This window comes from Aedoeadaptatus coli (assembly GCF_900343085.1).
In the GTDB taxonomy this organism is placed as follows: domain Bacteria; phylum Bacillota; class Clostridia; order Tissierellales; family Peptoniphilaceae; genus Aedoeadaptatus; species Aedoeadaptatus coli.
This window is the reverse complement of the sequence record NZ_OPYI01000011.1, coordinates 1-57,219: the sequence shown is the minus strand read 5'-3', so window position 1 is coordinate 57,219 and position 57,219 is coordinate 1. Positions and strand designations below refer to the sequence as shown.

The following is a 57,219-nucleotide window of genomic DNA, read 5'->3' as shown; positions in this document are numbered from 1 at the left end:
GATCAAAGGTGCCTAAGACAAGGAGGTGTTTCTCTTCATCATAGCAGACGGTCTTTTTCTGCGATTCGAAGACCGTTTCCATGTTCACGTAGCGCTTGTCGTCTTGAAGAACGACGGTGTCTTTTCGAATGGGAATTTGAATGATTTTTTCCGATATGGTTTTAAAGGACACACTGTCTTTGTCTTTCACGGGCAGATAGCATGCCTTTTCCATGACCACGTCTTCGTCGATGAAGACCTTGCCGGCCTTTTCCACGTAGCCCGATGTGTCCAAGAGTTGCCCGCAAAAAATCACCCTGTCCACGGTTCGCGATGCCGGAGCGTCTTTTTGAGGATAGCTTCCCACGGTGACGATGCGCGCCTTCGGCATCCATTGAACGGGAAGGCCCGTGGCTTCGCCCAAGTAGCGGGCCGGAATAAAGGTGCGATTATGCTCCAGATAGGGTGCCACGTCCATGGCCGCCTCCTTGTCGCCCATGCGATAGGATTTCTTGCCGATGGTCATGACCACGGAAGCGTCGCCCTTCGTCAAGGTGACTTCTTTCTTATCGCCGTTCCACGCCACGGTGTAGCCCAGCTCTTCGGTCACCGCGCGCAGGGGCAGGAAGGTGCGGTTGTGGCGAATGACGGGCGCCGCCTCTTCGACCCGAAGCTCACGGCCGTTGACGTAGATCGCGATGGGATCGGGCCCCTTCGCCAGGGCCGCCGAGGGAAGGAGCAGCAAGCAGAGTAACAATGTGGCCAACTTTTTCATAAATACCTCCTTAAATCATTCCTACGCGAGAGCGTACTTTGCCCTACACTTCACGTCATCTCTTTGTTTCGACGGATCGTTTCGACAATTCATTCGAATCACCGGTCCGAAACAGAAGAATTTGTACTTCTCTGTATTTTATTATACCCCTCAACATTTTTTCAATGCGTTTACGGGTGCGGGCATTGATAAATAGCAGCTCGAAAAATCTTTTCCTACCAAGCAAAAAAGCGCCGGTTTCCCGACGCTTCTCTTATTACTTGCTTGCCTTTAAGGCTTCGGCCATTTCCTTGGCCAATTGTGCACATTTGTCTAAATCTTCTTGTTTCGGAGCGCCCATGACATCCACGGTGGTGGGGAGCACGTCCCATTTGCTTTCTTCGGCGAAGGCGGCAAAGGCTTTTTCCGCGCCGCCGCCCCAGCTGTAATTGGTGAAGGTGCCTAAGATGTGGTTTTTCATCTTTTGTTTCTTCAGCACTTCGACTAAATTGGCCATGGGCGGGAACAGATCCACATTATAAGTGGGGCAGCCTAAGATAATGCCCTTGTAGTTCCAGGTTTCGCTGATTAAATAGCTGATGTGGGTCTTGGATACGTCGCGAATGCGAATGTTGCGCACGCCTTCTTTGGTTAAGGAGCGGGCGATGGCTTCGGCGACTTGTTCGGAGTTGCCGTACATGGAGCCGTAGACGATGAGTACGCCGTCTTCGGTTTTTTGTTCGCTTAAATCGCTGTAAAGGCTCACGATGCGGCCGATGTTGTCGCGCCATACGGGACCGTGGTCCGGGCAGATCATCTTAATGTCCAGTCCGCCTAATTTCTTCAGGGCGCGAATGACTTGCACGCTGTACTTGCCGACGATGTTGGTGTAGTAGCGAATGGTTTCTTCGCGGTATTTTTCCCAATCCACTTGGTCGTCGAAAATGGCGCCGTCTAAGGTGCCGAAGCCGCCGAAAGCGTCTTGGCTGAAGAGGATGCCGGTTTCTTCTTCGAAGCAGACCATGGATTCGGGCCAGTGAACCATGGGCGTGGTGTAGAAGGTGAGCTTCCGTTCGCCGATGTCAATGGTTTCGCCGTCTGCCACGAGAATGGCGCGGTCTTCGCCGACGGAATAGAAGTTTTCCATCATGGTGACGGCTTTTTTATTGGTAATGACCTTGCATTCCGGGTAGCGTTCCAACACGCTCTTTAAGGAAGAGGTGTGGTCCGGTTCCATGTGATTGACCACGACGTAGTCGAGCTTTCTGCCGTCGAGGGCGTCGTCTAATTTTGTGAAAAATTCCGACACGGAGTCGATACGGACGCAGTCTAAAAGACAGGTCTTGCTGCCGCCGTCGAAGAGGTAGGAGTTGTAGCTAATGCCGTCGGGCAAAGGCCACATGCCTTCGAATAAATGGGTGTAGCGGTCGTTTACACCGATGTAGTGTACGTGATCATTGATTTTAACAAAACGCGTTTCTGCCATTGTATCACCTTTCTTTTAAAAATTTATTTCATATACCACAATAGATTTTACCCTGTTGCCCGCCCTTTTTCAATGGATTCTCTAAATATCCAATTCTAAATAGACGGGGCAGTGATCGCTGCCGAAAATGTCGTCGCGAATGTCCGCCTCCACGATGTCATCGGCCAGGCGGTCGCTCACCACGAAGTAATCGATGCGCCAACCGGCGTTCCTTTCCCGAGCCTTGGTAATGTAGCTCCACCAGCTGTAACGATCCGCCGCATCCGGGTAGAGGTGGCGGAAGGTGTCCGTGTAGCCGGCGTCCAGAAGATTTTGAAATTGGCTGCGCTCTTCGTCGGAAAAGCCCGCATTTTTACGATTGGCCGCGGGGTTTTTCAGGTCGATTTCCTTGTGGGCCACGTTTAAATCCCCGCAGAGCACCACGGGCTTCACCTGATCCAACATGTTCAGGTACTTGCGAAAATCTTCTTCCCACGCCATGCGGTAATCCAAGCGCGCCAGGCCCCGCTGGGAATTGGGCGTGTAGCAGGTCACCAGGAAAAAATCCTTGTATTCGCAGGTGATGACCCGCCCTTCCCTGTCGTGCTCTTCCATGTCGATGCCGTAGGATACGTGGATGGGCTCTTCCTTCGTAAAGACCGCCGTGCCGCTGTAACCTTTTTTCTCCGCATAGTTCCAGTATTGATGGTAGCCTTCAAGCTCCAAATCCAACTGGCCGGCGGAAAGCTTGGTCTCCTGCAAACAGAAAATGTCCGCATCCACGTCGTCGAAAAAATCCATAAAGCCCTTTTTTACGGCGGCGCGAATGCCGTTCACATTCCATGAAATCAGTCGCATACTACTCTCTCCTTTCGTAATGTTCCAAAAAGCTGTGCTTCTCTCCCTCGCCGTCTTTATAACCTAAAATCGCCCCGAGCTCCACATTTTCCGCCGAGCGGTAAATGGACATGGCCACGTTGGGATTTTCCTCCGCAATGGCTTCGATGAGGTTTTTCACATAGGCCCGGGCGCCGAAATTTTCCTTGGCCGTCACCGTGCAGGCACAGTCGATGGGAGTGAGCTCGTTGTACTTCACCCATTGGCGAATGTCCGATTCCCGTATGAAAATCATGGGCCGAATCAGCTCCATGCCCTGGAAATTCGTGGAATGAAGCTTCGGCATCATGGTCTTGTAGCTGCCCCCGAAGAGCACATTCATCATCACCGTTTCGATCACATCGTCGAAGTGGTGGCCGAGAGCCAGCTTGTTCGCCCCCAAGGACTTGGCCTTGTCGTAAAGGCTTCCCCGGCGCATGCGGGCGCACATGTAGCAGGGCTTCTCCCCGCCCATGTCCTCCGCCACTTCAAAGACATTGCTGTCGTAAACCTGAAGGGGGATCCCCATGGCCTTCGCCGTGTCCTCCACCTGTTCTCGAATGGCGGGAAGATAGCCCGGGTCCATGGTTAAAAACAAAAGCTCAAACTGCTTCTTGCCGTGGCGCTTTAATTCCTGCAAGAGCTTCGCGAGAAGCAAAGAATCCTTGCCGCCGCTAATAGCCACGGCGATGACATCCCCGTCTTCGATCATATCGTAGTCGTTAATGCCCTTAATAAAGCGGCGCCAAATGGTCTTTCGATATTTTTTTATAATGCTTCGTTCAATTTCTGCAACGGACATGATCGCGTCCTCTCTATATAAAAAATCCCGGCTCCCCGGGATCATACCATACCGCTTCTATGGTACTATAAAAGGCGGGCCGTTTCAATCGCCGCCCGCCTCGTTGAAATAATTTTTACATGGCCCTTGCATTTTTCCTTCCTATGGCCTAAAATAATAGAAGTATTCGCTAACGTGGCTCAGATGGTAGAGCAGCTGATTCGTAATCAGCAGGTCAGGGGTTCAAATCCCCTCGTTAGCTCCAAATCGACGCCTACGGGCGTCTTTTTTTATGCCCTTTTACACAGATTACAAATCCCGCTTCTTGAACTTTTTCAAAGCCACGGTATAAGAAAGCACGGTCATAAGAGCCAAGAATACAATGCCGAGTAGCACGATTAAAAGTACGTGGGCGCTTGCCCATTGATACAGAGCCTTGACTTCCTTAGGAAAGGCCGAGGCGGCAAAGCCGGAGATGCCGACGACGATCAATGTCGCGGTGATGAGGACCGCCCCGGCCACCGCCTTGGCTTTTTTGTGGCCCACGGCAAAGAAAATCGGCAGGTTGATGTCCGTAAAAAGGATGTACATGGCGAGATAAAGCCCGCCGCTCGCCAGGCTTTCGCCGATTAACAGCTCGCCGTTTTTCGCTAGATTCACAACGTTCATAATGACGATGGCGGCGAGGGTGGCGACGAGAAATACGACGATAGAATAAAGGTAGCGGCCCCGCACCGTGTCCTCATCTTCCATGCCGATCATGCGATAGAGCCGCTCCGTCCCCGAATCTTCCCCCGTGACAAAGGGGTAGGTCATGATCATTAAGGATATGGTCATGGCGAAGACCATGGGGAAGACGGAATAATCTCCAATGTAGGTAAATCCCACGGAAAACAGGATGAAAAAAGCGATGGGCTTCCACGTCATATAAGGGCGAATGCCCAAAAAATCCATTTTGCAGGTTTTAAGCATCTTCATCACCTCGATGGTAAAACGTCATAATGCGGTCGATGGAGGGCTTTTCCACCACGGTGTTTTCGCCAAAAGCGTCGGCCATAGTTGCCGCCACCAACACTTCCACGTGAGTGGCGGTTTTTTTCTTGCCCAAAATTACCTTCGGATCCGCGGCTTTCAAATCCGCCTCACGGCACTTGACGATGCGGTAAGCTTCCAAGAAATCGTCTTTCGTGCCGTAAAAGACGAGTTCCCCCTCCATAATAAAGGCGATGTAATCGGCGATGGCCTCCAAATCTTCCGTAATGTGAGTGGAAAAGAGCACGGTATTTTCCTCATCCTCCGCCATGTAGCGCTGAATGGTGTCTCGAAATTCGTCGCGGGAGCGTGGATCCAGCCCGCTGGTGGGCTCGTCCAAAACCAAAGTCTTGGCGCCGTGAGAAAGGGCGGCGGCGAGCATAAGCTTCGTCGTCATGCCTCTCGAAAGGCTCTTCACATTTAATTTTTTGTCGATGCCGAAAGCCGCCACGCGCTTCAAAAATTCCGCGCCCTTCCAATTTTTATAGCCCACGGACAAGACATTGTTCACGTCCTCCACGGACCAATCTGCCGGAAAATAGGATTCGTCCAGGACGATGCCTACATCCTGCAGGTAGTCGTTGTCTTCCGGTCGCGCGCCGCGGTAGAGCACCTCGCCTCCGTTTAAATGGTTGAGATTTAAAATAGAGCGAATCGTCGTGGTCTTGCCCGACCCGTTGGGGCCGATAAAGCCCGTGATAAACCCCTCTTTCACGGGAAAACTGATCCCCTTTAGGGTAAAGGCGCTGTATTCTTTGCGAATCGCTTTTAACGCTATCCTGTCCATTATTCACCTCCGAATAGTATATCCAGCATGGCCACGATATCTTTCTTGGCGATGCCGTGATCCTTGGCGATGGCGACGATGGCTTCCATGTGCCCTTCGATTTCCTTTTGCAGGATTTCCCTCGCCACATTTTCGTTTTTCTCGGCGACAAAAGATCCCTTTCCCTGCCGCGTCACGATAAATCCATCCGCCTCCAGCGCATCGTAGGCCTTTTTCACCGTCATAATGCTGATGGAAAGGTCCTTGGCCAGGACGCGAATGGACGGAAGCTTTTCGTCGTATGCCAACACGTCGTTTATAATTTGATCGCGAATTTGATTCCGCAGCTGCTCGTAAATGGGAACCGATGCGGAATTGTCAATGATGATGTCCATGGTATCCCTCATTTCTATAACAGTATATAACAGTAATAAACACTTGTCAATAAAAAGCTATTAGTCGGTTTGTGTTTTTCATACCAAGCGCTAAGGCGTTCAAAATGGATAAATTGAAACAAGATCATACATTGTCCATTTGTATGTTTTGTGCCATAGGCGGGAGACTGGTAAATTACTCATATAACCAAAGTAATATCGCGGTTCACGGCCATTTTTCGTGCGAATTGATTATTTGTAGGACCATTCTTAATTCGAGTCTCAAGATGGCTACTGCTATGTCATGGCTTATTAATAATTCTTTACTCAATTATTCGATTGTGATAGCATGAAGGTGGGTTATTAGTCTTTTAGAATTCCTAGTAGACGTCTTAAACGAGGAGGTGGCGAAATGAGTAAAAAATGTAATGTTACTATTTCCCGTTCGATTTTAGATTGGGTCATCTCCCATGTCAAAATGGAAACTTTAACGGAGCAAATAGCAAACTACCTAAAGGATTGGTATGCCGGTGAAAAGCAACCTACTTTCAATCAAGTGGAAAAAGTAAGTAAAGCAACAGGTATACCATTTGGCTATTTCTTCTTAAGTGCCCCCCCTGTAGAAGACTTATCTTTAATTGAATATCGAACCATCGATAGTTTGGAGTTAGTAAACCCGAGTCGGAATTTAATCGATACAATACACGATATGTCTCTTCGGCAAGAATGGATGCGTAATCATCTTATCTCGCAAGGCGAAAGCCCCTTAGACTACGTAGGAAAATTTAAAAATGGTTCTGCTAAAAATGTGACTAACGAAGTTAGAGCTATACTTAATCTATCTGAGGACTGGTTTCTCGACTCTAAAAACACTCCTCAATCTTTTAATCGTATACGACATGCTATAAGTAATGTAGGTACCATGGTAATGATGAATGGTGTAGTAGGAAGCAACACACATCGCCCATTGTCCGTAGATGAATTCCGCGCATTTACTCTGGTCGATGAGTATAGCCCATTAATTTTTGTTAATGGCAGTGACTCCATTAATGGGAAACTTTTCTCTCTTCTTCATGAGTTCTCTCATGTTTTAATAGGAGAAAACAGTTTGTTTAACGTCAAATATAGTGGCGACACTGAGGTAAACAATCTGGAAACCACATGCAACGCTGTTGCAGCAGAAGTTTTAGTCCCTCAAGAATATTTTATTGATATGTGGAAGCAAACAATAAGGAAAGCACCTGCTAATGAGGTGATTGTTGAGCTGGCAAACTACTTCCATTGTGGAACCATGGTCATTGCCAGAAAAGCTTTAGACAATAAATTTATCAAATATAAAGAATATACCGAAGCAGCTGAATTAGCCAAGCGACTATATAAAGAAGATAGGTTAAAGAGGAAGAACAGTACAGGTGGCAATTATTATAATACTGCTGCCAGTCGATTAGACCCCCATTTTTTTTCTCAGCTTGTTAGTAGCGTAAATGAAGGGACAACTTTGTACACTGATGCTTTCCGCCTCAGCGATACTAATCGCACTACATTTTCTAATCTTGTTGGGAAAGTTGGTGAAAAATGATGGGGCGTGAAACATTTTTAATTGATTCCAACTCTTTAATTACTCCATTTCGATCATATTATTCCTTCGACTTAGCATCTAAATTTTGGGAGAAGATGGGCATCGCTATTAAGTCTGGAAAAGTGAAAATCCTAGATTTAGTTGCTAAAGAGTTATTAAACGGAAGTGATGATGCCCTAGAAAAATGGCTAGTATCTTTGAGCGTAGAGTATATTGACCGACGCAATAATCAGGTAATATCCGAATATAGACGCATTTTAGATTACATTCAAGATAACCCTTGTTATAAAACTGAGGCGCTTACTGAATGGTCTAAATCTGATATAGCCGACCCATGGCTTATTGCAGTCTCATCGGTATATCACACCACACTCGTCACATTTGAAGCACCTAATAAAGGCCTTAACTCTAATAGTCCCAGTAAAAACCCAAAAATACCAGATGTAGCCGCTCACTTCGATGTTAAAACTGCTAATCTATTCTACCTAATGCGTCAGCTTCAAATTAACCTGGATTAACTTGATATGGCAGAGACGATAAATGGTAGTTAATAAATACAAGTGAATCGCTACATATTACTTTGATGTTGTAAATAGAAAAAGCTCTGTCTAATCTTCATAAAGATTAGACAGAGCTTTTAATCATCTTCAGGATTATTGATTTATTTCCAGTGGCAGCATCAAAGTAACCATTGCTCCCTTCCCCGACGGGCGATTTTTTAATTGCAGGTGGCCGTGATGCAATTCGGCGACGGTTTTCGCCGTGTAAAGTCCCAAGCCGTAATGGCTCGAGCTGTGTCGACTCTTATCACCGCGATAAAAGGGTTCCGAGGCTCGCTTTAAATCCTCGTCAGAAAAACCTGGACCTCCATCGCCAACGGTAATCTCGAGGAAGTTTTCCGTTGTCGAAATAACTAACTCAACAGCCGATGCCTCGGGTGAGTATTGAATGGCATTCATGAACAGATTCTGTACCCCTCGCTCCAGCTGTTTTAAATCCGCCCACACATAACTGTTTCCGACATGAATGGACTCCTCGATGGAGTGCCCATAAGCAGTCGCTATTTCCCTGGCGAGGGCCGCTATTTTTTCCGCGACAACAGAGACGTGCACACTTTTTATATCCAATTCTCCGGATACGTTTGATTGATTTACCTGTACGAGGGCATGGGCATAGGTCGAAATCCGCGTGGAGTTTTTTGCAATGAAATCAACATAGCCTCTTTGCTCATCGGTTAATTTCGTCTCTTTCAACAATTCCGCGTTCCCCTGAATAATGGCGACAGGCGTCTTCAAATCATGGGCTAGTGAGGAGATTTGATTTTTCCGCTTCGCTTCTTCCGTCCATTTTTCTCTTAGGGATCGACTCAATGCGATTTTCATCTTTTCCAAAGCATTTAATACACCGTTAAATTCTTTAATGGTCGACGGCCCGATTTCAAAATCTAAATTTTGTTTCGCAATTTCCTCTGAGGCCTCGATCATGGGCGCCAATTGCTTCGTTAAACGTTTCGCCCAAATCAGGGTGATGGCCATGGCGCTGATGAAGCATAGACTTACCATGATAGCAGCAAAGAAATAATTCACAGGAGGGAAGTGGGCCTCCATCCAGGGATTGGTATAGCGAGGTTTCAGGGTATAGTGGGTTACCATCACGCCTCCCCGGCGTTCGATCTCCATATAAGCGGAAGACGGCGTAGATATTACCTCTCCCCGAAGAAAGGCCACAGCTTTTTTCCTCTCCGCAGCCGACATATTGGAGGCGATCAGGTGCCCGTTATCTGCGAAATACGCGTAACCGACGTGCTCAGGAATCAAAGTGGGATCGAACGGCTCTGTTTGGGCGATTTTCGCCTTGCTCTGAAGGATAAACTGTTCCGTCGCATCGGCAGGTACGATTCCGTTCAATCGATACGCCGCCGTAAAAAGAACCAGCGCAAGGCCCGCGGATGCCGCAAGACCGATAGCGATACTGAATAAATACTTGAGAAAGATGATTTTTAGGGAATGCCCTCTTCTATTTAGTTCCATTTGTAGCCAATCCCCCACACAGTCGCAATGGGCTTTTCGCCGACCCGCTGAAACTTCGCCCGAATATTTTTTATATGCTCGGAAACCGCCGACGCGTCGCCTTCTCCCTCGTAGCCGAAAACCTGTTCATAAATCTGCTCTTTGGAGAAAACCTGACCTTTTCTTTCAGCCAGAAGTACACAAATCCGGTATTCGGATTTCGTCAAAGGTACTTTTTCTTCTGCCACAAAAATGCTTTTTGAAGACAGATCAAAGCGAATCGATCCAAGGTTGAATCCCGCATGTTTTTCTCTCTGCTCCCGTCTTAAGTGCGCCTCCACCCGCGCGAGCAATTCCTGTACGCCGAAGGGCTTTGTAATATAGTCGTCTCCACCGCTTAAAAGGCCTTTTACAACATCCGCTTCCGTTGTCTTTGCCGTTAAAAAAAGGATGGGACAGTCCACAATGCCGCGAATTTTTTTACAGAAAGTCATGCCGTCCATCCCGGGCATCATGACGTCCAACAAAATCAAATCGTATTTTCGTAAACTGTTTTCGTCTAATTCCAAAGGATTTTGAACCGCATGAACACAATGGCCCTTCTTTTTTAGAATATTTTCGATTAACACGAGCATGTCCTCTTCGTCGTCGACGGCAAGTATCGTCGCCACAAGATCACCTCCGCTATGCATCTAGCTCTTTTTCTTCTTAATTGATATGTTTATAGGGTTTCAATCGCCCCATTGTCCTCCGTCCCACCGATTAAACCAAATGATGGAGCCGATAAAGATCACTGCAGTAATGGGAAGGGCTGAAAATCCCCACTTCGCCAGCTCCACCGCTAAAAGGGATTGGTTTTGCCACGAGCCGGCTATAATATAGGTCCCCGGCAATCGTGCCGACCAAGTGCAAGGGATAAAATACCACAGCTTATCGCCTAAGCCGGTGGTGGCAAGAAGGGCGATGAGTGTTTCTACAACGCCAAGACCCATGGACGGGACCGAACCCAGTGCCAATGCCACCCACAAGTGAATCAAGTAGACGGCAACGGATGCGGCTAAAAGAAGCAACAGCGCTGCAAACCACACAGCTAAGGTTTGGTGGCCGAAAAGCCCTCCGAAGAGGCCGACGGCTAGGGACGTCGCCAAAATGAATCCCAGAAACAGGGCTCCCGCTTTTCCCAAATAAGCCTTCGCCCTTGACGGCGCCGAAAGCAACAGTTGAAAATGGCCTGCGCCGCTTTCCATATCTGCCACTTTGGATATCAAAACACCGACTACGATGGGTACTGCCGCGCCTAAAAGCGTGAAATAAATCTGAATCGCCTCATCGGGCATAAAATGTTTTAAGCCGGTAAATTGGCATGCCGCATAGAAGGCAAGGGCGTAGAGCACCGGTAAAATACCATGGATCCAAGGAATCCACGTGTGTTTAATTTTATAAAGCTCTGCTTTTAAAACTCTACCCATCATTTTACCTCCCGGGCTGCAAACCATCGAGCCGTTATCCCGGACAATAGGATAAAAATTCCAAGAGACAGCACACAGGGAATTAGGATCGACGTGTTTTCGATCATCGGTTCGACAGCTTTCGCCACAAGACCGTTGGGCAGGAGGTGGAGAATCGGTACCATTAAACGCGCACCCCACGCGTAGGGACAAAGGAGCCACATGGACGTATCAGCGAACATAGCCCCCAATGCCGCGCCCAACAAGATGTTGATGGACACGGCGGCCGATAAGCCGAACTTCTTCGCCAGAAACAAGCACAAAGGCACTTGCCACAGGTTTACAAAAAATAATACACCACTGGCAAAAATCAGGGTGTCCCACCCCACGTTCGGCGTCAGTTGACTGCTTAGAAAAGGTTGCAGAATGCCGACACCCGCCACGTGAATGACCGCGGCGAATAGCACATATACCGAAGCTACTACTACTTTCGATACCCATACTTTTTTCAAATCGACGTGAAGGGGGAAAACGGCGCGATAATCCAGTTTTCTCTCATCTCTTCGATGCACCATGGCCGGTACCAAAGCAAAGGTCGCCGGCAATAAAATTACATACCACCAGTTATAGGCATTGACAGAAAAGTAGGACGGCATAAGGACGAAGGCCATGACGATGGGCATTAGGGACATGATAACAACGAATGCTTTTAAAAAGGTGTGCTTCTGCTTTAAATGCTCAGCGAGAATATATTTTTTCATTTGCGCCACCCCTCGCTTCCATTGACGACCGCCATGTAGCGCGACTCTAAATCGTCGTTTTCTGCAATTTTTTCTTGGTACTTTAATTCCCCGCCAACGATAATTCCCACGTGGTCAGCCGATTGCGCCACTTCTCCTAAAATGTGACTGGATAAAATGACCGTCATGCCTTTTTTCGGGAAACTCCGAATTAAATCACGCAAATCCCGAATGCCCTCAGGATCCAGACCATTGGTCGGCTCGTCTAAAATTAAAAGCTTTGGCCGGTTCACCAAGGCGATGGCAATGCCCAGCCGTTGCTTCATTCCTATGGAAAATTGTCCCGCCTTCTTTTTCCCCGTATCCTTTAAATCGACGATGTCCAAAACTTCCTCAATTCGTTCATCGCCCAATCCCAATAACAGGGTTCTCACTTTCAAATTTTCTGCGGCGCTTAAATTATCGTACAAAGGCGGCGTTTCGATAAGGGCACCGATCGCCGCTAAATCGTCGCGGCCCCAAGGATGTCCATCAAATAAAATATCCCCCGATGTCTTGTGAAGCATGCCCGCAATCATCTTTAAAGTCGTCGATTTTCCCGCACCATTTGGCCCGAGCAATCCGTAAACGGAATTCTTTTCCACCTTTAAATCCAAATGATTCACGGCCATTTGGTTCTTAAACGTCTTCGTTAAGCCCTTTGTTTCTAAAATATATTTTCCCATAGCATATCTCTCCTTCTATTTTTAAGGAGAGTATACGGAACAAATTTAAGGATTTTATAAGGAAGCACTAAAAAACCGGCGATAAGCCGTGCCGCGAATCGCCGGGTACATTTATTCTATATGCTCCGTCTTCTTCCTCTCCCTAAACCCATCCGCCAGAAACAGTGCCACACCGGCCCACACGAAGGCAAACATCCAGGCGTGGGTGGTGGTAAATTCTTCGCCCAGGCAGAAGACGCCGAGGAGGAGTTGGATGGTGGGGTTCACGTACATGAGGACGCCGGCCACGGAGAGGCTGGTGTCTTTAATGCCCACGGCGAAAAGGAGAAGGGGCAAGGTGGTGGCGATGCCGGCGGTGGGGATCAATAGCATTTCTTTTGAGCTCAGGTCGCCTAAATGACTAAAGGCCAGGAGGTAGATCAACGCCAGGGGCGTGACCAGCAGGGTTTCCATAAATATGCTTTCCATGGCCGTGGCGGTGACTTGTTTTTTCACGGCGCTGTATACGGCGAAGCTGGTGCCGATAATTATGGCGAAGACGGGCACTTGGCCGTAGGCGATGATGGGCACGGTGACGCCGATGACGGCCAGGGCAAAGGCCACCCACTGCAGGGGCCGGAGGCGTTCGTTGTAAATAAAAAAGCCCAACACGATGGTGATGATGGGGCACATGTAGTAGGCCAGGGAGGCGTCGATGACGCGGCCGGTCATAACGGCGATGATGTAGCTGCCCCAGTTCACAGTGATGATGATGCCGGCGAAAAACAGAAACAGCATCTGCCGCTTGTCTTTCATAAGGGCGCGGAGAGCAGGACCGTGGCCCGTGGCGAGGGCGATGATCAGGCAAAAGATCATGGAAAAGACGATTCGAAAACACAGGACGGCCAAGGGATCCATGGCGCCGAAAAGGGGCCAGTACAAAACGAGGAAGGCCCACATTAAGTAACAGGCCAATACTTTTAAACTACCGGGCATCATGCACCTCTTTCTATGTATTACTTTTTATTTTATCACGTTAAATCGGATTTCTGAGCAAAAAAATAGCACGTTTTCCGTGCTACTCGTAGTCGATGGACATGAGGATGAGTCCGTTGGCTGCAGCCGTGGGACCCAGGTCTTTTCTGTCCAGGGTTTCTGTGGCTTTTAACAGTTGATCTTCCGGCATGAGGCCGCGGCCGATTTCCATGGCACAGCCCATAATGATGCGGATCTGGTTTTTTAAAAAGCTTTTGCCGAAAAAATCCACTTCGATGATCTCTCCCGCCCGGGTGACGGTGATTTCGTCGATGGCCCGCTTGGGATTGGCCGGGGATGCGTAGCGGCCGATGAAGGCGGAAAAGTCGTGAAAGCCCTCGATTTTTTTCAGGGCCCGCGCCATGCGCTCCACATCCAAGGGAAAGGGGGCGTGGACGGCGTAGCGATCCAACATGCCGTTTCTGTGCTTGGCGTTGTAGATGCGGTATCTGTAATGCTTCTTTTTGGCGCCGTAGCGGGCGTGAAAATCCGCGGGCACTTCCACGGCCTCGGTGATGCTTAAATCCCGCGGCAGATGGTAGTTCACCACGCGGGGAAAGTTTCCCAGATCGATGGGCGTATCGGAGAGGAAGTTCGCCTTCTGCCCCAGGGCGTGGACGCCTTTGTCCGTGCGCCCCGCCGATTGCAGAGCCACCTCGTGGCCCACGGTCTTTTCCAGAGCCGCTTTCAGAAGGGTCTCCACGGTGCGGAGCTTTTTCGGCCCCTGGTCCTGGTAGCCGTGAAAGTTCGTGCCGTCGTAGGCCACGGTGATTAAAATATTTCTCATGGCAGGGGCACGTGCATCCAGCGAGTGGCGGAAACCAGAATAAAGAAGATCATGTTTACGGCAAACAGAATATGGTCCGTTCCCGTCAGTTGCAGGGGATTTAATTTCGTGCGGTGCTCGTCGCCGCGGTAGCAGCGGCTTTCCATGGCCGTGGCCAGCTCTTCGGCCCGGCGCAGGGCGTTGAGAATCAAGGGCACGAGAAGGGGCACGAGATTTTTCGCCCGGTTCAGCACGTTCCCCGATTCGAAATCAGCGCCGCGGGCCATTTGCGCCTTCATGATCTTGTCCGCCTCGTCGATTAAGGTGGGGATGAAGCGCAGGGCGATGGTAATCATCATGGCGATGGCATGGGCCGGAAAGCCGACGCGCTTCAAGGGATTCATGAGCTTTTCAATGCCTTCGGTCAGGGCCAAGGGCGAGGTGGTTAAGGTGAGAAGGCTCGTGCCCATGACGAGGAGCACCAGGCGAATGGCCATAAAGATGGCCTGGGTGAGCCCTTCCCGTGAGATGGTTAAAAAGCCCAGTTTAAAGAGCACTTCCCCGGGAATGAAGAACACATTCATCACGAAGGTGAAGATCAAGATGAGTCTGAGGGGCTTGAGTCCCTTCACCACCATGCCCACGGGAATTTTTGCCGCGGCAATGGTGAAAAAGAGCCAGGCGAAGATAAAGATGTAGGGCCAAAAGGCGTTGATGAAGAACAGGCTCACGATAAAAATCGTCATAATGAGGATTTTGTACCGGGGATCCAGGGAATGGACCGGGGATTTGGCGGGGAAATACTGGCCGATTGTAATGTCTTTAAGCACGTCGTCCCTCCCACCATGTCTTTAATGCGTCGAACGCCTCGTCGACGGTAATGCAGTCTTCCTTAATATCGAATCCCTTCTCGACCAAATCGGTCATGGTGCGGCGCACTTGGGGCACGCCCAGACCGATGGCGCGAAGTTCTTTTTCTCTTGCGAATATTTCCCGAGGCGTGCCGTCCATGTGCACACGCCCCCGGTCCATGACGATGACGCGGCTCGCCAGGCGCGCCACTTCTTCCATGCTGTGGGAGACGAGGACGATGGTGGTGCCTGTGGATTCGAAGATTCCGCGAATCTCCTCGAGAATTTCGCGACTCCCTCGTGGATCCAGGCCCGCCGTGGGCTCGTCCAGAACCAAGACCTCCGGCTCCATAGCGAGAATCCCCGCGATGGCCACCCGCCGCTTTTGCCCGCCGGAGAGGGCGAAGGGGCTCTTCTCTCCCTTTTCGTCGTAGTCCAGGCCGACTTTCGCCATGGCTCGGCGCACCCTGTCTTCCACTTCCTCGTCGCTTAGGCCCAGATTCTTCGGCCCATAGGCGATGTCTTTGGCGATGGTTTCTTCAAAAAGTTGGTACTCCGGGTATTGAAACACCAGGCCCACCTTTTGGCGCAAGGTGGTGATGTTTCCCTTTTTTCTGTAATCGACGCCGTCGTAGAGGATTTCCCCTTCCGTAGGTTCCATCAGGCCGTTTAGGTGTTGGACCAAGGTGGACTTGCCGCTTCCCGTATGGCCCACCAAAGCGATAAATTCGCCTTCGCCAATGTCCAGGCTGACGTCGTCGAGGGCCCGCTTTTCAAAGGGCAGGCCTTCATTATAAATGTAGCTTACATTTCGGATGCTGATGCTCGGCATAAGGCGTCGACAAACTCCTCTCTGTCTAAAATTCCGTCGGGCAGAGGCACGCCCACGGCTTTTAACCGGGCGGCGAGCTCCGTGACCTGGGGCACGTCGAGGCCCAGGGATTTCATGGTGTCCACTTGATTAAACACGTCCCGAGGCGGCCCCTCGAGAATGAGTTTCCCCTCTTCCATGACCGCCACCCGGTCCGCCTGCACGGCTTCGTTCATAAAGTGGGTGATGAGGATAATGGTCTTGCCCTCTTCTTTGTTCAGGCGCAGAATCGTGTTCATGACTTCCTGGCGCCCTACGGGGTCCAACATGGCCGTGGGCTCGTCTAAAATAATGTAGTCGGGATTCATGGCGAGAATGCCTGCAATGGCCACCCGCTGTTTCTGGCCGCCGGAAAGTTTGTGGGGCTGATCCTCTTTAAATTCGGTCATTTCCACCGCCGCCAAAGCCTCGTCGACCCGCCGGCGAAGCTCCGATTGTTCCACGGCCAAGTTTTCCGCCCCGAAGGCCACGTCTTCTTCCACCACCGTGGCGACGATTTGATTGTCGGGATTTTGAAAGACCATGCCGGCCCGGGCGCGAATCTTCCAAATGTCCTCGTCTTCTTTCGTGTTCATCCCGTCGACGATGACATCGCCGGAAGTGGGTCGAAAGAGGCCGTTTAAACACTTGGCCAAGGTGGATTTGCCGCTGCCGTTGTGGCCCAAAACGGCGATAAATTCGCCCTTCTCGATGGTCAGACTCACGTCGTCCACCGCCGATTTCACGGCGTCTTCGTATGCATAGACTAAATTTTTGATCTCGATCATAAGCGCTCCTTCGCTTCAACTGTTGCCCTAACCTGTGTATTATACCACAGGCCCGCGGCCCTCGCTCAATTTACGGAACATAGAAAAAGAGCGAGGGCAAGGTCGCCTCGCTCCTTTCGCTACGCTCGATTGCGTTTGTAGTTGACGGCGATGACTCTTTCGTAAATGACGCCTAATACCGCCGTCATGGCTGCCGTGGGAAGGACGACGGCGACGAACATGGCCGTAAAGGGCGCGCCGCCGGGAAGGCCTACGAGGAGCATGGCCGTGCCCAGGAACACGGAGCCGCTGATAATGGTGGTTAAGAAATAAATAATGGCTTTTTTTACGGTGCCGTCACCGGGAATTGCGCGAATCATAAGCAGGGCGGAAAATGCGGCGACGATTTTATCGCAGATATTCGGAAGCTGACCGCCGGGAAATTGGGTGGTTAATGCCGCCATAACGCCGGTGGCCACGCCCATGGCCAGAGTGGACAGGGGCTTCGGATTCAGCATGATGTAAGCGATGAGGCAGAAAAGCATAAAGTCCGGCTTCATGCCGTTAAAAAATCCGGGGACGATGGTGTGTAAAATCGTGCCCAATGCAATAAAAATAGCGCCCTGTACTAATGTCTTCGTGTTCATAATAACTCCTTTTCTCGGCACAAAAAAACCACTTGCTCGTTTAGGAGCAAATGGTGAATTCGCGGTGCCATCCTAGTTGCGCCCAAAAAGACGCATCTCATTTTAGATACTAACATATCCTATCTCTATAACGGGAGAACCGGCTCGGCTACTTTTTTTCACCTCGCACTCACAGACCCATTCACAACAGGGAACTTCATCGGTTCACACCAACCACCGACTCTCTGAGAAGGGCACCTGAAGCTACTTGCTTCTGCTCGACGTTTTCATATTTTTTAGGATTACTAACAGTATAGCAGAAAAAAACGAAATTGCAATTGCTTTTTTATTTTTTCCAGAGCTCAAAATCGGAAAGTTTGCCCGCCCGCTTCAGGGACAAGAGGACCAGGATGCCGATGGATGCGCCCACCACGGTGGAGGGCAGGAAAAAGGGAATGTAGTAGAAGGGGCTGCCCAGATCCAATCCGTAGAGGTATTTCATAAAGGGGTAGGACAGAATGGCGCTCAATATCCCCGTGCCGAAGACTTCCCCCGCCCAGGTGGCGGGAAGGGAGGCGGTTTTTTTGTAGACGAGGCCGGAGAGGAGGGCGCCCACCACGGCACCGGTAACGGAGGTAATGGGGCGGCCCGTGCCCATGCGAATGAGCCCGGTTAACAGGGCGCAGAGGAAATTATACCAAGGCCCGAGGATCACGGCGCCGATGACATTGATGGCGTGTTGAAAGGGCGCCATATTGGGAAAGACCACCAAGGTGGACAGGGTAACGGAAAGGGCGCAGAGAATGGCCGTGGCCGTTAAGAGGCGGGTCTTGTTATTCATTTTCGCCCACCTCGAATGTAATGGCGCCCTCTTCCGAAACAAAGGCGGGCACGCCGATGTTTCCCGCTTTTTTCACTTCGTCGAAGGCGGGCGATGTATCTCTTAAGCGCAGAAAGGCCTTTAAATCGGCGATGTCTTTCGTGATGTCCACGTAGTCGTAGGGAATCTTTCTTTCGTCTAAAACCTTTTTTGCCGCCAAGCAATCGGGGCACAGGTCGGTTCCGTAAATTTTCATTTTTCCTCCCAATAAAAACCGGCATGAACTGCCGGCTTTTCGTTCTTATGATTTTGTCTGATTTTATCGGTTTTCCAAGAAGCGAATGCGCTCTTCCAGGGCGTAGACCCTTTGCTCCAAGGCGGCGTAGCGCAGCTTCAGCTCGCGAATATCCTCGTCGTCCATGGTTTCCGTCATGACGTCCTGCGCAATCCGCGCATCTCTTTGGGCTTCATCCACCCGCTCCTTGGCGTAGCGCTTGGCCTTGGACCATGTTTCCCGGGCTCCTCTTTCCACTTGACGGAGGCGGCCCTTGGCTTCTCTCGCCGCTTCTTCGGCGCCGGCTTCCATTTTTTCCGCGCCTTCTTCCACATTGCGACGCATTTCCTTCGTCTCTTCGCGGAAGCGGCCGATCTTTTCCTCGGTGAGGCGGGATTGTTCTTCCTTCAAGAGGATGTCGATGTCGTTTTTTCGAGTGGCGGCAGTGGCGAGAAAGGCGTCGCTTTTCGGCTTCACTTCCGCCCCGGTGCGGGCGATTGCCGCATTGACGATGGCGTCGACGGCACTTTCCGGGCGGAAGCCCTTTTCATTTAACACCGCCATAAAATCGCTCTCGGCACGAAAATCGGCGGAAGCCCGGACGTCGATGACGTAGGCCTTCTCCCCGTCCGCTTCCATGACGAAAAAGCCCATGTCCTTCAATTGAAAGAGCTCGAAAGCTTTTTTCGCCGTATTCCTTACGAGGTCCTCTTCTTTTTTGCTCAGCTCCCCGCCGACGGCCTTCGTAAAGACGCTGACGTCATCGCCGTTTCCGATGAGGGCCACGTGAACTTTCTTGCCCCTTGAAGGCTCCCTGAGGTAGATGATCGGGGCCACATCCAGAAATTGCTTGGCCTCTTCGTAAAGGGCCTCTTCATCGGCCACAAACACGGATTCTTCCCCTTTTGCCGTTACGATCACGGGGTAGGTGAGCTCGATTTGCGCCAAATCCACCACGCTTTTCGCGGCGTGTACGGGGCGAAAATCCATGCCCTGTTGCTTTAAAATAGCGGCGGCGAGCACGGGATCTTCCGCGATTCCCAGGCCCATGACGCCGGCGCCGACGAAGGGAATGCCTTCTGAGGTCAACATGGACGCCAGGCCCTTAGCGGCATCGCCGTCTTCTACCAGGGGAAAGACCAGGTCGATCTTGTCCCATTTTAGTTTCGCCACGAGGGATTCGTGGATCACGTATTGGGCCACGTCGGCTTTTTTCGCCAACATCGCCTCCAGGGCATCTGCTTCTTTTCGCGCGGCGGCCACTTGCAGCCGGCGATCAATTTTAGATTTTCCCGATTTATTTAATAAGTCACTGACAATTCCGATTCCCATAGGTCACACTCCTTTATGGGATTCTACCCCAATGAGCGATGAGGCAATCAGCACTCGGAATTATAGTCGCCGATTTCGTAAATTCTCAGATCGTCTTTCAAGGGATTGTTCTTTAAGGTTTCGGCATAGACCTTGGCCTTGTCCAAGTTGGTGAAGAGTTCCACGTCGCATTCGATGGCGTTTCGGCGAATTAAAAAGCCGTCGCGCTTGGAGTCGTTGCCCTTGGTGGGGGTGTTGAAGACGAGGTCGATCTTGCCTTCTTGGATCAAGTCGATCATGGTGGGGGCTTCTTCGCCGATGCGGCGCACTTCTTCCGCGTCGATGCCGTGTTTGTTTAAGAAGGCCTTGGTGCCCTTGGTGGCGTAGAAAATGACGCCGTCTTCCGCCAGGGACTTGGCGATGGGCAAAAATTCCTCTTTGTCCCGATCGCGAATGGTGCAAAGGGCGCGGCGGCTCTTCGGCGCAATGTCCGTGCCGGCAGCTAAAAAGCCCTTGGCCATGGCTTCTTCTTCCGTGCGGCCCACGCCTAAGACTTCGCCGGTGGAGCGCATTTCGGGCCCGAGGGAGGCTTCCACTCGGTGAAGTTTTTCCGTACTGAAGACGGGGATCTTCACGCAGGTCGTGGGGGAAACGGGGCCGATGCCCGTGCCGTAGCCCATGGATTTTAAGCTGTCGCCCAGCATGACTTTCGTGGCGATTTCCGTAATGTTCATGCCCGTGACTTTCGAGAGGTAGGGCACGGTGCGGGAGCTCCTGGGGTTGACTTCGATCATGTAGAGGGTGTCGTCTTTAATGATGTATTGAATATTAATCATGCCGATGACGCCCAGCTCCAGTGCCACTTTCTTCGTGGCCTCTAAAATGGCGTCGTCCATTTCTTTCGAGATGTGCCTGCTGGGATAGATGCTGATGGAGTCGCCGCTGTGGACCCCTGCCCGCTCCAAGTGTTCCATAATCCCCGGCAAGAACACGTCGGTGCCGTCGGAAATGGCGTCCACTTCACATTCCATGCCTTGAATGTATTGGTCGATCAGCACCGTGCGCTCGGGATCCATGGCGAAGGATTCTTCCAGATAGTAGCGCAGATCTTCATCGGCGGTGCAGATTTCCATGCCTTGGCCGCCCAAAACATAGGAGGGGCGAACGAGAACGGGGTAGCCCAGGCTTTCCGCCTTTTCCATGCCTTCTTCCACGCCGTGAACGCCGACGCCTTTCGGGCGAATGAGGTTCAGCTCTTCCAACATGGCGTCGAATTTTTCCCGGTCTTCCGCCCGGTCGATGGCCGTGGGATCCGTGCCTAAAATGGGAATGCCTTCTTCTTTAAAGACGCCGGCAAGCTTAATGGCCGTTTGGCCGCCGAACTGCAGGATGACGCCTTCGGGCTTTTCCTTTTCGATAATGTTTAATGTATCTTCCGCCGTGAGGGGCTCGAAGTAAAGTTTGTCGGAAATGTCGAAGTCCGTGGAGACGGTCTCGGGATTGTTGTTAATGATGATGGTTTCGTAGCCTTCTCGGCGCAGGGTCTTGACGCAGTGCACGGAGGCGTAGTCGAATTCCACCCCTTGACCGATGCGGATGGGGCCGCTGCCGATGACGATGATGCGGCGCTTGTCTTCGTGAACCGGGGATTCGTCTTCGCCCTCGTAATTGGAGTAGAGATAATTGGCCTCGGCATCTGCCATGCCCCCTTGGGTGTCCACTTTTCTGTACTTGGCTTCGATACCGAAGAGCTTTCTCAGCTCGCGAATGAATTTTTCGCCGACGTTTAAGCGATTGGCGATGATTTCGTCGCTGAAGCCCAACCGCTTCATTTCGCGGAGCTTGTCTTCCGTCAGATCTTCCTTCTTCATGGCTTCCAATTCCGCTTCCACGCAGACGATGCGCTTAATGATCCTGAGGAAGTAGGCGTCCATGCCCGTTTCTCTGGAGAGGCGGTTAATGTCGTAGCCCGTGTTTAAAAGAGCCGCCAGATAGAAGAGGCGCTCGTCGTTGGGCCGTTTGACATTTTCCTTTAATGTGGCGATGTCCATGGTTTTGAAGCGGGGGTGGAGGAGGCTGAAGGCGCCGATTTCCAAGGAGCGCAGGCCTTTTAAAAGAGCCACTTCAAAGGTGGGGCCGATGGCCATGACTTCGCCGGTGGCCATCATTTTCGTGCCGAGGTTTCGATCGGCGTTAAAGAATTTGTCGAAGGGCCACTTGGGAATCTTCACCACCACGTAGTCGATGGAAGGCTCGAAGGCCATGGAGCGGGTGCCGGTGATTTTGTTTTCGATTTCGTCCAGGCCCAAGCCCAAGGCGATTTTTGCCGCCACGCGGGCGATGGGATAGCCCGTGGCTTTCGAAGCCAAAGCCGAGGAGCGACTGACACGAGGATTGATTTCGATGACGGCGTATTGCAAGCTGTTGGGCTCCACGGCGAACTGCACATTGCAGCCCCCTTCGATGCCCACGCCTTCGATGATACGAAAAGCCGCTTCCCGAAGCATGCCGTGTTCGATATCCGTCAAGGTTTGGGTCGGCGCCACCACCATGGAGTCGCCGGTGTGGACGCCGACGGGATCGATGTTTTCCATATTGCAGACGCAGATGCAGCTGCCCTTGGAATCGCGGATCACTTCGTATTCGATTTCCTTCCAGCCGGTAATGCACTTTTCGATTAAGACCTGACCGACGCGGGAAAGGTGGATCCCGGCGTGGGCGATGGTCCTGAGCTCCGCTTCCGTGTCGCAAATGCCGCCGCCGGTGCCGCCTAAGGTAAAGGCCGGGCGCACAACCACCGGGTAGCCGATGATTTTTGCATAGGCCACGGCGTCTTCCACGGTTTCCACGGTTTTCGATTCGATAATGGGCTCACCGATTTCTTCCATGAGTTGACGGAATTCTTCCCGGTCTTCGCCCTTTTTAATGGAGGGAATGGAGGTGCCGATAATTTCCACGCCGTATTTTTCCAAGACGCCGGAGTCGAAGAGCTCGATGGAAAGGTTCAGGCCCGTTTGCCCGCCCATGCCGGCGATGAGGGCGTCGGGGCGTTCGCGTTCGATGATTTTTTCGATGACTTCCGCCGTCAAGGGCTCGATGTAGACCTTGTCCGCCACTTCCCTGTCGGTCATAATCGTGGCCGGATTGGAATTGACGAGGACGACTTCCACCCCTTCTTCACGAAGGGATTCGCAGGCTTGGGTGCCGGAGTAGTCGAATTCCGCCGCCTGACCGATGACGATGGGGCCGCTGCCGATGACGAGTACTTTTTGAATATCTTTATTACGGGACATAATTCCTCCTAGGCTAATTCACTGATAAGGGCTAATTGTGTGCTGAGCAGATCCCGGGCGCCGGGCAGGCCGAAGGGATCGAAGAGCACGCCCACGGCGTTGTTTTCTTTGTCTGAAAAGCCTTCCACGGATCCGTCGGCGACATTTCTGTAATTGATGGCCACGGATTCCGGCAAGTGCTCGATGCCGTACTCTCTGTTTTGGCTCGTCATATACACCCGCTCCCCTTCGCCCTTTACGGCGATGGAGGCGCCGGCGTGAGGCGAGGCGAGTTTCACCAAATCGCCGCCTAAGGCCAAGCCCAAAAACTGAGCCCCGAGGCCCATGCCGTAAATGGGCAGCTTGCCGATCATTTGTCCGATGTCATGGACCAAATCCAAATAGTGGGCGGCGACGCCGGGGCCGGAGCTTAAGAACAAGAGATCCGGATTATCGTCCAAAATGGTTTCATAATTGGTCATGGCGGGGTAGACGATGAGGCGGTAGCCCGCGTCGTTTAATGCTTCCAGAATGCCGTCTTTTACGCCGAAGTCCCAGAGGGCGATGGTGGGGCCTTCACCTTCGATTTCCGTGACCTCGATGGTGCTCACTTCTTCGATGGTGTTGGGATTTTGTTCAGCGAAGTATTCGTCCATTTCGGAGGGCGTCATAAGGCGATCGGTGATCACGCCCCGTTGCATCCCCGTTTCTTTCAAGTGGCGAATGAGCCCGCGGGTGTCCACGTCTTCGATGCCCACCACGTCGTAGTAATTTAAGTATTCCTTCAGATCCATTTCGCTGCGGAAATTCGTGGCGTTTTCCATGGCGCGGCGACAGATAAAGGCGGAAATCGCCGGTCCGTCGGATTGATTGTCTTCGAAATTCATGCCGCTTCCGCCGATCAGTGGATAGGTGAAGAGCAGGATGCGATCCAAATTGGCGGGATCCGTCATCACTTCTTCGTGGCCGATCATGGTGCTGTGCACGGTGAAGCGACCGCCTACTCTGCGCTTTTTGCCGCTGAACTGTTTGCCCGTAAAGACGGTGCCGTCTTCTAATTGAATGTACATAGTCGCTCCTTTAAATAATCCCGCGAATCTCGTCCAAGGATCCGATGTTTTCTTCGTTCATGTATGTTTCCAAATCGGCGATAAGTTTCGGCACGATGTGGGGATCCACTAAATTCATGGTGCCGATTTCCACCGCTTGCGCCCCCACCATCATCATGGCGATGACATCTTCCGCCGAGCAAATGCCGCCCATGCCGACGACGGGAATCTTCACCGCCCGAGCCGCGTCCCGCACCATTCTGAGGGCGATGGGAAAAATCCCCGGGCCCGACAGACCGGCGTAGACATTGTCGAAAACGGGGCGTCGATTTTTCACATCCACTGCCATGGCCTGAAAGGTGTTGACCAAGCTGATGCCGTCGGCTCCCGCCGCTTCACAGGCTTTCGCCAGCTCCGCCGGATTGTCGCCGTTGGGAGATAGCTTCACCACGATTTTGTGGCGGCTCACTTCCTTTACCTTGGCCGTAATGGCCGCCGCATCCTGACAGTGTAGGCCGAAAGCCATGCCCCCGGAGGCCACATTGGGGCAGGAGATATTCAGCTCGATCATGTCGATATCCGCGTCGTTTAACATTTCCGCGGCGATCAAGTAATCCTCCACGCTGTGGCCGCCGAGATTGGCGAGAATCACCGTGTCCATCTTCCGCATCTCGGGCAAAATTTCTTCGATGAAATGCTTCACGCCGGGATTCTCCAGACCGATGGAATTCATGATCCCCGAGGGCGTTTCGTACACCCGCTGCCCCGTGTTGCCCGGGCGAGGATTGAGTGTGAGGCCCTTGGAGGAAATGCCGCCGATGATTTCGGGATCGTAAAAGGGGGCGTATTCCTCGCCGAAGCCGTAGGTGCCCGAAGCGCCGATAAGGGGATTTTTCATGGTGCATCCCAAAAGTTCCGTCTTAAGCATAGATTGCCCTCCCTTCGAAGACGGGGCCGTCTTTGCAGACACGCACCCGCTTGCCCTCACTTTCGCAGGTGCAGGCCAAGCAGGCGCCGAAGCCGCAGCCCATGTGTTTTTCCATGGAGACGTAGATTTTGTTCTTCGCCCGCTTCACCGCTTCTCGCATCATGGGATCCGGACCGCAGGTGTAGATCACTTCGTCTGCAATGGCAAGTTCGTCGAAAATATTGGCGCCGATATAAAATTTCACCCGATCGCCGTAGGGGGCGTAAATGGCCTGAAGGGCCTCGTTTTCTTCCCGAAGGCCGATGGCCACGGAAAGTTTCTTTTCTTTGTCACCTTCCAACAAGTGGAGGGAGGGGGCGATGCCCGTGCCGCCGCCGATAAAGAGGGTCTTTTCTTTTATTTCGGGAAAGCCCCGGCCGAATGGCCCTTCCGCCACGATTTCCTCGCCGGGAAGGAGCCGCGCCAAATCCTCGGTGCCGCCGCCGACTTTTTTTATAAGGAAGGAAAGGGCGCCGTCTTTTAAGGAAAAGATGGATATGGGCCGACCCAAAAGCTTCGCTCGGTCCCGGGGCTTCACCATGAAAAATTGCCCCGGCGACGCCTCGCCCTCGTAGGCCAAGGTGAGGACGAAGAGCTCCTCGCCCAGCGCCTTGTTACTGATTACCTTCATTTTTTGCCTCCAGTAAAGTCAGAATCAGAGCCATGCGCATATACATGCCGTTTTGCGCCTGCTCGAAGTAAAGAGCCCGAGGGTCGCTGTCGATTTCCGCGTCGATTTCATCGACCCGCGGCAGGGGATGGAGCACGATTAGATCATCACTTCCCGCATTCAGCACCTCGGCGTTGAGCAAGTAGGAACCTTCGTAGCGCTTGGCCTCGTCTTCGCTGATGAAGCGCTCCTTTTGAACCCGCGTCATGTAGAGCACGTCCAAATCCCCGATGACGGCCTTTAAATTGTCCACTTCCTCGTAGGGGCAGCGGGCCGTGTCCAAATATTCTTCCGGCATATTCAGCCCTTCCGGAGAAATAAACACAAATTCATTGTCGTAGTGGTTTAAAAACTGAAACAGGGAGTGGACGGCGCGGCCGTAGCGCAAGTCGCCGCAAAAACCGATTTTTAAACCGGACCAGGCCCCTTTGTGCTTGCGAATGGTAAAAATATCCGCCAAGGTCTGTGTCGGGTGGGCGTGATCCCCGTCGCCGGCATTGATGAGGGGCATGTTTTTCAGCACGTCCACGGCCTTGTGTTGGGTGTAGGCGTGGGGATGGCGCATGGCGCAAATGTCCGCGTACTGATCCACGATGTGGAGGGTGTCGCGCACCGTTTCCCCCTTGGCCATGCTGGAGACTTTGACATCACCTAAGTGAAGCACTTGGCCGCCGAGGCGGTACATGGCCGCGTCGAAAGACATGCGGGTTCTCGTGGAGGGCTCAAAAAAAAGACTGGCCAGGATCTTTCCGTCGCACGCATGGGCGTACTCCCCGGGATCCGATGCAATTGCTTGCGCCAGTCTAAATAAATCGTCGTACTCTCTTTCTGTCATATCATCCGGTTCTATGAAATGTTTCAGCATATGGCCTCCTATAAAAAAAGCTTTTACACAGGTAAAAGGCACAAAGAGAGACCCGTCCTCTCGGGACAGGTGTATTCTGTTTTGCGACCTTTTTAGTGTCTCGCACTAAATTAAAGTATCTTCGCTACCAAATAGTCTACGCTCCCCAAGGCCATTCGTCAAGGAAAAATGACGGGAGAAATAAAAAAGCCCGAAGGACGCGTCATGTCCTTCGAGCAATGTTTCATCCTTCCTCTTTTCCTCCCGGCCACGGCGGTGCTTCGAGATCGGCTTTCAGTTCTTGTCTCGCCTTTTCCAAATCGTAGGGCGCGTTCTTCTTTCCCTGAAGCTGCCAACTGTAGTCCAATTTATCGGTCGTGTTGCCATAAGCCCCGTCGATTAACCAAGAGGCCCCCGTGTCGCCGGCCATGGCCGCCAAAACCTTGGGTGCACCCGCTTCGATGACGAGATGGATTTTGTAGGGGTAATTCACGGAGGCGTGATCCTTGCCGTCGTAGAAGGAAAAATCCACGCACATGGTGACGTCGTAGGTGCCGTCGCCGTTGTCGATGAATTTTTCGTCTTCGAAGATCGCCTTTTCAAGGACGTATTTTCGCCCCACCACCTCGCAACGATACGCATTCATGGCTCGTTTGTCTTTTATAAACTGTTGAAGCTTCTTCGAGCCTTTGCTCAGATTGGTCGTGCTTAATTCCTTGTCCTGAGCGAAATCGCAAAAGTCGTTTAAAATAAAATTCCGCGCCGTCTTTAAGCAGGGCTCTTTCCACTCGTTTTTCTCGCTTTTCGCAAAAGACATGTAGGGTACGATGCAAAAGGCCGCCGCAAGGGCCACGAGAGCCAGACCGCCGCCGAATAGAAGTAACTTCTTCATCTTCATCCTCCTTCTATGCTTTTTTCTATGTACGGTGCCGACGTCTGCTTTATAAAGGCATTCGACGCTTTTTTGGCTACCGCTATCTGATTTTAATATACGCCTTGTCTCCTCTCCCGCGGTTACAAAAAGATGAGTAAAAATTGATGTTTTGTCAAAGAAAAAGAGCCGAAATTTTAAAAACGAAAATAAAGGGAAAATATGTTAAAGAAAGGCTACTCGCCACAGGATGAGCAACAATTTTATACAGTGAAGGAGAATGGATTTTACTATGAAAAAGAGAGACATTTTATTTTGCCTATTTCTTCTGATCTATGCCATTTTTGGATGTAGCTATGCTTTTTTCTCGGAGTACAAATTAAATAGAATGCTCACAACAACATTCGGATTTGCCCATTTATATTCTTTTTTTACCATGATATGCCTTGTAATGTTCCTTTTTTCATTATTAGCAGTGGCAATCACCTTGTTAAAGAATGGATTTAAATTGAAATTTGATACGCCAAATTCAATTTTAATTTCATCAATGGTTTTTTCAATGCTTTTTATTTTCGGAGGAACTGGCACAGATAAACTAGTCGAGACAAGCCGTGATGGTCAGACAATTAGACTAGTTGAATGGAATGTAGCTGACAATATAAACGAGGCAAACATCCGAGATATTTTCGGCGAATTTGACGCTGATATAGCTGTGTTCCCGGAACTTGGAGGATATGAAAAAGGGGATCATTCGAATAGCAGGCTCATTAATTTGTTCAAAAAAGCCGGTATTGATTTCGAAAAGTATGAAGTCTATGTTTCGGAACCGACGGAGGGCAGTATAGCTCCCGTTACAATCGTGATAAAGAGGGCATTCGGTCGCTACAATTTTTACAAGAAAACACCTATGACGAGATTTGGAACAGTCTATTTATCTCCAACTACAAAGGGCAAACCGTCCATTATAGGATTGCACACGGCACCTCCGCTTCCGGGGTTAATGGGCATTTGGAAAAATGATTTAGATTTAATTTCAGACCTTTCTAAGCATAATAAAGATTCGATTATAATTGGAGATTTCAATGCCACAATGAAGCATGGTCGTCTTAATACTATAAAAACACATGTAGATGCTTTGGAGCATGCACCGAAATTTAATTCTGGAACATGGAACATAGATATTCCATCGCCTTTTAGGACAAGAATAGATCATATTTTAATACCAAATAATAAGTATGGTGTGAAAAGCATAGAGCTTAAAGCCCATAGCAACTCAGACCATTTGTGTGTGTTTACAGAAATACAGGAGTTAACCAATTAAAATTTACGTTATGAAGCAAGCGACTTAGAATGATATCTTCGTCGCTTTTTTATTGTTCAAATTGCAATCGAAGTGCAACGGAACCCCCGGTCTAACCGGGGGTTTTCTAATGCAAAAAAGCGCAGAAAAGGATTGACGAAAAACGAAAACCGTTGTACATTATTGTTACCGACGGAAACGTCGGTAACAGAAAAAGGGAGGAGAAGTTATGGTTAAAAAGCGTTTACGTCCGGAGGCGCGAAAGAAAGAAATTTTAGCTGCGGCGGCAAAACTCATAACGGAAAAAGACTACAGCCACGTCACCATGGAAGATGTTGTAGAGGCGACGGGGCTCTCCAAAGGCGGCTTGTACCATTACTACAAAAGCGTCGACGACATTCTCTACGATTTAATGGTAGAAGGCATTCGCTACCGGAACGACATCATCAAGGATGCCATGGCAAGCTATGACGGCCCGATCGATCCGAAATTTGTTGCGGAGAGCATCGTAGAGAAAATGCTCGACGACAACCCCTATATGCCGGTGTACGTGCAGTTTTTACTCGCCAAACGTCGCAACGAAAAATTGGAAAAGCTGTTTTTAAAATTGAAGGAGCAAACCCTGGAAGAATCAAACGCATTTTTATTTTCCAAAGGGGGCGTGCAGATGAATGAGGACATGCTGGATTTGCTCACGGATTTTATCAACACGATGATCCTCGGCAGCGAACTTTTAGATGCACGGGAAAATTTTAAAAAGCATCGCCAACTTCTTCTCGCAGCCACCCAAAACATACTTAAATCGACAGTCTAAGTCGGTTTAAGTTTTTTTACAAGATTTCGTGATAATTATTATCACGATGAAGGAGGTCCTATGGCCATTTACAAAAAAATATTCGCATATGTACCCGAGGCGAAGGGTTACGGTTACTTATCTCTGCTCTTATCCGTTGCAAGCGCCGCAGGTCTCGTGGCGGGCTATTATTTCGTCTACTGCGTTATGGTGGCGTTGATTCAAGAAGGCAACGTCGCCCACGCCATGGCGCTCTCTATTCGCGCTATGATGACCTTGACAGCGGGCAGTTTGCTTTATTTTGCATCGGGCATCGCATCCCATAAATTAGGATTTCACGTGGAAACCAATCTTCGCAAAAAAGGCATCGACGGCGTGACAAAAGCCAGCTTCCGCTTTTTCGATCTCAATCCCAGCGGCGTCGTTCGCAAAACCATCGACGACAACGCCGGGTTAACTCACCAATCGGTGGCACACATGATTCCCGATTTAGGGCAAGCCTTCGTCGTACCCATTCTAAGTTTGATCTTAGGTTTTTACGTGAGCATTCGTTTGGGCATTGCCCTCGTCGTCCTTATCGTCATCGGCGGTTTGCTCTTTAAATCCATGATGGGCGGGGAAACGAAATTTATGCAAATTTACCAAGACGCCTTAAAGCGCATGAGTGCCGAAACGGTGGAATACATTCGGGGCATTCAAGTTGTCAAAATTTTCGGCGCCGACGTTCAATCCTTTAAAGCACTTCACGACGCCATTCACGATTACGCAAAATACGCCTATGCTTATTCCAAATCCTGCAAATTGCCTTACACGGCGATTCAATGGCTCTTAATCGGCGTCATCGCCATCGTCATGGTTCCTCTGTCATTATACTTACACCGCGTAGGCGATATGCGTTCTTTCTACGTGGAACTGATCATGCTGCTCTTTATTTCGGGGGTCACCTTTTCATCCCTCATGCGAATCATGTATTCCAGCATGTATATTTTTAACGCCAACTACGCCCTCTCCAATTTAGAAAAAATGTACGACGACATGCTGAAAGATAAAATTGCCTTCGGAACGAAGGAAACTTTTGACGGAGAGGATATCGTCTTTTCCCACGTGGACTTCGGCTACGGAGATAAGCCCGTCTTTAAGGATTTAAACCTGAACCTGGACGGGGGCAAAACCTACGCCCTCATCGGCGCGTCGGGATCGGGGAAATCCACCCTCGCCAAATTGCTTTCCGGATTTTATAAAATCGACGGCGGCGACATTTTCATCGGCGGAACACCTTTATCCGAGTATTCGGAAAAAGCCGTGGCGGAAAACATCGCCTTTATTTTCCAAGATCCGAAACTCTTTAACGGCTCCATATTCGACAACATCGCCGTCGCCAAAGGCGGCGCCACGGAAGACGAGGTGTTGAAGGCGCTGAAAGACGCCGCCTCCATGGATATTATCGAAAATCTTCCCAACGGCATGCACACTTTAATCGGCGCCAAAGGCGTGTACCTTTCCGGTGGAGAAAAACAACGAATCGCCATTGCCCGCGCCATGTTGAAAGATGCAAAAATCGTCGTGATGGACGAAGCAAGCGCCGCCATCGACGCCGACAATGAGTACAAATTACAGGCATCTTTTAAAAAGCTCATGGAGGGAAAAACCGTTATCATGATCGCCCACCGCTTGACGAGCGTGCGAAACGTAGATGAAATCCTCGTCATGGAAAAGGGGAAGGTTGTGGAGCGGGGAAGCCACGACGTGCTTATGGCAAAAGACAGCTACTACAAGCGGGAACTTTTGCGTTATAACATGGCCAATGATTGGAGGATCAACGATGAAAGAGCACTTTAAAAAGAAATTCCATGTAACCGAAGAAGGTGCACAGGGATTGGTGTGTGCCGTGTGGGCGAGCTTTATCGTCAACGTCATCGCCATGTTTCCCGTCATGATTCTTATGTTGCTGGGTCAGCAGATTTTAGAAGGCACATTCCATTCGAAAACACTTTATTTCGCTTTATCTCTCGGCATTTGTGTGATCTTATTTATTGCTCTTCTCGTCGAATACGAGCGCATGTATAACGCCACCTACAAAGAATCGGCGAACTTGCGAGAAAATTTGGGGAAGACTTTGGCGAAATTGCCTCTGGCCTTTTTCTCAAAACGTAATTTAAGCGACTTGGCACAATCCATTATGTCCGATGTGGAAGCCATCGAACACGCCATGAGCCACGCTATTCCGAAAATTTACGGGCTCTACCTCTTCATTCCCATACTCGGCATCATGCTGTTGGTAGGGAATGTTAAGCTGGGCCTTGCGGTCATTCTTCCCATGACGCTACGCCTCTTAATCCTCGTCGCGTTTAAAGGAGAGGGCATTAAGAGAAATCAAAAATTCTTCGATCAGCTGCGGGCCAATGCGGAAGACTTTCAAGAGGCCATCGAGCTGCATCAGGAAATCAGAAGCTACCATTTAACGGATGACGTTCAAAAGGATCTTTACACCAAAATGGACGAAAGCGAAAAGATCCAGATGAAGACCGAAGGCTTAGCTGTGGGCATTATGGCCCTATCGAATTTATTTTCCTTTATCAGTCTCGGGATCGTCCTTTACGTCGGCGTCGACCTTCTCGCCAAAGGGGAAGTGAGTTTACTCTATGTCGTAGGCTACGTCCTCGCCGCCATGAAGCTTAAAGATTTAATTGATCTTTCCAGCGAAACGGCTCTGGAAATTCGCCACATTACCCCTCGCGTCGAAAATATAGCCTCTATTCAAGATGCGCCCCTCCAAAAGGGAAAAGACGTGGATCTTCGTCGCGTAAGCATTGATATAGAAGATGTTCACTTCGGCTACGGCGAAAAGAACGTGCTGGACGGCGTGAACTTCACCGCTCTCCAAGGGGACGTTACCGCCCTCGTCGGGCCCAGCGGCTGCGGTAAGAGTACCCTCTTAAAACTCATGAGCCGCCTTTACGATTACGATTCCGGCGCCATTCGCATCGACAACTACGATATTCAAAATGTTTCCACCGACTCCCTCTTTAAAAAGACATCCATCGTCTTCCAAGACGTGATGCTCTTTAATACGAGCGTCATGGAAAATATTCGCATCGGACGTTTGGATGCCACCGACGAGGAAGTAAAAGAAGCGGCGCGTATGGCCAATTGCATGGATTTTATTGACGAAATGCCCGAAGGATTCCATACGGCCATCGGGGAAAACGGACAGGAACTTTCCGGCGGTCAACGGCAACGGCTTTCCATCGCCCGCGCGTTCTTAAAAGATGCGCCTATTTTAATTCTCGACGAAATTACATCCAGCTTGGATGTGGAAAATGAACGGATCATTCAACAATCGCTGAACCATTTGATTCAAAATAAGACGGTGGTCATCATTTCTCACCGCTTAAAGAGCGTGGAAAAAGCGGATAAAATCGTCGTCTTAAACAAGGGAAAAGTCGAAGGGGAAGGCAGGCACGACGAACTGCTGAAGATCTCGCCGACCTACCGAAACCTTATGGAAAAATCTGAAATGGCGGAAGCCTTTGTGTATTAGGAGGAAGGAGGAAGTATGAAGAATGAAAAATTAAAGGTCAAAGATCTCGTTACCATCGGGATCTTTGCCGTTATCTATTCTATTGTAATGTTCGGCGTCGGAATGATGGGCATGATCCCTATTTTATTTTTAATCTATCCGACCATTCTCGGCATCGTTAGCGGCGTCATCGTCATGTTGTTTATGGCGAAAGAGCAAAAACCCTGGGCGCTTTTTATCTTCGGAATGTTGACGCCCCTCGGAATGTTTGTCATGGGACATACTTACGTGGTGCCTGTACACGCATTAGTGGTAATGTTGATCGCCGAATGTATTCGCCGAGGCGGAAATTATCGTTCCTTTAAATATAACGCCATCGCCTTTGGTATTTTTAACATGTGGATTTGCGGATCCCTTATGCAAATGCTCTTAGTAAAGGAAAAATACATGGAAATGTGTGCCATGATGGGATCGGATTATGTTCAAGCGCTTGAAAAACTTATCACCTACCCCCATATGGCCATCGTCTACGTGGGAGCCTTTATGGGCGGCATCGTCGGCGCATGGATCGGCCGCACCATGCTTAAAAAACACTTCATTAAGGCGGGCATTGCATAATGAATGGAACGCAGCATGTTTCATTTAATCCAAACCCCATTACGAAACTCATTGTTACTCTGCTCGTAAGCTTTACCGTATTACACCCCATTGGACTACTCGCCTGGGGCGTTATGGTGTGGATCAGTTTGTTTTTTTGGTTGAGCGGATTTAAAAAAGAATCATTGCAAGGTTTTTTGGTTTTCGCTCTTCTTTATTTCCTGCCGAATTTTGAAGGCGCCATGGCCCTTCCCGGATTTTTAAAAATGTTTGTTGCCCTTTTAGTCGTGGTTAAAATGTTTTATTTGCCCTTTATGGCGGGGAAATACTTGATTCAAACATCTGACGTAGGCGATATTATCACCTCTATGGATACCGTCCATGTGCCACGAACCATTGCCATCCCCGTCGCCGTCATGTTTCGTTTTTTTCCTTCCTTTAAGGAAGAACATCATCACATTAAGCAGGCGATGAAAATACGAGGGATTACGTGGAAAAATCCTTTGCGCTACGGGGAATATGTAAGCATTCCGTTGCTCATTTTATCGTCGACTATTGCCGATGATATTGCCATGGCGGCGGAAACACGGGGAATCGGCATCGAGGGAGAGAAAACGCGCTTTCGGGAAGTGAAACGCGGCGTCGTCGATCTCGTGTATTTTCTCGGCGTGTTCGGTTTTGTATTGGGAGGCTGGTTATGCTTGAGATAAAACATTTATCCCTAACGTACGGCGAGGCCGAAAAAAGCTTACACGACATTACCTTTTCTGTGGCGGACGGCGAATGCGTCTTGCTCGCGGGAAAGAGCGGATCCGGAAAATCTTCCATTTTACGCGCCATCAACGGCATCGCCCCTTCTTACGACGGGGCATCGCTCGAAGGGGAGATTCTGATCGACGGTCGTGCAGTTGAAAAAATGAGCATGGCCGATCTGTCCCAAATGATAGCCAGCGTGTTTCAAAACCCAAAGACCCATTTTTTCAATGTGGATACGACCTTAGAACTCGTTTTTTATTTGGAGAACATAGGCCTTTGTCGCGAAAAAATGAAGGAGCGATTGGAGAAAATGCTCGCTCTTTTCCATATCGAACATTTAATGAATCGTGATATTTTTAAATTATCCGGCGGCGAAAAACAAGTCTTGAGTATCGCCGCAGCCTATATAAGCGGTGCACCCATTATACTCCTCGACGAACCGTCGTCAAATTTAGATGAAAAGACGACCCGAACCTTACACGATATGCTTTATGTGCTAAAACGAGAAGGCATCACATTAGTGATTGCCGAACATCGGCTTTATTACCTTATGGATCTCGTGGATAGAATTTATCTTATGGAGAAGGGAAGGCTGAAAACAACGTTTAATAAAAGTGCGTTTTTGGATCTTTCCGAAAAAGCGTTGTACGCCCAAGGGTTACGTTCGACGCAACATGTGGCGTTAAATGAAAAGTCGGGAAAGTGTAACGGCTCGGATCTCAAAATCCACTGTTTACAGCATTTTTTTGAGGGATCGGCCAAGGGATTTTCCGTAGAAGGTATTGGCCTTGCAAAAGGAAAGGTTTACGGCATCGTCGGAACCAATGGTTGTGGAAAATCCACATTCCTCAGAAGCCTTCTCGGCATCGAAAATAGTGCGAAAGACGATATCGAGTTTAAAGGATCGACACTATCGCGACGTAAACGACTGGCACATTCCGCATTGGTTATGCAGGATGTGAACCATCAACTTTTCAGCGATACCGTGGCGGGGGAAATCGTGCTCGGGCAAAAGACGATCGACGAGGAAAGGCGCGAACGAATATTGGATCGCTTAAACCTTTTGGATAAGAAAAAGCGCCATCCCATGAGTTTGTCCGGCGGCGAAAAGCAACGGGTCGCCATTGCTTCGGTTTTATTGAGCGATCGGGAAATTATCGGTTTTGACGAGCCGACAAGCGGAATGGATTTCGAAAACATGGTAAGTATTTCAAAGCTTATGCGGTCCATGGCGAGAGACGGAGCGATTTTAATCGTCGTGTCCCACGATACGGAATTTTTAAATCGTACGGCAGATGAGATCATCGACATGGGTTCCTTCAGAATTCAAAAGAATTAAACGAAAATAGCAGCTTAACCTTAGTAGAGTGACCCCATAAAGTTGGACCCGGAAATCCAAGCTTTGGGAGTCAGTGCACTTCGGAGCTGCTTTTTTTGTTGCACTTCAATTAATTATTCAAGGCAATAAAAAAAGACCCGGACCTCGCCGGATCTTTGGATCCCCCGCTGGGCCGGGCTTCGTATAATTCAGACCCGCCCTTAAAGTAAAGGTGGGTAATTTGCTAACTACGTCTAACTTCCACTCAGTGGAGGCTTGTTATAGGTAACTAGACACAATTTCCCGTGTCTGATTTGTCGGTTGAATTAATAGAAGGTATCGAACCCCGCAGGGGTTATTTAACTTGTCCTTATTATACTACGACGGCCCCGCTTAATCAAGATCGCCGCCGGGGCCTGTCATTCGCTTAAGTAACTTACCCACTCGTTTGGCATAGGCGATGTAAAGACCATGGGCGCCTTTGTCCGGGGATGGACGATGGAAATTTTGTGCACGTGAAGGTGCACGCCGCCCCCTCCGCCGCCGTAAAGTTCGTCGCCGAGGACGGGATGGCCCAGGTGAGCCATGTGGCAGCGGATTTGATGGGTGCGCCCGGTGTCGAGTTTTATCTCAAGCAAACTCACCTCGCCCGTTTGAAGGGGCCTGAAGTGGGTCACGGCGCTTTGCCCGTCATCTCTTACGACGCGCACGAGGCTTCTCTCCCCCACGCCTATGGGTGCGTTTACCGTTCCCGCTTCCTTCACTTCCCCCTTCACCAGGGCGAGATAGGTCTTGTTTTTCGTGTGGTCTTTCTCGAGGACGCCGTAGGCGTAGGGATTTTTCGCCGCGATCAACAGCCCGGTGGTCTCCCTGTCCAACCGCCCGAGCATGCGCACCTTCCGCCGAATGCCCTTGGACTGAAAATAGCCCCACACTTCGTTGGCCAAGGTGTGATCGGGATACATTTTACAGGGCATGGCGGGAATCACGCCCTTGTCGATGACGAGGAGGTCTTCGTCTTCGTAGCAGATTTTTTGTCTCATGGGCGCCGGGGCGAGATTCGACTCTTCGTCGGCGAAGGCCACGGCCACCGCCGTGCCCGCCTCCAGAGGCGCGGATTTAAAAATCACCTCGCCCCTCACGGTGACCAGGCCCGCGAGGAAGGCGCGACGAATATGGCTGTGGGAAAAGCCCAGGCTTTTCAGGAAGCTGTCCGCCCGGGCATAATTTCTTTCTGTGATAAATTTCATGGTGTCTGTACTTTTCATTTTTCCCCTTTTGTTTTACCATATAGGTGAAGGAAGTTTTTAACAAGGAGGTGAACTTGTGGCAAGTCCCATCATCAATATTATATCGAATTCGAATTTCGAAAGTCGCAAGACCACGAAGCGCCTGATTCAGAAATTGAAGCAGCACCACTTCACGCCCACGACGACGCTCTCGCCGAAAGCGGAGCTGACCATTACCGTCGGCGGCGACGGCGCCTTTATTAAAGCGGTCAACCGCATGAATTTTTCGTCCACGCCCATTGTGGGGATTAACACGGGCCATTTGGGCTTTTATCAGGAGATCAACCCGGATCGCTTAGATGACTTTATCGAAGATTACAAAAACAAAAATTACCACATCGAGGCGCTTCCCATTTTAGGCGCGGAAATTTACACCAATCAGAAAAAATTTTACGCTCAGGCCATTAACGAAATCGTGTTAAAGGCGCAAAATTCAAAAGTCATCCACATGAACGTCTTTATCGACCGCAACCATTTGGAGAAGTTTTCCGGCGACGGCATGCTGGTCTCCACGCCTTCCGGCTCCAGCGGTTACAATCTGTCCTTAGGCGGCGGCATGATCCATCCCAAGGTGGAGGCCATGGCCATGACGCCCATGGCGCCCATATCGTCCCAAAGCTACCGCTCCCTCACCACGTCCATCGTGATTCCCGGCGAACACGTCATTTCTCTCGTCCCGGAACGACGCTACGCCAACAGCAATCTGGTCCTGGTCGACGGCAGGGAACACAGCTACACGCAGATGAAGCGGATCAATATTCGCTTCGCCGACAAGCGCATTCATAAATTAGTCATGGAAAACAATTATTGGGAAAACATTAAGAGCAAATTCCTGTAAAAAAGGCCCCGCGAGGGCTTTTTTTCATGTCAAGAAAAAAGAGCCCGCCGGCTCCCCTTTCTTCTCGCCTACTGCTTCTTTCCGTACATGGATTTGTAGCGGGCGATGTTTTCGTCGTTTAAAAAGTCGTTGGCCGCGTTGATTTCCTGAAAAATCTGCGTCGTGTCCTTGTCGGGATTTAAATCCGGGTGGTATTTTTTGGCGAGCTTTTTGTAGGCCAGGCGAATTTCGTATTTGTCGGCGTTCACGTCCACGCCCAAGCGCCGGGTGGCGGCTTCGTATTTTTCCTTAAAGCCGCCGTCGTAGGCCCCTTGGTAGCCGCCCTGATTGTAGCCGCCCTGATTGTAGCTGCCGTAGTCGCTGCCGTAGTAATTGGCCTGATTAAAAAAGGCTTCGAAGCGCTGCCTGAAAAGCTCCTCTTCCATGCGGGCGCGGGCCTCTTCTTGGCGGCGACGCTCTTCTTCGATTTTCCGTTGGTAGCGCCTGCCGTAGTCGCCCATGGTTTCGTAGGTAATGTCTTTTCCCAAAAGATAGTAGTCGGCCCGCTCATAGAAAAATTCCGTCACCATGTATTGCAGGTACTTGAGCCGGCTCACGGCAAAGGAGCCGATGACGGGAAAGATCAGTATAAGAAGCAGAATTCCGCCCCAGTTCGTGCCGCCTCGGGAAGAGAAGCTCATGGGAATCAAAAAGATGAAGAAGAAGAGGCAGCCGCCGAAAAAGAGCAGAGACAAGAGCAGGCTGCGAAAGGAGCGAAAGAGCTCCGTGAGCATACTGAACACCGTAATAAAAAATTCCAGCACGTAGTCGATGGCCGTGCCCACGTATTTAAAAAAGTTTCCGTAAAGTTTATTCATGTTCCCTCCGGTGCCGCTCCATAAAGGCCAAGTCCTCCAGGACCAGGTCGTTTTCGCCGGCCAAGGTTTCTAAGTGATGGGTCAGTTCGTGGTACAAGGTTTCTTTCAGCCGCTCCGTAATCCCTTCGCGGGATTCATAGCCGTAGAGGGCCATAAAAGAGCCGTAGTACAAGACGATGGATTTGCCCATGGGCTCGGACTTGTAGTGGCCCATAATGTAAAGTTCCGGATAGGTCTCATCGTGCATCTCTTCCCGCGAAAAGAGCACGCCGCCGTTTAGGCCGCGGAAATAATATTGGGGCAGCTCGTCCACCAAATCGTCCAATATCGTGGCCATTTCCTCAAATCGATCTTCCATACCCACCTCCTGAACTTTCATTATAGAAGATCGACGTCCAATTATAAAGCCGTTCGGAAAAACTTCGATTTGTCTTCACAATTGAGCTCTTTTCTCCACAAAAAAAAGCGAGGCCGAAGCCTCGCAAAGTGTTACAGTTGGTTTCTCAGTTCCGGGTGCTTGTTGTGACGTCCCACGAAAGAAAGGACGACGATCAGCATGACAACCCCTGCAATTAAGGGGATGTAGGGATCTTGAATGAAGCCCGCGATAATGTAGCAGACGGCGCTGATGCCGGCCACGGTTAAAGCGTAGGGCAATTGGGTGGACACGTGAACCACGTGATTGCATTGGGCCCCGGCCGAAGACATAATGGTCGTATCGCTGATGGGCGAGCAGTGGTCGCCGCAGACGGCGCCGGCCAAGCAGGCGGACAGGCCGATAAAGAACAGGCGATTGTCGACGGTAAACATGCTGGTCACGATGGGGATCAAGATCCCGAAGGTGCCCCAGCTGGTGCCGGTAGCGAAGGCCAAGAGGGCCGCTACGATAAAGATAACCACGGGGAGGAACAATTGCAAGCTGCCGGCCACATTGCCCATCATGCCGCCGACGAATTCGGCGCTGCCTAAAAGGTCGTTGGAAATACTCTTCAGTGCCGTCGCCATGGTTAAGATCATAATGGCGGCGACCATGGAGTTAAAGCCTTCGGTCAAGCAGTTCATGGCGGTGTTGAAGCTCAGCACTCTGCGAATGATCAGATAAGCAATGGTAAAGAGCAAGGTAATGGTGGCGCCCCAGGGAAGGGCCACGGTGGCGTCGGTGTTACCGAAGGCGCCGATGAAGTCGCCGGTAAAGTCCGATGCGGGATCGAAGTAGCCGCCGACGTAAATCAGTGCCACGACGGAGGTGATGATCAGGAAAATAATGGGAACCACCAAATCGAAAAGGCTGGCGTGATCGGCGGTTTCTACCGTTTGCAATTCTTGTTCCAGTGCAGAAATATCGTCGCCCTGAAGAGCCGCTTCTTCGTAGCGAAGCATGGGGCCGTAATCGTCGCGGCGCCAAATTAAGACGATGACGAAGGCCAAGGTCAGAAGGGAGTAGAAGTTGTAGGGAATGGCGCGAACGAACATGGTAATGCCGCTCATGCCCGTGCCTTCCGCATAGCCGGATACGGCTGCCGCCCAAGAGGAAATGGGGGCGATCATGCAGATCGGCGCTGCCGTGGCGTCGATAATGTAGGCGAGCTTGGCGTGAGAAATCTTGAAGCGGTCGGTAACCGGTCGCATAACGCTGCCCACGGTAAGGCAGTTAAAGTAGTCGTCGATAAAGATCAAGATGCCCAGGAAGAAGGCCGCCGTTTGCGCGCCCCGTCTGGATGTAATGTGTTGTGCGGCCCACTCGCCGAAGGCCTTGGTGCCGCCGCTTCGATTAATGAGGGCGACGAGCATGCCCAGGAGTACGAGGAAAATAAAGATCCCCGCCGTACCGGATACGGCGTTGATTAAACCGTCGTTAATGACGTGGTCCATGGTGGTGGGAAAAGATCCCCCGCTGGCCAAAATGGCGCCGACGAAGATCCCGGTAAAGAGCGACGGAAATACCTCTTTGGTAATCAGGGCCAAGGTAATGGCCACGATGGGCGGCAAGAGGGACCAGGCCGTGGCCTCTGTGGCCATGCCCGATGCCGCCACGGCAAAGCTCGCCCCGATGGCGACGATGCCTAAAATTAATGCGATAATAAGATTGCGTTGATTCGTCATGTTAATCTTCCTTTCTGAGTTTTCAATCGAAAAAAGAGCCATGATACTATCATGACTCTTGATTATTTCACGAGAATAAAAACTCAAAAGGCACGATAGCTCTCCGTTCCGTAGAACGACAGTACGCAGGATATTCTCCTACGTCCCGGTGATAGCGACTTGTGGACACAAGCGACTAACCCTCGGCACGTCACCCTTTCACGATTATCCATTGACCGGAGATAAACGTTACTGATGTGAAGTGCGCCTCTATCATGTGGATTCGATTGTTGAGTATGAGTATAGCACACCAAAAAGGAATGTCAAGGAAAAAAACAAATTCTTTTTATAAAATAATTAAGCTGGCGCCCATGACCATCATGCCGAAGATCAGGCCCAAGAGAGACAAATGGGTCTCGCCGTAGGCGCGGGAGGCGGGCAAAAGCTCGTCGAAGGAGATCAAAACCATGATGCCCGAAATGGCGCCGAAGACCACGCCGAAAAGGGTGGGCGTGAGAAAGGGGCGCAGCAAGAGATAGGCCAAAATGGCGCCGATGGGCTCCGAGACGCCGCTTAAGAAGGTGAGCCACAGTGCCCGCTTCTTGTCTCCCGTGGCGAAGTAAATGGGGGCCGCCACGCCGATGCCTTCGGGAATGTTGTGCATGGCGATGGCCACGGCGATGGAAAGGCCCATGGCCGGATCCATCAAACTCGTCATGAAGGTGACCATCCCCTCGGGAAAGTTGTGGATCCCGATGGCGATGGCGCTTTTCAGTCCCACCTGCTCCAAGGCGAGCTCTTCGCTCCTCTCTTCCATTTCCTCTTCGGTTTTAATTTCGTGGGGCTCGTCGGCTTCCGGCACCAGGTGGGAAATGATGCCGAAGACGGCCATGGACCCGAAGAAGGATGCCAGCACCATCCACTGAGCCTGTTTGTCTGCCATGGTCTTCATGAAATTTTCCTGTGCCATGGGCATCATTTCCATAAAGGAAATAAAAATCATAACCCCGGCGGAAAAGCCCAGGGCGGATGAAAGAAATTTCTTATTGTCCGACTTCGACACAAAGACGATCAGGGCGCCGAACATGGTGGCGAGACCGGCCAAGGCGGAACTTACAAAAGCAACTGCGACATTGGACATACTAACTCCTATTTCTGTTTGCGGCATGCGCCGAAAAGACGTCTGACGCCAATTATTTTACCATATATTCCGTAAAAAAACGCCCCGCCACCGATTCACAGTGGCGAGGCGCTCATTTAACGAAACAGCCGAGCGGCTTCGTCGACGAGCCGTTTTAAAATCAAGACTTGTACGACGATTTTTATGACGAGCATCAGGCCTTGGAAGGGAAGTTTTGCCGCAAACAGGGGCCCGTAGGGGCTGCCCGTGAGCATGTGCACCCACACGGTGCCTAAGCAAACATTCACCACCAATGTGGCCACCACATTGGCCAAGATGATGCGTTTCAAAGTCAGCTCTTTTTTGTAGAAGAAATAGCCGTAGATCACCGCGCCTAAAAAGGCGTTAAAGGTGAATCCCGGGAAATAAGGTCCCGTGGGTTTGGTGACGAAGCCGATAATATCGGCCACCGCCGCCGCGATCCCCGAGGGGATGGGCCCTGCCACCGCCGAGGCCAAGGTGACGGGAATGAAAGAGAAGCTGATTCTCTGCACGCTTCCCAGGTCGATCCCCAAGGTGCGGGTAAAGACGATTTGAAGCGCCACCATGACGGCCAAAAAGGCCAGTTTCTTCGTATTCAATTGTTTCATTTTTCCTCCTTAAGCTGCTTAAGAGGACAGCAGCGGATGCGACAGAAGATAGCGAGCCTCTTCACTCTTCGTTTGAGAGCAACTTCCCATCTCTCAACACTTAACGCCTTCTGCCTACTCTACTTACGAAACAATTATATGCATTTGCCGCTGTTCATGCAAGGCCGCCCTACTTCGTGCGCACATTCCCCAAGAAGATTTCCCCGGTGTCGGCGTTCATTGTGATGACGTCGCCGGATTTCAGGCCGTCGGTGATTCCCTTGCAGCCCACGATGGTGCATTTGCCCAGGGACAAACCGGCGATGGCCGACGGGGAGGTGAGGCCTTCTTCTTCTGAGATAAAGCCGCCGGCCCGAGCCAAATAGGGCGCCAGAGCTTTTTCGTAGCTTTTCGCCACGATAATGTCACCGTCGGTGAAGTCCCGCATGTAGGCCCCGTCTTCGGAGACGATTCTTGCCCGGGCGGTCTTTTTGCCCATGACGATGCCCACGCCTTTGTGGAGCGTCGAGGCCACTTGATGGACCTTCACCACATTGGTGCTTCCGGCCACCCCTTGGGGAATCCCCGCCACCATGACGATTAAATCCCCTTCTTTAATGAAGCCTGCCCGCTTCACGATTTTCGCCGTTTCTTCGAAAATTTGCTGTTGATTGATCGCACCCTTGACGCCGGTGACGCCCCACTGCAGGCTCATTTGCCGAAGCACGGCGTCGTCTTCGGTGACGGCAAAGACGTCGGCTTTCGGGCGAAACTTCGCCAGATTTCTCGAGCTGTATCCCGTGGCCGTGGCGATGACGATGGCATCGGCGGAGATTTCTTCCGCCATTTCCACGGCGTGGCGCACGATGACATTGGTGGTGCTTCGCTTAAACTGGCTGCCCTTATTTAAAATATGTTCGTAATCCAGGGCGGCTTCGGTGAAGGCGCAGACCTTGGCCATGGTCTTCACCGCCTCCACCGGGTACTTGCCTCCTGCGGTTTCTCCCGAGAGCATGACGGCGCTGGTGCCGTCGATAATGGCGTTGGCCACATCCCCCACTTCCGCCCGCGTGGGCCGGGGATTTCGAATCATGGAATCCAACATTTGCGTGGCGGTGATCACGGGAATCCCTTCGTCGATGGCCCGCTCGATTAATTGCTTCTGCACCAGGGGCACACGCTCCGTTTCGATTTCCACGCCCATATCGCCTCTCGCCACCATGATGCCGTCGGCAAAGGAGGCGATTTCATCCATATTGTCGATGCCCTCTTTGTTTTCGATTTTCGCGATGACCTTGATCCCCTCGCCGCCGTGGCTTTCCAGGACATTGCGAATGGCGATGAGGTCGTCTTTTTTTCGAATAAAGGAGGCGGCGATAAAATCCACTCCTTCCTCGATGCCGAAGCGAATGTCTTCCACATCTTTATCCGTGAGGGCCGGCAGCTGAATGGAGGCTCCGGGGACATTAATTCCCTTGTGGTCCTTAATCACGCCGCCGTTTAAGACTTTCGTGTGGATGGTCGTGTTTTCGATGCCCACGACTTCAAGGGCCATGAGCCCGTCGTCCAGCAAGATGACCTGACCCGGCGCCACGTCTTTATAAAGACTGTCGTAGGTAATGGAGACGCCCGCCGCGTCCCCTTCCCCTTCGTCGGCGTAAAGGGCGAAGGCCGCCCCTTCGTTTAAAGTGGCCTCCCCTTCTTTAAAGGTGACGGTTCGAATCTCCGGTCCCTTTGTGTCCAGCATGAGGGCGACGGGCAGATTCATTTCCTCCCGCACTTTTTTGATCCGATCCATGGTTTCTTTGTGGCTCCCGTGGTCGCCGTGGGAAAAATTCAGGCGACACACATTGACGCCCTCGGCGAAAAGGGCCCGCAAAGTGGCCTCGTCCCAAGACGCCGGGCCGATGGTGGCTACGATTTTTGTCTTTTTCATCGTCCCTCCTAAATCGAAATTTTATCCAGTAAGTGGTACATGTCGCGGTCGAAGGTTTTTTCCACGGCCAGGGCCTCTTCCAGATCCATGGCTTTGAGCTCCCCGTGAACCAAGCCGAGGGCAAGGGATTTTTTCTCGCCGCGGCAGTAAGCCACCGCCTCGGCCCCGAGGCGCGACGCGTTGATTCGGTCGGCACCGGTGGGAATGCCGCCTCGCTGCACATAGCCCAGCACGGTGACCCGCGTCTCGATGCCCGTGGCCTCTTCCAGATCTTTCGCCAAGGCGTAGGCGGAAAGCTTGTCTTCCGTAAGAAGAATAATGTGGTGGCGCTTGCCGCGAAGTTTGCCGGCGAGCATTTTTTTCTTCACACCGTCGAAATCGAAATCCACCTCGGGCAAGATCACGCTCTCCGCCCCGCCGGCGATGCCCGCATAAAGGGCCAAATCGCCGCAGCGCCTGCCCATGACCTCCACAATATTGGCCCGCTTGTGGGCGCTTGAGGTGTCGCGAATCTTTCCGATGGCGTCCAATATGGTTTCGATGGCCGTGTAAAAGCCGATGCTGCCGTGTTGGTAGCCCAAGTCGTTGTCGATGGTGGCGGGAATGGTAATCACCGATTGGCCCAGTTTCGACAGAGCCAGGGCCCCGTGCATGGAGCCGTCGCCGCCGATGACCACCAAATGCTCGATGTTCATGGCGTCCAAATGCTTTTTCGCTTCAATCAGCCCTTCTTCCGTGCGCATTTTTTCCGAGCGGCTCGTGCCCAAAATGGTGCCTCCCTTGTGAATAATGTCGGCCACGGAAGACAGGTCCATGTTCATGGCGTCCTCGTTAAAAATGCCGGTGTAGCCGTTTCGAATCCCCAGCACCTCTTTGTTTTCGTAGACCGCCGAGCGCACCAACGCCCGTATGGCTGCGTTCATGCCCGGCGCGTCGCCGCCGCTTGTCAATACTCCTATGGCCATAATGCCTCACTTTCTGATTATATCCTTCTCGGGATCCACGTATCGGCTCAGATCCCGAATCAATTCGTCGTCGCAGTTTACCGCCAGGCGTTTCGGAAGGCCCAGGGCTTTTTGCTCATCGGTAAAGTATAAAATCACGGAAACAGAACCCCTGTGGTTTTCCAGCACGCCTTCGATGTCTTTTTGAAGGTCGCGGTTTTTCAGGCGGATAAAGAGCTTCTCCTCCGCCTCCACATCTTCCAATGGACGTATGGATTCCACCAAGACCTTGCCTTCTTCCACCTCGCTCCCCTCGATGCGGCCCGTGACGGTAATGAGCTTTCCCTCTTCAAAAAGGCCCGGGAGCAGAGATGCGTAAACTTGGGGAAAGACCACGAGCTCGATGGTGCCGTAGAGGTCTTCCAAAATGCCGAAGGCCATCATTTTATTTTTCTTCGTCACCAAGGTTCGCGTCTCACGCAACATGCCGCCTAAGGTGCGATTAAACAGGACGTCCGTGGTTTCCAGGGCCTCTTTAATATCCGCCGTATCCGTATTGGTTTGGCGCTTTAAGCTCTTCGTGTAAGCTTCCAGGGGATGGCCCGAGACGTAAATGCCCAGCACGTCCCGCTCGTATTCCAGCTTCTGCTTTTGATCGTAGTCCTTGAGCTTCGGAAGGGCTTCGTCCATGGCGCTTTCCGTCTGTTGAAACAAGCTCACCTGGCCGGGGATGTTTCGTTTGTTTTCTCCCTGTATCTGGTCCATGAGCTTGTCGTAGACGGCCAGGTACTGAGGCCTGTTGCCCCCGAGGCTATCAAAGGCGCCGGCCTTGATCAAGGATTCCATGCTGCGCTTGTTCATGGCCCCGGGGGCCGCTTTATCCACCCGGCGAATAAAATCCGTCATGGAGGTGAAAGGCCCTTCGCCCCTGGCCTCTTCAATGGCGCGGACGAAATTGGCCCCGACATTCTTAATGCCCTTCAGGCCGAAGCGAATGGCTCCGTCTTCCACATTGAATTTCAAATAGCTCTTGTTCACATCCGGCGGCAGGAGGGAAATGTTCAGCCGCTTCACTTCCTCGATGTACATGCGCATGTGATCGCTATTGGACATAAAGGAGGTGATCTGGGCCGCCATAAATTGCGCCGGATAGTAGCGCTTCAGCCAGGCCGTGCGGTAGGCCACCACGGCGTAGGCCACGGAGTGGGATTTGTTAAAGGCGTAGTTGGCGAAGTCGATCATGAGATCGTAGATCTTGTCGGCGCTGGCCTCGTCCACGCCCTTTCTCAGGGCGCCGGCCACGTCCACTTCCCCGTCGTCGTTTAAGCTGCCGTAAATAAAGTTCTGCCGCTCCTGTTCCATGACGGCCATTTTCTTCTTGCTCATGGCCCGGCGCACCAAGTCCGCTCGGCCCAATGAGTAGCCGCCGACTCGGCGCACGATTTCCATAACCTGTTCCTGATACACGATGCAGCCGTAGGTTTCTTCCAAAATATCCTTCACCGCCTCGTGGGGATAGGTGATCTTCGAGGGATCGTGTTTCGATTCCACGAATTTCGGAATCTGGTTCATGGGCCCCGGCCGGAACAGGGCGTTGGCGGCGGCGAGGTCGGCGAATTTCGTGGGCTTTAATTCCTTCAAGAAAGCCCGCATGCCCCCGCTTTCAAATTGAAACACGCCCAGGGTCTCCGCCCGCTGAAAGAGCTTCAGCACCTCGGGATCGTCGTAGTCCATGGCGTCGAAGTCGATTCTCTTGCCGTAGTCCCGCTCGATAAAGGCAAGGGCGTCGCGAATCACCGTGAGAGTCCTCAAGCCCAAAAAGTCCATTTTCAACAGGCCCAGCTCTTCCAACTCGATCATATTAAATTGGGTGGAGATGATCTCGCCGTTTCGCGTCAGAGGCACGTAGTCGGTCATGGGATTTTGACTGATCACCACGCCGGCGGCGTGGGTGGAGGTGTGCCGGGGCACGCCTTCCAGGCGACGGGCCAAATCCAAGAGCCGGTGCACGTCCTCTTCTTCGTCGTAGGCTTTTTTCAGCGACGGCGAAATTTCCAGGGCCCGATTCAAGGTGATGTTTAATTCATTGGGCACCTGTTTCGCCACAAAGTCCACGCGGCCGTAGGGCAGATCCATGACCCGACCCACGTCGCGAATGGCGGCCCGGGCGCCTAAGGTTCCGAAGGTGACGATTTGCGCCACGTGGTCTTCCCCGTATTTGTCGATAACGTAGTCGATGACCTCTTCTCTGCGTTCGTAGCAGAAATCCACGTCGATATCCGGCATGCTCACCCGCTCGGGATTTAAGAATCGCTCGAAGAGCAGGCCGAACTTCAGGGGATCCACGTCGATGATCTCGAGAGCATAAGAAACCACGCTCCCCGCCGCGCTTCCCCTGCCCGGGCCCACTTCGATGCCGGAAGCGCGGGCGAAGGCGATGAAGTCCCACACGATGAGGAAGTAATCCGTGTAGCCCATGGAAAAAATCGTATCCAGTTCAAATTCTACCCGATTGCGCACGGCCTCATTCACTTCGCCGTAGCGCTTCACGAGCCCCTTTTCCACCAACTCCCGCAAATAGCCTTCGTTGGTGTAGCCTTCCGGCAGTTCGAAATGGGGCAAATGTAAGTGGTGAAATTCCAGTTCCACATTGCAGCGATCGGCAATTTTCGCCGTGTTCTCCAAGGCCTCAGGGGCGTAGGGGAAAAGCTCCGCCATTTCCTCCGGACTCTTCACGTAAAATTCGTCGGAGGGGAATCGCATGCGCTGCTCTTCCTCTAAAATCGACGCCGTTTGAATGCACAAAAGGGCGTCGTGGGCATCGGCATCTTCTTTATTTAAGTAGTGGCAGTCGTTGGTGGCGACAAGGTCGATCCCCGTCTCCTTGGAAAGGCGCAGGAGCTTTCGGATCACTTCTTTCTGCTCCCGCATGCCGTGGTCCTGAAGCTCCAAAAAGAAATTATCTTCGCCGAAAATTTCCCGGTAACGCAAAGCCGCCGCCTTGGCCTCGGCCTCGTCGTTTTGAAGAAGGGCCTGTTGCACCTCCCCGCCCAAGCAGGCGGAGGTGGCGATGATTCCCTCGCTGTGCTTCCTTAAATCCTCCATGTCCACCCGGGGCTTGTAGTAAAAGCCGTCCACATAGCCTGTGGAGACGATGGCCATTAAATTTTCCCAGCCCACCTGATTTTCCGCGAGAAGAATCAAGTGGTAACGCCGATTGCTCTTATCCGTCACGGATTTATCCTGCTTCGTGACGTAGACTTCGCAGCCCAAAATCGGCTTCACGCCCGCCGCCTTCGCCGCCTTGTAAAAGGCCACCATGCCGTACATATTTCCGTGGTCCGTCAAGGCCACGGCATCCATGCCCATGGCCTTCACCCGCTCGGGAAGGTCGGCGATTTTCGTAAAGCCGTCTAAAAGCGAATACTCCGAGTGCAAATGCAAGTGTACGAAAGATCCCATAGTCGTCCTCTCTAAATAAAAAAAGAGCTGTCGAAAAGGCCAGCTCTTTTAATTTAATTGATTTTCTACAAATTCAACCATGCCCTCGACGGCCTCGTCCTCGTCCTTGCCTTCGGCCCGCAGGATAATCTCTTGACCCGAGAAAATACCCAAGCTCATAATGCCGATAATGCTTTTGCCGTTGACCTCTTCGCCGTCGCGAATAATCGTAATGTCCGATTCGTACTGATTGGCCGCCCGAACGAACATGGCCGCCGGTCTGGCGTGCAGACCCTCTTTGTTTTTAAGTATTACCTTGGACTCTTTCAATTTATTCTCCTCTCAGCTTTTCCGCCAGCTCGTGTATTTTTTTCAGGCGGTGATTCACGCCGCTTCTCGACATCTTCGGTTCCATCATTTCGCCGATCTCCGCTAAACTTGCCTCGGGATGGTTCATGCGACAGGTGGCCACGGGGATGAGCTCCTCGCCCAAAGCCTGAAGGCCCACGGTCTTTTGAATCAGCTCGATGTCCCGCATCTGCCTCGACGCGGCGTTGACCGTCTTGGAAAGATTGGCCGTTTCGCAATTCACCAGGCGGTTCACATTGTTCCGTACATCTTTCACCACGCGGGTGGATTCGAATTCCAATACGGAGCGGCTCGCGCCCATAAATGCCAGAAGATCGGAAATTTTTTCCGCCTCTTTTAAGTAAAGAATGTAGTCGTCTTTTCTGTAAATGCCCTTGGCCGAAAAACCTACCCGCGAAAGCCACTTGTTTATATCGTCGCCGTGGGTCTTGTCGTGAGAAATCAACTCTAAGTGATACCTCTTCGACGGACTGGTCACGGACCCCGCCCCTAAAAAGGACGCGCGAATGTAGGCGCGGATCGACTGTGCATCTCGAAGGAGGGCCGGATCCACGGCATAGTGCATTTGAAAAACATTGTCGGGACGAAGGAAATCGCTATCCATAAGAAGAGAACGAACCGATCCTTCGTCGGTCATGCGTATGCGGTACTGTTTGTTTTTCTTTAAATACATGTTCTGCGTCGCCGCCACTTCCACGTCGCTGCCGAAGAGCCGCTTAATGGCAGACAGGATGCGCCGGGCCACGGAGGCATTCTCCGTGTGGAAGGAAAGGTCTATTTTCAGCCCTTCCCTCAGGCGAATCACGCCGCAGGTGCGCACATAGGCTGCAAGCTCCGCGTGAAGAATCGCCATGTCTTCCATGGGCACGCGGGCCAATTCATTTTTTACATCTTTCGAAAAACTCACAGTCTCCTCGATTCTACTCCCTCTCTATTATAGAGCAGTTCTTCTTTCCTTGCAATGGATTTCCCGATAACGGTCGCATAAGCTTAAAAGTCGTTGGGCCACGGCGAGGCCGTCGTGGCGAATGAGCTCGCCTCCTGTGGCCATAAAGGTCCCTTCCTCCACGTCGACGCCGCGGGTTGCGAGAACTTTTCGCTCCTCGTCCGACAAATAAATGGGCTGCACCCCTTCTTCGCGGGCGTACTTTTCGAAAAGCTCCGGATCCGTTTTTGCATCGTTTGCAAGAATGCAGGTCACCGGCCTCATAAGACCGTGAGCTTTTAAGGCGTCCAGGTGGTCAATGAGGCCCATGCCCTCGGTCTCGCCCCGCTGCTCCATCATATTGGCCACGTAAACCAAGGGCGCGGGGGATTCGTTCAGAGCCCGGGCCACTTCCGGCACGAGGAGATTGGGAATCAGGGACGTGTACAAGCTCCCAGGCCCGAGGACCAAGAGATCCGCCGATAAAATTTCCTCGATGCAATCGTCGTTGGCACGAGGCGCCCGCGGTGCCAATTCGATGGAGGTAATGGCCGCGTCGTTTTCGTAGGCGTAGCGGGGAATGGCACTCTCGCCGCGAATGCTCGCCCCGTCGGCGTAATGGCCGATAAGGGCGATGGATTCTTCCGTCACGGGAAGCACGCGCCCGGTGATTTTTAATACTTCCGCCGCTTCCTTCACCCCTTCGGCGAAGCCGCCGTAAATATCCGTGAGGGCCGTAATAATTAAATTGCCCATGTTTTGATCTTTCAAATTCCCGTCTTTAAAGCGGTACTGCAAGAGGTTTTTCAGCGACGGCTCCGCATTGGCGAGGGCCACCAAACAGTTTCTCACGTCCCCCGGAGGAAGCATGCCGTAATCCCTGCGGAGCATGCCGCTGCTCCCGCCGTCGTCGGCCATGGTGACGATGGCCGTAATGTCGTCGCTGAAGCGCTTCATCCCCCGCAAGAGGACGGAGATGCCCGTGCCGCCGCCGATCACTACAAATTTCGGATCGCTCATGCTACACGCCTAAATCCCTGTGGCCGACGATGACGCCGTAGCCCGCCTCGCGCAGGGCCTCTCCCAGCCTTTCTGTCATGGCCACGGAGCGGTGAAAGCCGCCGGTGCATCCGATGCCGATGGTCAAATGCTCCTTCCCCTCCGCCACGTAATCGTCGCCGAAGGTCTTCATGTAGTTGACGATAAAGGCGACGAAGTCCTCCGCCTTTTTCTTCCCGAAGACGTAGTCCCGGGTTTCGGGATTCAGGCCGTTTTTCGCCTTCAGTTCGCTGACGTAATAGGGATTGGGCAAAAAGCGCATGTCGAATACCAGATCCGCCTCTTCCAAAATGCCGTTTTTGAAGCCGAAGGAGATCACAGAGATGCCCAGCTTGCCCCGCTCCTCGATTAAAATGCTCTTCAGGCGAATTTTTAAATTATAATTGGTCATCTTCGACGTGTCAATAATGTGATCCGCCCGGGCGCGGAGGGGCTCCATGCGCCGCTTTTCCTCTTCGATGCCCTTGGCGATGGAAGAGCTCAGGGGGTGGGGGCGGCGCAGCTCCTTGAAGCGCTGAATGAGCACGTGGGGATCCGCCTCCAAATAGATCACGGTGACATCATCCACTTCTTTGTCCAGGGTTTGAATGGCAACGTCCAGCTCGTTAAAAAACAGGCCGCTTCGTATATCTAAAACCAAGGCCACCAAAGGCATTTGAGCCTCTTCCACCATTTCGATAAACTTCGGAAACAGGGCCGGCGGCAAATTGTCCACGCAGTAGTAGCCCAAATCCTCCGCCGCTTTGAGCGCCTGGCTCTTGCCGGCGCCGGAAAGGCCCGTTAAAACTAAAAGTTTCATTCCGTCTCTCCCAATACTTTTACTTCCGTCTCCAGTTCCACGCCGTGTTTTTCGTACACCGCTTCCTGCACCGTGCGGATCAATTCCACCACGTCCTTGCAGGTGGCGCCGCCGCAGTTAATGACGAAGCCGCAGTGCTTTTCGGACACTTGGGCACCGCCGTGTTTGAGGCCTCTCAGGCCCGCTTGGTCGATGAGCTGCCCGGCGAAGTAGCCTTCCGGGCGCTTAAAGGTGCTTCCGGCCGAGGGATATTCCAGAGGCTGCTTCGAGAGGCGCCGTTGCCACAATTCGTCCATGCGGCTTCGAATGGCCGCCATATCCCCCGGCTTTAATGCGAAGGTGGTTTCTAAAACCACGAGCTTTTCGTCGTAGACCCGGCTGTTTCTGTATCGAAAGTCCATTTCATCTCCGGGGATCACTTCCGTGGTGCCGTCGTGGTGCATGACCTTTACCGATTCCACCACGTCCTTCATTTCTCCGCCGTAGGCACCGGCATTCATGGTCATGGCGCCGCCCACGGCTCCGGGAATGCCGTGGGCAAATTCCAGGCCTTCCAGGGAAGCCGCACAGGCCGCTTCCGCCACTTTTCTTAACGAGGCGCCGCTTTGGGCGATGACCCGCGTGCCGTCCACCTTCACATCGGAAAAATAATTTTCCAGGCGAATCACAGCCCCCCGCATGCCCTTGTCGGACACCACCATATTCGTGCCCTTGCCCATGACCATCCAGGGCATGTTTTCTCTTTGAACCGCGGCGATCACTCGGCGCAGCTCCTCCTCGGTGCGGGGCTCGATAAAGTAATCCACGGGTCCGCCGATTTGAAAACTGGTCACTTCCTTCATGGGGTAATGCTCGATGATGTGTTCTCTTACCAATTCGTCCATGTATCTAAACTCCTTTGTTTTTATTTCTGTAAACCTATTGTACCAAAGAAATGCAAAGAAAGTTCAAAAAAGGGGGTTGACAAGTGGCGGAGGTCCTTGTTAGAATTGTGCCAACGAGTTTGACGAGGAGAGTATCTCGAAGGGATCGAACTACAGAGAAGCTTCATTTGGTGAGAGAAGCGTTTTGGTTTTCGAGTGAACATGGCCTCTGACTCTAAGGGTCGATACGAGATTCTTACAGGTGCGCCTGTTACAGCGCCGGAGTATGATGGTACTCGTTGAGGTGTAAATCGTGAGGTTTACATAAATAAAGGTGGTAACACGATTTCTATCGTCCTTTTTTCCTATGCGGAAAGAAGGACGTTTTTTTATTTTCATTTTGAACGAGGAGGTTCATCGTGATCGACTTGAAACATATTTCCGTGGTCTTCGAAAAAGACCGCAAGCGCTTCACGGCGGTGGACGATGTGTCCATTAAAGTGGAGCAGGGCGATGTCTTCGGCATCGTCGGCTACTCCGGGGCGGGGAAGTCCACCCTGGTTCGCACCATCAATCTCTTGCAGCCCCCCACATCCGGGGAGGTCATCGTAAACGGCGAAGACTTAACCAAGCTTCCCGTAAAGGAGCTGAGGCAGCGCCGCAAAAAAATCGGCATGATTTTCCAGCACTTTAATCTCATGAACGCACGCACCATTTTAGGCAATGTGCTCTACCCGCTGAAAGACAGCAAGCTCTCCGATGCAGATAAAGAGAAAAAGGCCATGGATCTTTTGCGGCTGGTGGGCATCGAAGAAAAGGCCCACAGCTATCCCCGAGAACTTTCCGGCGGACAGAAGCAGCGGGTGGCCATCGCCCGGGCCCTGGCCAATGATCCGAAGATTCTCCTCTGCGACGAAGCCACCTCGGCCCTGGACCCCCGCACCACCACGTCGATTCTCCATCTGTTGAAGCGACTGAACAAAGAGATGAACTTAACCATCGTCCTCATCACCCACGAAATGCAGGCGGTGAAGGAAATCTGCAACAAAGTCGCCGTCATGGAATCGGGGCGGGTGGTGGAATCCGGTTCCCTTATCGATATTTTCGCCAATCCCCAAGAGGAGATTACACAACAGTTCGTAAATACCGCGAGCCACTGGGACGAAACCATCGACAAGCTCAAGGACCACGGCTACTTCAATGCCGAGGATCCCACCAGCGAGCTCATCCACCTGCGCTACATCGGTGCCTCGGCCACGAACCCGGTCTTAAACGACGTGTTCACGAAATTCCACGTGAAGACCAATATTTTGTCCGGTAGCATCGAATTTTTGGAAGATGTGCCCTTCGGCAATCTGGTGGTGCTCTTTGAAGGATCCCCCGACGCCATTAAACAGGCGAAGCAATACATGATCGATCAAGACGTCGACCTTCGCGTCGTCGATAAGGAGGTGATTTAATGGACTTTTTTGCCAACGCCATCGCATCGAAGCAAGACTTTATTACGGAGACCGGCGCCACCATCTACATGGTCGTGGTCACCTCGATTATCGCCGGCATCATCGGCATGTTAGGCGGCCTGGCCCTGACCCTCACCCAAGAAGGCGGCCTGTGGGAAAATCAAAAAGTGTATTGGGTCTTGGACAAAGTGGTCAACATCTTCCGCTCCATTCCCTTCATTATATTATTGGCCCTCATCTCTCCCGTAACCCGCGCCATCGTGCATACCACCATCGGCAACACCGCCGCCATCGTGCCCCTCGTCGTAGGGAGCGCCCCCTTCTACGCCCGGCAAATTGAAAATGCCTTGGCCGAAGTGGACGGCGGCATCATCGAAGCGGCGAAATCCATGGGGGATTCCCCGGCGAACATCGTCTTCGGCGTCTATTTAAAGGAAGGCCTTCCCGCCATCTTGCGGGCCAGCGCCATGACCATCATCAGCCTCATCGGCCTCACCGCCATGGCCGGCGCCGTGGGCGCAGGGGGCCTTGGAAACCTGGCCATTACCCGCGGCTACAACCGCTACCAAAACGACATCATCATCGTTTCCACCGTCCTCATTTTAATCTTGGTATTTATTACCCAGGGCATCTTTAACCTGTGGGTAAAGAAAGTACAACACTAGAGCACAGTCACTTTAAGAAAGGAGCTCATCATGAAGCAATTATTTAAGAAAGTCACCTCCATCGCCCTTCTCTCGGCCCTGGTTCTCACCGGATGCGCCGGCGGAGGAAACAACGCGGCGAAAGACAATGCCGCCGAAAACAACGCTGCGAAAAACAACGCCGCCGCACAAAAAACCGACGAGAAAAAAGACGGTCAAGTCGTAAAAATCGGCGTCGTCGGCGACGACCAACGCCTCTGGGAAAAGGCCAAAGAAAATGCCGAAAAAGACGGCGTCACTTTGGACATCGTGGTCTTTAACGACTACAACACCCCCAACGACGCTTTGGCAAACGGCGACATCGACTTAAACGCCTTCCAACACAAGGCCTTCTTAGACGATTACAACGAAGCGAAAAAGCAAAACCTCGTGCCCATCGGCATGACCTACCTCTCCCCCATCGGCGTCTACTCCGACAAGATTAAGGACTTAAAGGAACTGAAAGACGGCGCGAAAATCGCCATCCCCAACGACGCCACCAACGGCGGCCGCGCCCTGATCGTGCTCGAGCAAGCGGGCGTCATTACCTTAAAAGACGACGCCGGCCTCGTACCCACGGTAAAAGACATTAAGGAAAATCCGAAGAATGTAACAATCGACGAACTGGATGCCGCCCAAGTGGCCCGCTCCCTTCCCGATGTGGACGCCGCCGTCATTAACGGCAACATGGCCGTAGACGCCGGATTGGATCCGAGAAAAGATACGATCTTCGTCGAAGAAATGGGCGAAAGCATCGCACCCTACATCAACTACGTCGTGGCTCGGGAAGAAGATAAGGACAACGAACTGTACAAAAAAGTCGTAAGCTATTACCAACAAGACAATGTAGACGAACTTCTCCAAGAACTTTACAAAGGCAGCCAATACGCCGCATGGAAATTGGATCTGAAAGATCTGGGCCAATACGGCGAGGCGAAAGACGCGAAATAAGTTTGAAGAAAGAAGGTCTGTGATGAAAAAGAAAGGGCGAATGCTCTACCCCTCCACCCGCTTGCGAGACGGCCGCTCCGGCGGCCTCGGGTGTGAAGGGCTCAATTGACCACCCGCTGTCGGCTTCGGCCAAAAATCTGAATTAGAAAAGGAATGATACCAATGAAACACATTTTTAAATCCCTGACCGCCGTTCTCTTATGCGCCTGCTTCCTCTTTACCGCTACCGCTTGCGGGAAAACGGAGGATGCATCGCAACAAAAAACCGTCAAACTGGGTCTCGTCGGCGACGACCAACGACTGTGGGAAAAAGCCGCGGAGCTTGCGGCGAAAGACGGCATTAAAATCGAATTCGTCAAATTCTCCGACTACAACACCCCCAACGACGCACTGGTAAACGGCGATGTGGATCTGAACGCCTTCCAACACAAGGCCTTCCTGGACGCCTACAACGCGTCGAAAAACACGGATCTCGTCCCCATCGGACGCACCTTTATCTCCCCCATCGGTGCTTACTCGAATAAGATCAAGGATTTAAAAGATGTGCCCCAAGGCGGCAAGGTATCCATTCCCAACGACACCACCAACGGCGGGCGGGCCCTCTTCCTTTTGGAAGCCGCAGGCCTCATTAAACTGAAAGACGACGTGGGCGTGAGCCCCACCAAGGCGGACATCGTGGAAAACCCGAAGAACATCACCATCGACGAGTTGGATGCCGCCCAAGTGGCCCGCACCCTTCCCGACGTGGATGCGGCGGTGATCAACACGAATCTCGCCATCGACGCCGGCCTCTCTCCGAAAGACGATGCCATTTTCATGGAACCGGTCAACGAAAACTCCGCCCCCTACATTAACTACGTGGTGGCGCGGGCCGAAGACAAAGACAACGAACTCTACAAGAAAGTCGCTTCCTACTACCGCACCCCGGAAGTCAAGAAATTAAACGACAGCTTGTACGAAAAGACCCAGCTCATGGCTTGGGAACTTGATATTCCCGATGCCGGCAACACGGCGGATCCCGCCTATCGCCCCGGCAAGTAATCTGATCCTCCTTTAGCAAAAAGCCCTTCGGGGCTTTTTTTGGGCTCTATAATATCCGTTGGGGAGTAACCTCCTCAATGGATATTTTTGTGCAAAAAGATAGCACTTGTTTTCCCTATCACCTAAAATTAAATCACCACAAAATAATAAAGGAGGGCAAACAAGTGCA

At 51.6% G+C, this 57,219-nt stretch carries 55 protein-coding genes, 1 tRNA gene, 1 other RNA gene, 2 riboswitches and 2 other annotated features (1 of these 61 only partly in view); of the genes, 15 read left to right on the top strand and 42 right to left on the bottom strand.

Going from position 1 to position 57,219, the window contains the following annotated elements:
- From DG046_RS07095 to DG046_RS07080, 4 genes are all read right to left on the bottom strand, one after another.
- Positions 1-754: the 5' portion of a copper amine oxidase N-terminal domain-containing protein gene (locus DG046_RS07095; protein WP_108831811.1), read on the bottom strand. It extends 341 nt beyond the left edge of the window; the window shows 754 of its 1,095 coding nt (coding positions 1-754); it begins with the start codon at positions 752-754; its stop codon lies off the left edge, out of view.
- A 256-nt stretch (positions 755-1,010) separates the two neighbouring features.
- Positions 1,011-2,219, bottom strand: a complete 1,209-nt coding sequence (locus tag DG046_RS07090) for an FprA family A-type flavoprotein (RefSeq protein WP_108831810.1) — start codon at positions 2,217-2,219, stop codon at positions 1,011-1,013.
- 81 nt (positions 2,220-2,300) lie between these two features.
- Positions 2,301-3,056: an exodeoxyribonuclease III gene (locus tag DG046_RS07085; RefSeq protein ID WP_108831809.1), complete on the bottom strand. Its 756-nt coding sequence runs from the start codon at positions 3,054-3,056 to the stop codon at positions 2,301-2,303.
- Position 3,057: 1 nt separating this feature from the next.
- Entirely contained in the window at positions 3,058-3,876 is an 819-nt protein-coding gene (locus tag DG046_RS07080; RefSeq protein ID WP_234411480.1) for a tRNA 2-thiocytidine biosynthesis TtcA family protein, read from the bottom strand.
- A 168-nt stretch (positions 3,877-4,044) separates the two neighbouring features.
- On the opposite strand from DG046_RS07080, the gene DG046_RS07075 reads away from it, so the two are divergent.
- A tRNA-Thr gene (locus DG046_RS07075) sits at positions 4,045-4,120 on the top strand.
- A 44-nt stretch (positions 4,121-4,164) separates the two neighbouring features.
- Here DG046_RS07075 and DG046_RS07070 read toward each other — a convergent pair.
- Genes DG046_RS07070 through DG046_RS07060 form a run of 3 tightly spaced genes read right to left on the bottom strand, consistent with a single transcriptional unit; the run spans position 4,165 to position 6,048 of the window.
- Positions 4,165-4,827 (bottom strand): ABC-2 transporter permease, encoded by a 663-nt coding sequence (locus tag DG046_RS07070; protein ID WP_159082091.1) that lies wholly within the window; start codon positions 4,825-4,827, stop codon positions 4,165-4,167.
- A complete protein-coding gene (locus DG046_RS07065; RefSeq protein ID WP_108831806.1) occupies positions 4,820-5,674 on the bottom strand; it encodes an ABC transporter ATP-binding protein in 855 nt (284 codons plus the stop codon). Before DG046_RS07065 ends, DG046_RS07070 begins: the two co-directional genes overlap by 8 nt.
- Complete coding sequence (locus DG046_RS07060; RefSeq protein ID WP_108831805.1) at positions 5,674-6,048, bottom strand: GntR family transcriptional regulator; 375 nt, start codon at positions 6,046-6,048, stop codon at positions 5,674-5,676. Before DG046_RS07060 ends, DG046_RS07065 begins: the two co-directional genes overlap by 1 nt.
- 391 nt (positions 6,049-6,439) lie before the next feature.
- Between DG046_RS07060 and DG046_RS07055 the strand changes: the two genes are divergently transcribed.
- Positions 6,440-7,606 carry an ImmA/IrrE family metallo-endopeptidase gene (locus DG046_RS07055; protein WP_108831804.1) on the top strand — a complete coding sequence of 389 codons (1,167 nt, stop codon included), beginning with the start codon at positions 6,440-6,442 and terminating at the stop codon, positions 7,604-7,606.
- Complete coding sequence (locus DG046_RS07050; protein ID WP_108831803.1) at positions 7,603-8,124, top strand: DUF4411 family protein; 522 nt, start codon at positions 7,603-7,605, stop codon at positions 8,122-8,124. The genes DG046_RS07055 and DG046_RS07050 overlap by 4 nt, the downstream gene beginning before the upstream one ends.
- Positions 8,125-8,259: 135 nt before the next feature.
- Here DG046_RS07050 and DG046_RS07045 read toward each other — a convergent pair whose 3' ends face one another.
- From DG046_RS07045 to DG046_RS06950, 20 genes are all read right to left on the bottom strand, one after another.
- Complete coding sequence (locus DG046_RS07045; RefSeq protein WP_108831802.1) at positions 8,260-9,636, bottom strand: sensor histidine kinase; 1,377 nt, start codon at positions 9,634-9,636, stop codon at positions 8,260-8,262.
- Entirely contained in the window at positions 9,627-10,286 is a 660-nt protein-coding gene (locus DG046_RS07040) for a response regulator transcription factor (RefSeq protein ID WP_108831801.1), read from the bottom strand. The genes DG046_RS07045 and DG046_RS07040 overlap by 10 nt, the downstream gene beginning before the upstream one ends.
- Before the next feature lie 60 nt (positions 10,287-10,346).
- A complete protein-coding gene (locus DG046_RS07035) occupies positions 10,347-11,087 on the bottom strand; it encodes a lantibiotic immunity ABC transporter MutG family permease subunit (protein ID WP_234411479.1) in 741 nt (246 codons plus the stop codon).
- Positions 11,084-11,824, bottom strand: a complete 741-nt coding sequence (locus DG046_RS07030) for a lantibiotic immunity ABC transporter MutE/EpiE family permease subunit (protein WP_108831800.1) — start codon at positions 11,822-11,824, stop codon at positions 11,084-11,086. The genes DG046_RS07035 and DG046_RS07030 overlap by 4 nt, the downstream gene beginning before the upstream one ends.
- A complete protein-coding gene (locus tag DG046_RS07025; protein WP_108831799.1) occupies positions 11,821-12,528 on the bottom strand; it encodes a lantibiotic protection ABC transporter ATP-binding protein in 708 nt (235 codons plus the stop codon). The genes DG046_RS07030 and DG046_RS07025 overlap by 4 nt, the downstream gene beginning before the upstream one ends.
- A 111-nt stretch (positions 12,529-12,639) precedes the next feature.
- A complete protein-coding gene (gene rarD / locus DG046_RS07020) occupies positions 12,640-13,503 on the bottom strand; it encodes an EamA family transporter RarD (RefSeq protein WP_159082090.1) in 864 nt (287 codons plus the stop codon).
- Between the two features lie 82 nt (positions 13,504-13,585).
- A complete protein-coding gene (gene truA / locus DG046_RS07015) occupies positions 13,586-14,329 on the bottom strand; it encodes a tRNA pseudouridine(38-40) synthase TruA (RefSeq protein ID WP_108831797.1) in 744 nt (247 codons plus the stop codon).
- Positions 14,326-15,138, bottom strand: a complete 813-nt coding sequence (locus DG046_RS07010; protein WP_108831796.1) for an energy-coupling factor transporter transmembrane component T family protein — start codon at positions 15,136-15,138, stop codon at positions 14,326-14,328. Before DG046_RS07010 ends, truA begins: the two co-directional genes overlap by 4 nt.
- Positions 15,131-15,991 (bottom strand): energy-coupling factor transporter ATPase, encoded by an 861-nt coding sequence (locus DG046_RS07005; RefSeq protein WP_108831795.1) that lies wholly within the window; start codon positions 15,989-15,991, stop codon positions 15,131-15,133. The genes DG046_RS07010 and DG046_RS07005 overlap by 8 nt, the downstream gene beginning before the upstream one ends.
- The gene (locus DG046_RS07000) at positions 15,964-16,797 is read right to left on the bottom strand and encodes an energy-coupling factor transporter ATPase (protein WP_108831794.1); all 834 of its coding nucleotides are present in this window, start codon (positions 16,795-16,797) and stop codon (positions 15,964-15,966) included. The genes DG046_RS07005 and DG046_RS07000 overlap by 28 nt, the downstream gene beginning before the upstream one ends.
- A gap of 119 nt (positions 16,798-16,916) precedes the next feature.
- A complete protein-coding gene (locus DG046_RS06995; protein WP_108831793.1) occupies positions 16,917-17,423 on the bottom strand; it encodes a tryptophan transporter in 507 nt (168 codons plus the stop codon).
- A 39-nt stretch (positions 17,424-17,462) separates the two neighbouring features.
- Positions 17,463-17,693: a binding site (T-box leader), on the bottom strand.
- A 55-nt stretch (positions 17,694-17,748) separates the two neighbouring features.
- Complete coding sequence (thiW, locus tag DG046_RS06990; protein ID WP_108831792.1) at positions 17,749-18,243, bottom strand: energy coupling factor transporter S component ThiW; 495 nt, start codon at positions 18,241-18,243, stop codon at positions 17,749-17,751.
- Complete coding sequence (locus DG046_RS06985) at positions 18,236-18,478, bottom strand: glutaredoxin domain-containing protein (RefSeq protein ID WP_108831791.1); 243 nt, start codon at positions 18,476-18,478, stop codon at positions 18,236-18,238. The genes thiW and DG046_RS06985 overlap by 8 nt, the downstream gene beginning before the upstream one ends.
- A 63-nt stretch (positions 18,479-18,541) precedes the next feature.
- Positions 18,542-19,828 (bottom strand): D-alanine--D-alanine ligase family protein, encoded by a 1,287-nt coding sequence (locus DG046_RS06980; RefSeq protein ID WP_108831790.1) that lies wholly within the window; start codon positions 19,826-19,828, stop codon positions 18,542-18,544.
- 47 nt (positions 19,829-19,875) lie between these two features.
- Positions 19,876-23,100: a carbamoyl-phosphate synthase large subunit gene (gene carB, locus DG046_RS06975; RefSeq protein WP_108831789.1), complete on the bottom strand. Its 3,225-nt coding sequence runs from the start codon at positions 23,098-23,100 to the stop codon at positions 19,876-19,878.
- A gap of 8 nt (positions 23,101-23,108) precedes the next feature.
- Complete coding sequence (locus tag DG046_RS06970; RefSeq protein ID WP_108831788.1) at positions 23,109-24,149, bottom strand: carbamoyl phosphate synthase small subunit; 1,041 nt, start codon at positions 24,147-24,149, stop codon at positions 23,109-23,111.
- A 10-nt stretch (positions 24,150-24,159) separates the two neighbouring features.
- Positions 24,160-25,056 carry a dihydroorotate dehydrogenase gene (locus DG046_RS06965; RefSeq protein WP_108831787.1) on the bottom strand — a complete coding sequence of 299 codons (897 nt, stop codon included), beginning with the start codon at positions 25,054-25,056 and terminating at the stop codon, positions 24,160-24,162.
- Positions 25,049-25,726, bottom strand: coding sequence for an iron-sulfur cluster-binding protein (locus DG046_RS06960; RefSeq protein ID WP_108831786.1), 678 nt, complete (start codon positions 25,724-25,726; stop codon positions 25,049-25,051). The genes DG046_RS06965 and DG046_RS06960 overlap by 8 nt, the downstream gene beginning before the upstream one ends.
- The gene (gene pyrB, locus DG046_RS06955) at positions 25,710-26,630 is read right to left on the bottom strand and encodes an aspartate carbamoyltransferase (protein WP_199909595.1); all 921 of its coding nucleotides are present in this window, start codon (positions 26,628-26,630) and stop codon (positions 25,710-25,712) included. The genes DG046_RS06960 and pyrB overlap by 17 nt, the downstream gene beginning before the upstream one ends.
- A 223-nt stretch (positions 26,631-26,853) precedes the next feature.
- Entirely contained in the window at positions 26,854-27,501 is a 648-nt protein-coding gene (locus tag DG046_RS06950; protein WP_108831785.1) for a hypothetical protein, read from the bottom strand.
- Positions 27,502-27,772: 271 nt separating this feature from the next.
- Here DG046_RS06950 and DG046_RS06945 point away from each other — a divergent pair, with 271 nt between their 5' ends.
- From DG046_RS06945 to DG046_RS06915, 7 genes are all read left to right on the top strand, one after another.
- Positions 27,773-28,801 (top strand): endonuclease/exonuclease/phosphatase family protein, encoded by a 1,029-nt coding sequence (locus tag DG046_RS06945; RefSeq protein WP_159082089.1) that lies wholly within the window; start codon positions 27,773-27,775, stop codon positions 28,799-28,801.
- A 208-nt stretch (positions 28,802-29,009) separates the two neighbouring features.
- Positions 29,010-29,594 carry a TetR/AcrR family transcriptional regulator gene (locus DG046_RS06940; protein ID WP_108831783.1) on the top strand — a complete coding sequence of 195 codons (585 nt, stop codon included), beginning with the start codon at positions 29,010-29,012 and terminating at the stop codon, positions 29,592-29,594.
- A gap of 60 nt (positions 29,595-29,654) precedes the next feature.
- A complete protein-coding gene (locus tag DG046_RS06935; RefSeq protein WP_108831782.1) occupies positions 29,655-31,412 on the top strand; it encodes an ABC transporter ATP-binding protein in 1,758 nt (585 codons plus the stop codon).
- On the top strand, positions 31,396-33,114 hold the full coding sequence (locus tag DG046_RS06930) for an ABC transporter ATP-binding protein (RefSeq protein ID WP_108831781.1): 1,719 nt from the start codon (positions 31,396-31,398) through the stop codon (positions 33,112-33,114). Before DG046_RS06935 ends, DG046_RS06930 begins: the two co-directional genes overlap by 17 nt.
- A gap of 15 nt (positions 33,115-33,129) precedes the next feature.
- Positions 33,130-33,711: an MptD family putative ECF transporter S component gene (locus DG046_RS06925; protein WP_108831780.1), complete on the top strand. Its 582-nt coding sequence runs from the start codon at positions 33,130-33,132 to the stop codon at positions 33,709-33,711.
- Positions 33,711-34,400 (top strand): energy-coupling factor transporter transmembrane component T, encoded by a 690-nt coding sequence (locus DG046_RS06920; RefSeq protein ID WP_108831779.1) that lies wholly within the window; start codon positions 33,711-33,713, stop codon positions 34,398-34,400. Before DG046_RS06925 ends, DG046_RS06920 begins: the two co-directional genes overlap by 1 nt.
- Complete coding sequence (locus DG046_RS06915; RefSeq protein WP_108831778.1) at positions 34,388-35,785, top strand: ABC transporter ATP-binding protein; 1,398 nt, start codon at positions 34,388-34,390, stop codon at positions 35,783-35,785. The genes DG046_RS06920 and DG046_RS06915 overlap by 13 nt, the downstream gene beginning before the upstream one ends.
- Before the next feature lie 157 nt (positions 35,786-35,942).
- On the opposite strand, the gene ssrS is transcribed toward DG046_RS06915, so the two are convergent.
- Together ssrS and DG046_RS06905 are read right to left on the bottom strand one after the other, a co-directional pair.
- Positions 35,943-36,122, bottom strand: a non-coding RNA gene (gene ssrS / locus DG046_RS06910) — 6S RNA.
- Between the two features lie 61 nt (positions 36,123-36,183).
- Complete coding sequence (locus tag DG046_RS06905) at positions 36,184-37,032, bottom strand: RluA family pseudouridine synthase (RefSeq protein ID WP_108831777.1); 849 nt, start codon at positions 37,030-37,032, stop codon at positions 36,184-36,186.
- 58 nt (positions 37,033-37,090) lie between these two features.
- Between DG046_RS06905 and DG046_RS06900 the strand changes: the two genes are divergently transcribed.
- Positions 37,091-37,891 carry an NAD(+)/NADH kinase gene (locus DG046_RS06900; RefSeq protein WP_108831776.1) on the top strand — a complete coding sequence of 267 codons (801 nt, stop codon included), beginning with the start codon at positions 37,091-37,093 and terminating at the stop codon, positions 37,889-37,891.
- A gap of 68 nt (positions 37,892-37,959) precedes the next feature.
- On the opposite strand, the gene DG046_RS06895 is transcribed toward DG046_RS06900, so the two are convergent.
- The 13 genes from DG046_RS06895 to murB form a co-directional block, all read right to left on the bottom strand.
- Entirely contained in the window at positions 37,960-38,748 is a 789-nt protein-coding gene (locus DG046_RS06895) for a J domain-containing protein (RefSeq protein ID WP_108831775.1), read from the bottom strand.
- Positions 38,741-39,106, bottom strand: coding sequence for a metallopeptidase family protein (locus DG046_RS06890; protein WP_159082088.1), 366 nt, complete (start codon positions 39,104-39,106; stop codon positions 38,741-38,743). Before DG046_RS06890 ends, DG046_RS06895 begins: the two co-directional genes overlap by 8 nt.
- A 131-nt stretch (positions 39,107-39,237) precedes the next feature.
- Entirely contained in the window at positions 39,238-40,851 is a 1,614-nt protein-coding gene (locus DG046_RS06885; RefSeq protein ID WP_108831773.1) for a Na+/H+ antiporter NhaC family protein, read from the bottom strand.
- Positions 40,852-40,939: 88 nt separating this feature from the next.
- Positions 40,940-41,111: riboswitch (Lysine riboswitch) on the bottom strand.
- A 65-nt stretch (positions 41,112-41,176) separates the two neighbouring features.
- On the bottom strand, positions 41,177-41,971 hold the full coding sequence (gene zupT / locus DG046_RS06880) for a zinc transporter ZupT (protein ID WP_108831772.1): 795 nt from the start codon (positions 41,969-41,971) through the stop codon (positions 41,177-41,179).
- 116 nt (positions 41,972-42,087) lie between these two features.
- A complete protein-coding gene (locus tag DG046_RS06875) occupies positions 42,088-42,600 on the bottom strand; it encodes a folate family ECF transporter S component (RefSeq protein WP_108831771.1) in 513 nt (170 codons plus the stop codon).
- A 28-nt stretch (positions 42,601-42,628) separates the two neighbouring features.
- Positions 42,629-42,724: riboswitch (THF riboswitch) on the bottom strand.
- Positions 42,725-42,769: 45 nt separating this feature from the next.
- Complete coding sequence (pyk, locus tag DG046_RS06870; protein ID WP_108831770.1) at positions 42,770-44,515, bottom strand: pyruvate kinase; 1,746 nt, start codon at positions 44,513-44,515, stop codon at positions 42,770-42,772.
- An 8-nt stretch (positions 44,516-44,523) separates the two neighbouring features.
- Positions 44,524-45,483, bottom strand: coding sequence for an ATP-dependent 6-phosphofructokinase (locus DG046_RS06865; protein ID WP_108831769.1), 960 nt, complete (start codon positions 45,481-45,483; stop codon positions 44,524-44,526).
- Between the two features lie 3 nt (positions 45,484-45,486).
- Positions 45,487-48,921: a DNA polymerase III subunit alpha gene (locus DG046_RS06860; RefSeq protein WP_108831768.1), complete on the bottom strand. Its 3,435-nt coding sequence runs from the start codon at positions 48,919-48,921 to the stop codon at positions 45,487-45,489.
- Between the two features lie 48 nt (positions 48,922-48,969).
- A complete protein-coding gene (locus DG046_RS06855; RefSeq protein ID WP_108831767.1) occupies positions 48,970-49,230 on the bottom strand; it encodes an HPr family phosphocarrier protein in 261 nt (86 codons plus the stop codon).
- Between the two features lies 1 nt (position 49,231).
- Complete coding sequence (gene whiA, locus DG046_RS06850; protein ID WP_108831766.1) at positions 49,232-50,176, bottom strand: DNA-binding protein WhiA; 945 nt, start codon at positions 50,174-50,176, stop codon at positions 49,232-49,234.
- Between the two features lie 27 nt (positions 50,177-50,203).
- On the bottom strand, positions 50,204-51,214 hold the full coding sequence (locus DG046_RS06845) for a gluconeogenesis factor YvcK family protein (protein ID WP_108831765.1): 1,011 nt from the start codon (positions 51,212-51,214) through the stop codon (positions 50,204-50,206).
- Between the two features lies 1 nt (position 51,215).
- Positions 51,216-52,052: an RNase adapter RapZ gene (gene rapZ, locus DG046_RS06840; RefSeq protein ID WP_108831764.1), complete on the bottom strand. Its 837-nt coding sequence runs from the start codon at positions 52,050-52,052 to the stop codon at positions 51,216-51,218.
- Positions 52,049-52,936 (bottom strand): UDP-N-acetylmuramate dehydrogenase, encoded by an 888-nt coding sequence (gene murB / locus DG046_RS06835; protein ID WP_108831763.1) that lies wholly within the window; start codon positions 52,934-52,936, stop codon positions 52,049-52,051. Before murB ends, rapZ begins: the two co-directional genes overlap by 4 nt.
- 110 nt (positions 52,937-53,046) lie before the next feature.
- Positions 53,047-53,278, top strand: a binding site (T-box leader).
- A 56-nt stretch (positions 53,279-53,334) separates the two neighbouring features.
- Between murB and DG046_RS06830 the strand changes: the two genes are divergently transcribed.
- The 4 genes from DG046_RS06830 to DG046_RS06815 all read left to right on the top strand — a co-directional run bounded on the left by DG046_RS06830 (position 53,335) and on the right by DG046_RS06815 (position 57,050).
- The gene (locus DG046_RS06830; protein ID WP_108831762.1) at positions 53,335-54,375 is read left to right on the top strand and encodes a methionine ABC transporter ATP-binding protein; all 1,041 of its coding nucleotides are present in this window, start codon (positions 53,335-53,337) and stop codon (positions 54,373-54,375) included.
- Positions 54,375-55,040: a methionine ABC transporter permease gene (locus DG046_RS06825; RefSeq protein WP_108831761.1), complete on the top strand. Its 666-nt coding sequence runs from the start codon at positions 54,375-54,377 to the stop codon at positions 55,038-55,040. Before DG046_RS06830 ends, DG046_RS06825 begins: the two co-directional genes overlap by 1 nt.
- Positions 55,041-55,070: 30 nt before the next feature.
- Positions 55,071-56,009, top strand: a complete 939-nt coding sequence (locus DG046_RS06820) for a MetQ/NlpA family ABC transporter substrate-binding protein (protein WP_108831760.1) — start codon at positions 55,071-55,073, stop codon at positions 56,007-56,009.
- A 162-nt stretch (positions 56,010-56,171) separates the two neighbouring features.
- A complete protein-coding gene (locus tag DG046_RS06815) occupies positions 56,172-57,050 on the top strand; it encodes a MetQ/NlpA family ABC transporter substrate-binding protein (protein WP_108831759.1) in 879 nt (292 codons plus the stop codon).
- Positions 57,051-57,219: the final 169 nt, after the last annotated feature.

Coding starts and splice junctions, on each gene's coding strand:
- DG046_RS07090 (WP_108831810.1), bottom strand. CDS start 2,219: ATGGCAGAAACGCGTTTTGTTAAAATCAATGATCACGTACACTACATC.
- DG046_RS07085 (WP_108831809.1), bottom strand. CDS start 3,056: ATGCGACTGATTTCATGGAATGTGAACGGCATTCGCGCCGCCGTAAAA.
- DG046_RS07080 (WP_234411480.1), bottom strand. CDS start 3,876: ATGTCCGTTGCAGAAATTGAACGAAGCATTATAAAAAAATATCGAAAG.
- DG046_RS07070 (WP_159082091.1), bottom strand. CDS start 4,827: ATGCTTAAAACCTGCAAAATGGATTTTTTGGGCATTCGCCCTTATATG.
- DG046_RS07065 (WP_108831806.1), bottom strand. CDS start 5,674: ATGGACAGGATAGCGTTAAAAGCGATTCGCAAAGAATACAGCGCCTTT.
- DG046_RS07060 (WP_108831805.1), bottom strand. CDS start 6,048: ATGGACATCATCATTGACAATTCCGCATCGGTTCCCATTTACGAGCAG.
- DG046_RS07055 (WP_108831804.1), top strand. CDS start 6,440: ATGAGTAAAAAATGTAATGTTACTATTTCCCGTTCGATTTTAGATTGG.
- DG046_RS07050 (WP_108831803.1), top strand. CDS start 7,603: ATGATGGGGCGTGAAACATTTTTAATTGATTCCAACTCTTTAATTACT.
- DG046_RS07045 (WP_108831802.1), bottom strand. CDS start 9,636: ATGGAACTAAATAGAAGAGGGCATTCCCTAAAAATCATCTTTCTCAAG.
- DG046_RS07035 (WP_234411479.1), bottom strand. CDS start 11,087: ATGATGGGTAGAGTTTTAAAAGCAGAGCTTTATAAAATTAAACACACG.
- DG046_RS07030 (WP_108831800.1), bottom strand. CDS start 11,824: ATGAAAAAATATATTCTCGCTGAGCATTTAAAGCAGAAGCACACCTTT.
- DG046_RS07025 (WP_108831799.1), bottom strand. CDS start 12,528: ATGGGAAAATATATTTTAGAAACAAAGGGCTTAACGAAGACGTTTAAG.
- rarD (WP_159082090.1), bottom strand. CDS start 13,503: ATGCCCGGTAGTTTAAAAGTATTGGCCTGTTACTTAATGTGGGCCTTC.
- truA (WP_108831797.1), bottom strand. CDS start 14,329: ATGAGAAATATTTTAATCACCGTGGCCTACGACGGCACGAACTTTCAC.
- DG046_RS07005 (WP_108831795.1), bottom strand. CDS start 15,991: ATGCCGAGCATCAGCATCCGAAATGTAAGCTACATTTATAATGAAGGC.
- DG046_RS07000 (WP_108831794.1), bottom strand. CDS start 16,797: ATGATCGAGATCAAAAATTTAGTCTATGCATACGAAGACGCCGTGAAA.
- DG046_RS06995 (WP_108831793.1), bottom strand. CDS start 17,423: ATGAACACGAAGACATTAGTACAGGGCGCTATTTTTATTGCATTGGGC.
- thiW (WP_108831792.1), bottom strand. CDS start 18,243: ATGAATAACAAGACCCGCCTCTTAACGGCCACGGCCATTCTCTGCGCC.
- DG046_RS06985 (WP_108831791.1), bottom strand. CDS start 18,478: ATGAAAATTTACGGAACCGACCTGTGCCCCGATTGCTTGGCGGCAAAA.
- DG046_RS06980 (WP_108831790.1), bottom strand. CDS start 19,828: ATGGGAATCGGAATTGTCAGTGACTTATTAAATAAATCGGGAAAATCT.
- carB (WP_108831789.1), bottom strand. CDS start 23,100: ATGTCCCGTAATAAAGATATTCAAAAAGTACTCGTCATCGGCAGCGGC.
- DG046_RS06970 (WP_108831788.1), bottom strand. CDS start 24,149: ATGTACATTCAATTAGAAGACGGCACCGTCTTTACGGGCAAACAGTTC.
- DG046_RS06965 (WP_108831787.1), bottom strand. CDS start 25,056: ATGCTTAAGACGGAACTTTTGGGATGCACCATGAAAAATCCCCTTATC.
- DG046_RS06960 (WP_108831786.1), bottom strand. CDS start 25,726: ATGAAGGTAATCAGTAACAAGGCGCTGGGCGAGGAGCTCTTCGTCCTC.
- pyrB (WP_199909595.1), bottom strand. CDS start 26,630: ATGCTGAAACATTTCATAGAACCGGATGATATGACAGAAAGAGAGTAC.
- DG046_RS06950 (WP_108831785.1), bottom strand. CDS start 27,501: ATGAAGAAGTTACTTCTATTCGGCGGCGGTCTGGCTCTCGTGGCCCTT.
- DG046_RS06945 (WP_159082089.1), top strand. CDS start 27,773: ATGAAAAAGAGAGACATTTTATTTTGCCTATTTCTTCTGATCTATGCC.
- DG046_RS06940 (WP_108831783.1), top strand. CDS start 29,010: ATGGTTAAAAAGCGTTTACGTCCGGAGGCGCGAAAGAAAGAAATTTTA.
- DG046_RS06935 (WP_108831782.1), top strand. CDS start 29,655: ATGGCCATTTACAAAAAAATATTCGCATATGTACCCGAGGCGAAGGGT.
- DG046_RS06930 (WP_108831781.1), top strand. CDS start 31,396: ATGAAAGAGCACTTTAAAAAGAAATTCCATGTAACCGAAGAAGGTGCA.
- DG046_RS06925 (WP_108831780.1), top strand. CDS start 33,130: ATGAAGAATGAAAAATTAAAGGTCAAAGATCTCGTTACCATCGGGATC.
- DG046_RS06920 (WP_108831779.1), top strand. CDS start 33,711: ATGAATGGAACGCAGCATGTTTCATTTAATCCAAACCCCATTACGAAA.
- DG046_RS06915 (WP_108831778.1), top strand. CDS start 34,388: ATGCTTGAGATAAAACATTTATCCCTAACGTACGGCGAGGCCGAAAAA.
- DG046_RS06905 (WP_108831777.1), bottom strand. CDS start 37,032: ATGAAAAGTACAGACACCATGAAATTTATCACAGAAAGAAATTATGCC.
- DG046_RS06895 (WP_108831775.1), bottom strand. CDS start 38,748: ATGAATAAACTTTACGGAAACTTTTTTAAATACGTGGGCACGGCCATC.
- DG046_RS06890 (WP_159082088.1), bottom strand. CDS start 39,106: ATGGAAGATCGATTTGAGGAAATGGCCACGATATTGGACGATTTGGTG.
- DG046_RS06885 (WP_108831773.1), bottom strand. CDS start 40,851: ATGACGAATCAACGCAATCTTATTATCGCATTAATTTTAGGCATCGTC.
- zupT (WP_108831772.1), bottom strand. CDS start 41,971: ATGTCCAATGTCGCAGTTGCTTTTGTAAGTTCCGCCTTGGCCGGTCTC.
- DG046_RS06875 (WP_108831771.1), bottom strand. CDS start 42,600: ATGAAACAATTGAATACGAAGAAACTGGCCTTTTTGGCCGTCATGGTG.
- pyk (WP_108831770.1), bottom strand. CDS start 44,515: ATGAAAAAGACAAAAATCGTAGCCACCATCGGCCCGGCGTCTTGGGAC.
- DG046_RS06860 (WP_108831768.1), bottom strand. CDS start 48,921: ATGGGATCTTTCGTACACTTGCATTTGCACTCGGAGTATTCGCTTTTA.
- DG046_RS06845 (WP_108831765.1), bottom strand. CDS start 51,214: ATGAGCGATCCGAAATTTGTAGTGATCGGCGGCGGCACGGGCATCTCC.
- rapZ (WP_108831764.1), bottom strand. CDS start 52,052: ATGAAACTTTTAGTTTTAACGGGCCTTTCCGGCGCCGGCAAGAGCCAG.
- murB (WP_108831763.1), bottom strand. CDS start 52,936: ATGGACGAATTGGTAAGAGAACACATCATCGAGCATTACCCCATGAAG.
- DG046_RS06825 (WP_108831761.1), top strand. CDS start 54,375: ATGGACTTTTTTGCCAACGCCATCGCATCGAAGCAAGACTTTATTACG.
- DG046_RS06820 (WP_108831760.1), top strand. CDS start 55,071: ATGAAGCAATTATTTAAGAAAGTCACCTCCATCGCCCTTCTCTCGGCC.
- DG046_RS06815 (WP_108831759.1), top strand. CDS start 56,172: ATGAAACACATTTTTAAATCCCTGACCGCCGTTCTCTTATGCGCCTGC.